Source organism: Agromyces sp. NDB4Y10, assembly GCF_001620055.1.
Classification (GTDB): domain Bacteria; phylum Actinomycetota; class Actinomycetes; order Actinomycetales; family Microbacteriaceae; genus Agromyces; species Agromyces indicus.
The window spans coordinates 1-55,862 of record NZ_LQGY01000069.1 but is presented as its reverse complement, the minus strand read 5'-3'; the positions used below and the strand labels follow the sequence as shown (position 1 = coordinate 55,862).

The window sequence follows — 55,862 nt, the reverse complement described above, 5'->3', positions numbered from 1 at the left end:
CGAGCAGCACGCCCAGCGAGGAGCGCCGCACGACCGCGGAGCCCTCGCCGCCCTGCAGCTCGATGGGCTCGTCCTTCAGGAACTCGGCCGCGTTGTCGGCGTAGTACGTGTAGATGTCGCCCGCGAAGTCGGCCTCGGCGAGCGCCTGCTCGATGGGCTTGCCCATCTCGCGGACGATGATCTCCGCGAGCTCCTGGCGGCGCTCCACGTGCAGCTCGCCGACGCGGCGGATCAGGGCGGCGCGCTCCTCGACCGTGGTCGACTTCGACCAGGTGCGGTGCGCCTCGTCGGCGGCGGCGATCGCGGCCTCCAGCTCGGCGTCGGTGATGGTCGGGTACGTCTTGACCGTCTCTCCGGTGGCCGGGTTGACGACGGCGTAGTTCGTCATGGGACTCCTCTGGATGATGGTGCACGTGACTCGCCACCCGGTCGGCGACGACGGTGCACGCCACTCCCAAGCCTAAGCGGAGATCCTGCCCGCGCGATCGACGCGGTGGCGGATCCGCGACCGGCGTTGGACATCCTGTACAGGAGGGGTCCCCGGGGGCGTGGGTATCGTGGCGAGCGGATCGGCTCGAGCGGTCCGGATCGGCCGAGGAGGGCGGATGGCGCACACGGAGCAGCGTGCGGGCGGCGGCGTGCTCGCCGGCATCCGCGTCGCCGACTTCTCGCGCGTGCTCGCCGGACCGTACGCGACGATGCTGCTCGCCGACTTCGGCGCCGACGTCGTCAAGATCGAGCCGCCCGCGGGCGACGACACCCGCCAGTGGCATCCGCCGGTCGGGCCCGACGGGCAGGCCACGTACTTCGCGAGCGTGAACCGCAACAAGCGCTCGGTGGCGCTCGACCTCACGGATGCCGCGGGGCTCGCCGAGGCGCGACGGCTCGCCGCGAGCGCCGACGTGGTCGTCGAGAACTTCCGGCCCGGGGTGATGGCGCGGTTCGGACTGGCGTACGACGACGTGCGCGCCGCGAACCCGGGCGTCGTGTACTGCTCGATCACCGGGTTCGGTGCCGGCGAGGGCGCCGCGCTCGCCGGGTACGACCTGCTCGTGCAGGCGGTCGGCGGGCTCATGAGCATCACCGGCGCGCCCGACGGCGACCCCACCAAGGCGGGCGTCGCGCTCGTCGACGTGCTCACCGGCCAGAACGCGGTCGCCGGCATCCTGCTGGCCCTGCGGCGGCGGGACGCCACGGGCGAGGGCGCGCACGTCGAGGTGAACCTGCTGCAGAGCCTGCTCTCCGCGCTCACCAACCAGGCCGGGTCGACCCTCGCGACGGGTCGCGCCCCCGGACGGCTCGGCAACGCGCACCCGAGCATCGCCCCGTACGCGGTGTTCCGCGCCGCCGACCGGGAGCTCGTCATCGCGGTCGGCAACGACCGGCAGTTTCGCACGCTCGCACGGCTGCTCGGGGCTCCGGCGCTCGCCGACGACGAGCGGTTCACGACGAACGCCGCCCGGGTCGGGCACCGGGACGCGCTGCACGAGGAGCTCGGACGCGCGCTCGCCGCGGCATCCGCTGCCCATTGGGTCGAGGTGCTGACGGATGCGGGCGTGCCGTCGGGCCTCGTGAACGACGTGGGGGAGGCGCTGGCGTTCGCCGACCGGCTCGGGCTCGCCCCCGTCGTCCACCTCGACGGCGTGCGGTCGGTGGCCAACCCGATCGGCCTCGCCGCCGCGCCGCCCGGCTACCACTCGCCGCCCCCGCGGCTCGACGCCGACCGCGGCGCCGACTGGCGCCGAACGAACCCGCTGGACGAGTAGCGCGCAGCGCGAATCGAGACCTCGAACCGCGAAAGGACCACCATGACCGACACCGCCGCCCCGATCGTCACCGCGCCGCGCATCGACGCCGTGTTCGACCTCGACGCCCTGCTCACCGACGACGAGCTCGAGTGGCGCGATCGCGCGCGCCGTTTCGCGCAGGAGCGCATCGCGCCGATCATCGAGCAGGACTTCGAGGACCAGGTCTTCCGCCGCGAGCTCGTGCGCGAGGCCGGCGAGCTCGGGTTCCTCGGCATGCACCTGAGCGGCTACGGATGCGCCGGAGCGGGCGCCGTCGCATACGGGCTGGTGTGCCTCGAGCTCGAGGCGGCCGACTCCGGATGGCGCACCTTCGTCTCGGTGCAGGGTTCGCTCGCGATGAGCGCCATCCACAAGTACGGCTCGGAGGAGCAGAAGCAGCGGTGGCTGCCCGGCATGGCGAAGGGCGAGCTCATCGGCTGCTTCGCCCTCACCGAGCCGCAGGGCGGCAGCGACCCCGCGGCGATGACGACCGTCGCGCGCCGGGAGGGCGACGAGTGGGTGCTCGACGGCGCCAAGCGGTGGATCGGCCTCGCCTCGCTCGCCGACGTCGCGGTCGTCTGGGCGAAGGTGGCGGATGACGCGGGGGAGGACGCCGGCGTCGTGCGCGGGTTCCTCGTGCCGACCTCGACGCCGGGCTTCACGGCGACGCCCATCACCGGCAAGCTCTCGATGCGCGCCTCGGTGCAGTGCGACGTGACGTTCGACGGCGTGCGGCTGCCGGCCGACGCGATGCTGCCGGGCGCCCGCGGGCTGTCGGGGCCGTTCGGCTGCCTCAACGAGGCGCGCTACGGCATCGTGTGGGGCGCGATGGGCGCGGCGCGGTCCTGCCTCGAGGCGGCGCTCGCGCGATCGATGTCGCGCGAGGTGTTCGGCAAGCCGATCGGGGCGAACCAGCTCATCCAGGCCAAGCTCGCCGACATGCTCGTCGAGGTCGAGAAGGGCGTGCTGCTCGCGCTGCACCTCGGACGGCTCAAGGAGCGCGGCGCGCTCACGCCCGCGCAGATCTCGGTCGGCAAGCTGAACTCGGTGCGCGAGGCGCTGCGGATCGCGCACGACGCGCGGGCCATCCTCGGCGGCGACGGCATCACGTCCGAGTTCCCCGTGATGCGTCATGCGGCGAATCTCGAGTCGGTGCGCACCTACGAGGGCACCGACGAGGTGCACCAGCTCGTCATCGGGCGCGCGCTCACGGGCCTCAACGCGTTCTGAGTCGCGTCCGGCGCTCCGCCGCCTCGGGCGCGCGTACTGGGCACCGACGGCCGAGGCCGACACCCCGCGGGGATGCCGGCCTCGGTGGAGCGGGGCGCGGGTCAGTTGACCCCGGGGATGACGATCCAGCCCTGCGAGAGCACGATCCACAGCACCACGAGCACGAGCGCGACGACGGTGAGGGCGATGCCGCCGCGGCGGGCGCTGCCGCGCAGGAAGAGCAGGACGGCGAGCACGATCGCGAGGATGATGCCGAGCACGAGCGACCCGAACGGGATTCCCGTGACGAACAGCGAGAGCAGGAACAGCACGGCGACGACGATCTCGATGATCGCGACGACGTTCGTCCCACGACCGCGGGCGCGCATGATGCCGTCGACGAGCGCGGCGATGCCGCCGGCCAGGGCGATGACGAGCAGCCAGGACAGGGTGAGCATGGGGGTCTCCTTCGGTGTGGGGGCACCTCGTCGAGGGGATCCGCCCCACGACGGCGGCCAGCCTAGCCACGGCGGCGGCCGGGGCGCCGCCGGTTGCGCGTCCGTTGCGCGCCGGTGTAGGCCGGTGGCGAGCCGGGATCGCGGGGCTTGCCGCCGATCGTCCGTGAATCGTGCGGATCGGGAATGGAAACGCGGCGTCATCCGGTTTCATCCCGTGGCCGCAGCCTGCTGGACTCGAACCGGCAGTCGCACCACGTCCCGCGGCATCCGGCCCACCACGCCGAACCGCCACCACGTCACGAACGGAGCACCATCCATGACCCGCACCCGCACGATCCTCGGCCTCGCCGCCGCATCCGCCGCCGTCGTCGCGCTCGCCGCCTGCTCGAGCGGTGACAGCGGCTCCGGCTCCGGGTCGACGGATGCCGCGGGCGACGACTACGGCCTCGTGCAGGCCGGCACGCTGACCGTCGCCACCGAGGGCACCTACCGTCCGTTCAGCTTCCACGAGGACGGCTCGGGCGACCTCGTCGGCTACGACGTCGAGGTGGCCGAGGCCGTCGCCGAGAAGCTCGGGCTCGAGGTGCAGTTCCAGGAGACGCAGTGGGACGCGATCTTCGCGGGCCTCGACGCGGGCCGCTTCGACGTCATCGCGAACCAGGTCTCGATCACCCCGGAGCGCGAGGAGCAGTACCTCTTCAGCGAGCCGTACACGGTCTCGCGCGGCGTCGTCGTCGTCAACGAGGGCGACACGTCGATCTCGTCGTTCGACGACCTCGAGGGCAAGACCACCGCCCAGTCGCTCACGAGCAACTGGTACGCGCTCGCGACCGAGTCGGGCGCGAACGTCGAGGCCGTCGAGGGCTGGGCTCAGGCCGTCGCACTGCTGCAGCAGGGCCGCGTCGACGCGACCATCAACGACGAGCTCACGTTCCTCGACTACCTGAACACCACGCCGGATGCCGCGATCGAGGTCGCCGTCGAGACCGACGAGACCTCCGAGAGCGCGTTCGCCCTCACGCAGGACAAGGAGGCGCTCGTCGAGGCGATCGACGAGGCGCTCGCGGAGCTCCGCGAGGAGGGCGTGCTCGCCGAGCTCGGCGAGAAGTACTTCGGCGCCGACGTCTCCGAGTAATCCGTATCCGAGTGTCGCCGCTCCCGCCGCGTGACGACGCGGGAGCGGCGACACTCGTCGCGGGTGGCAACATTGGGCGGAAGGCCGCGCCCGCGGCATCCGTCGTCGCCGGAAGGACGTGAGCCGAGTGAACGAGAACGTGCAGCTCCTGCTCGATTCGGTCGTGCCTCTGGCGGTGGGCGCCGTGACGGGCACTATTCCGCTCGCGCTCGCGTCGTTCGCCCTCGGGCTCGCGCTCGCCCTGGTCGTCGCGCTCATGCGGCTGTCGAAGAACCGGGTCGTGTCGGGCATCGCCCGGTTCTACGTCTCCGTGATCCGCGGCACCCCGCTGCTCGTGCAGTTGTTCGTGATCTTCTACGGCATGCCCTCGATCGGCATCACCATCGATCCGTGGCCGAGCGCCATCGCCGCGTTCTCGCTCAACGTCGGCGGGTACGCGGCGGAGATCATCCGAGCCGCCATCCTGTCGGTCCCGAAGGGGCAGTGGGAGGCGGCGTACACGATCGGGATGTCCCCGGCGACGACCCTGCGCCGCGTCATCCTGCCGCAGGCGGCGCGGGTGTCGGTGCCGCCCCTGTCGAACACGTTCATCTCGCTCGTGAAGGACACCTCGCTCGCCTCGCTCATCCTCGTGACCGAGATGTTCCGCGTCGCCCAGCAGATCGCGGCATTCAGCACGGAGTTCATGCTGGTGTACCTCGAGGCGGCCCTGCTCTACTGGATCATCTGCCTTGCGCTCTCCGGCGGGCAGGCGCGACTCGAGAAGAGGTTGGACCGCTATGTCGCCCACTGATCACGCCGCGCCGGCGGAGGCCGCCACGCTGCTCACGGCACGCGGCATCCGCAAGTCGTTCGGCGACCACGAGGTGCTGCGCGGCATCGACTTCTCGGTGCGTCGCGGCGACGTGGTGACCCTGATCGGCCCGAGCGGGTCGGGCAAGACGACGGTGCTGCGTGCGCTCAACGGCCTCGAGACGCCGGATGGCGGCGAGCTCGCGTTCGACGGCGGGCCCACGATCGATTTCTCGCGTCCGGTCTCGAAGGGCGACCGGATCGCGATGCGCGACCGCTCGGCGATGGTGTTCCAGCACCACAACCTGTTCCCCCACATGACCGTGCTCGAGAACGTGGTCGAGGGGCCGATCCGGGTGCAGCGCGTGCCGAAGGCGGAGGCGATCGCGGCCGCCGAGGCGCTGCTCGACCGGGTGGGCCTCGCCGAGAAGCGCGACCAGTACCCGTTCCAGCTCTCGGGCGGGCAGCAGCAGCGCGTCGGCATCGTGCGCGCGCTCGCCCTGAAGCCCGACCTGCTGCTGTTCGACGAGCCGACGAGCGCGCTCGACCCCGAGCTCGTCGGCGAGGTGCTGCACGTCATCAAGGAGCTCGCCGACGAGGGCTGGACGATGGTCGTCGTCACGCACGAGCTCGCCTTCGCTCGGCAGGCGGCCGACGAGGTGCTGTTCATGGACGGCGGCGTCATCGTCGAGCGCGGCGCACCGCGCGACATCTTCACGAACCCGCGCGAGGAGCGCACCCGGCGGTTCCTGGACCGGATCCTGCGCCCGCTCGACTGACGGCACCGGCGCGGGGCGCCCAGCGAGTGCGGGTGCGAGGCGCGTAACGTGAGGGCATGCCCGCGACCGTCACCGGCTCCGCCGCAGGGGTGACGACCGCGAGGCGCGGGTTGGGCGCCTTCCGGCTCGGCATCGCCGTGCTCGAGATCGTGGCGCTCGTCGGCAACTACGAGTACGTGCTGCGCTTCCCGCTGTTCGCGTCGGTGAACTTCTTCAGCTACTTCACCATCCAGTCGGCGATGCTCGCCGTGGCCACGCTCCTCGTCGCGGCCTGGTTCGCCTGGTTCCGCCCGCGGGATCCGGTGTGGCTCGGTGCCTTCCGCACGATGGTCACGGTCTACCTCCTCGTCTCCGGGGTCGTGTTCGCGCTCATCGCGGCGCAGGCGTCGAGCCGCGACTACCGGCTCGACATCCCTTGGTCGGACACGCTGCTGCACTTCGTGGTGCCCGTGCTCGCCCTCATCGCGTGGACCATCGATGCGATCCTCGCGGTGAATCCGCCCGTGCCGTGGTCGACCATCGGGTTCGTGCTGCTCTTCCCCTCGGTGTGGCTCGTGTACACGCTCCTGCGCGGCGGGCAGATCGGCTGGTACCCGTACTTCTTCCTCGACGAGACGCAGGTCGGCGGCTACGGCGGCGTGGCCGCGTACTGCGCGATGGTGCTGCTCATCTTCGTCGCCCTCACGTCGGTGCTGGTGGCCGTCCACCGGCGCCTCGAGCGGCGCGGGCTCCGGCAGCGCATCCACCGGCGGCGGCTCGAGGTCGAAGCAGCGGATGCCGCGGCGCGAGCGGATGCCGCATCCGCGCCCGGTTCGCCCGCCGAGTGGCTCGTCGGAGCGGACCGGCGATAGGGGCCCGGGGCGTCCGCTAGGTCGCGACGAACGGTGCGAGGGCGTCGAGCACGACGTCGAGCGCCTCGTCGTCGTCGTCGATCGCGGCGACCCGACGCGCGTGCTCGGCGGCGAGGACCCCGACGAGCATCGGCCGCCGCGGATCGTCGCCGAGGTCGAGCCACGCCGCGACGGTCGGCGTCTCGCCGACGACCGTGAGCACGTTGGGCGCGCCGCGCCCGGGGAGGGGGCCCGGCGCGGCATCCGTCTCGGACCGCCAGAAGGGCGTGTCGAACCGGAGCCAGACGAGGTCGACCGCGCCCATTCCGAGCAGCGAGACGGCCCGCTGGTGGCGGAGCGGTAGCGGCGGGTCGAAGGCGATCGTGTCGGTCCGCAGCACGCCGACCGAGGCGGTCACGATGGCACGCTGCACGCGGATGGACTCGCCTGAGTCGAGGCGCAACCCCACGCCACGGTCGTCGAGGACCACGTCCGTGACGACGCTGGCGCCCGCGATGTCGACGCCATCGGCGAGCGTCTCGAGGAGCCCCGACCACCCGCCTGTGACCTGGCCCGTCGGGCGCCACACGCGTCCCAGGTCGAGGCGTTGCGCGGACAGGCGCGTCGCCGTCGCCCCGGTGGCCGGCTCGATGCCGGTCGACAGGGCGTGGCGGAGCCAGTCCGTCGGCGTGAGCCCGAGGTCGTCGGCTTCGCCGGGGAGCGGCACGACCCCGGAGTCGACGAGCGCGGTGGTGAGGGACACGTCCGACGGCTGGGCGAGCGCCCACTCGTGTGCCGCGGCGATCGCGGCGGTGCCGGTCGGCGGAGGCGTGCCCAGGTTGGCGCCGTTCGGCGTGCGCGCCTCCAGCACGGGGGTGAACCGCCGGGTCGGTACCGCCGCCCTCCGCAGCACCGATCGCATCGTGGCCAGGTCGGACACGAACGGGCTGCCGAGTTCCACCGGCCCGGCGAAGTCGTCGTCGTCGACCGAGTGGAGGCGGCCGCCGAGCCGGTCCGACGCCTCGATCACGACCACGTCGATGCCGCGGTCGGCGAGCGTGCGGGCGGCGGCGAGCCCCGCGATGCCCGCGCCGATCACGGCGACGCGGTCGCCCTCCTCGGCGAGTTCCGCGATCACGCGCCCGGCGCGGAGCCCTTCGTTGTAGGCCCCGTGGACCGTGCCGGGTGCCGTGGCCGAGGTCGCCTCGCCGGCGATCACCAGGCGGCCCTCGACGGGCTCGCCGAGGGCGGTGCGCAGGTCGTCCGTGGTTCCCACGCCGTCGAAGCTGTAGGCGCCGCGGACGAACGGGTCGGCGGTCCAGCGGGAACGGCGGAACGCGACGGGCTGCGGCACCCCGCCCGGCGTCGACGTCGGGGTCGACGTGCGCGTGCCCGTCGGCCCCGGAGACCCGGTGGGATCGGGGCGACCGTCGGTGCACGCGGCGAGCGTGAGGGCCGCGCCCGAGAGCGCGGCCGCGAGGAACGCGCGCCGCGGCATCCCACCGGCGGGCCCCCGAGCGTCCATGTGCCTCAGGCTAGCCGCTCCCGGCGGACCGCCCTCCCGCCACGCGACTCCTGGCCGCCCGTGCGTCAGCCGAGCTCGGCGTCGGCCAGGTCGAGCGCGGCGTCGATGATGTCGAGTCCGCGCACGAGCTCCTCCTCGGTGATGACGAGCGGCGGCGCGACGTGCATGCGGTTGAAGTGGATGAACGGCCACAGCCCCGCCTGCTTGCACGCGGCCGCGACCTTCGCCATCGGCGCGGCATCCGCCCCCGACGCGTTGAACGGCACGAGCGGCTCGCGCGTCTCCCGGTCGCGGACGAGCTCGATCGCCCAGAACAGCCCGAGTCCGCGCACCTCGCCGACCGACGGATGCCGCTCCGCGATCTCGCGCAGGCGCGGACCGACGACGCGCTCGCCGAGGTCGCGCACGCGCTCGAGGATGCCGTCGCGCTCGAACACCTCGAACGTCGCGACGCCCGCCGCGCACGCGAGCGGGTGACCCGAGTAGGTGAGCCCGCCGGCGAACGGCACGGTGTCGAAGTGCGACGCGATGCGCTGCGAGATCACGACGCCGCCGAGCGGCACGTAGCCCGAGTTCACGCCCTTCGCGAAGGTGATGAGGTCGGGCGTCACGCCGAAGTGATTCACCGCGAACCACTCGCCGACGCGGCCGAAGCCGACCATGACCTCGTCGGCGATGTAGACGATGCCGAACCGGTCGCAGAGCTCGCGCACGCCCTGCAGGTAGCCGGGCGGCGGCACGAGCACGCCGTTCGTGCCGACGACGGTCTCGATGATGATCGCCGCGACCGTGGTCGCGCCCTCGAGCGTGATGACCTGCTCGAGGTGCGCGAGCGCGCGCTCGGTCTCCTCGGCCTCGTTCGATGCGTGGAACGACGAGCGGTACGGGTACGGCCCGAGGAAGTGCACGACGCTGCCGTCGCTCGGCTCGTTCGCCCAGCGGCGCGGGTCGCCGGTCAGCGAGATCGCCGTGGCCGTGCCGCCGTGGTAGCTGCGGTACATCGACAGCACCTTGCGGCGACCCGTTACGGCGCGCGCCATCCGCACCGCGTGCTCGTTCGCGTCGGCGCCGCCGTTCGTGAAGAACACCTTGTCGAGGTCGCCGGGCGCGACCTCGGCGATGCGCCGGGCGAGCTCGCCGCGAACGTCGTTGGCGAGCGCGGGCTGGATCGTCGCGAGCCGGCCCGCCTGCTCCTGGATCGCCGCGACGAGATCCGGGTGCTGGTGACCGAGGTTGAGGTTCACGAGCTGGCTCGAGAAGTCGAGGTAGGCGTTGCCCTGGTAGTCCCAGAACGTCGACCCCTCGCCGGCAGCGACGGGCAGCGGGTCGATGAGGGCCTGCGCGCTCCAGGAGTGGAACACGTGGGCGCGGTCGTCGGCGCGCACCTGCGCGTCGGCGGCGGCGTCGGGCAGCGGATGCCGCGTGCCGCGGCGGTCGACGTACGAGGCCGCGTCCGCGGCATCCGTCGTCGCTTCGGGAACGAGCGTGTCGGTCATGTGAAGGTCCTTTCGGGGTCCGGTGGTCGAGTCGGCGCGCCAGCGCCGTATCGAGACCCTGCGACGGTCTCGATACGCGCTTCGCGCTACTCGACCACCGAAGCGGTCAGTGGTTCTGCGGGAAGCCGAGGTTGATGCCGCCGTGGGTGGCCGGGTCGAGCCACCGGCTGGTGACGGCCTTCTCGCGCGTGAAGAAGTCGAAGCCGTGCACGCCGTAGGCCTTGCTGTCGCCGAAGAGCGACTGCTTCCATCCGCCGAACGAGTGGTAGGCGACCGGCACCGGGATCGGGACGTTGATGCCGACCATGCCGACCTCCACCTCGTTCTGGAAGCGGCGGGCCGCACCGCCGTCGTTGGTGAAGATCGCCGTGCCGTTGCCGAACCGGCCCGAGTTGATGAGGTCGAGGCCCTCGTCGTACGACGCGACGCGCACGACCGAGAGCACCGGGCCGAAGATCTCCTCGGTGTAGGCGCGCGACGACGTCGGGACGTGGTCGAGCAGGGTCGGGCCGAAGAAGAAGCCGTCCTCGTGGCCGTCGACCGAGAAGCCGCGGCCGTCGACCACGACGGACGCACCGTCGGCTTCGGCGATGTCGACGTAGGAGGCGACCTTGTCGCGGTGCACGTCGGTGATGAGCGGGCCCATGTCGGGCTCGACGCCGTCCGTGCCGGCGCCGTTGCCGATCTTCAGCTTCGCGATGCGCTCGGCGATCTTCGCGACGAGCTCGTCGGCGACGGGTTCGACGGCGAGCACGACCGAGATGGCCATGCAGCGCTCGCCCGCCGCGCCGTAGCCCGCGTTGACGGCCGAGTCGGCGACCAGGTCGAGGTCGGCGTCGGGCAGCACGAGCATGTGGTTCTTGGCGCCGCCCAGGGCCTGGACGCGCTTGCCGTGCTTGGCGGCGGTCTCGTAGATGTACTGGGCGATCGGCGTCGAGCCCACGAACGAGATCGACTGGACGATCGGCGAGGTCAGCAGGCCGTCGACGGCGAGCTTGTCGCCCTGGAGGACCGTGAACACGCCGTCCGGCAGGCCGGCCTCCTTCCAGAGCTCCGCCAGCCAGAGCGCGGCCGACGGGTCCTTCTCGCTCGGCTTCAGGACGACGGCGTTGCCCGCCGCGATCGCGATCGGGAAGAACCACATGGGCACCATGGCCGGGAAGTTGAAGGGGCTGATGACGCCGACCACGCCGAGCGGCTGCTTCAGCGAGTAGACGTCGATGCCCGACGAGGCGTTCTCGGAGAAGGCGCCCTTGATGAGGTGCGGGAAGCCGGTGGCGAGCTCGACGACCTCCTGGCCGCGGAGGATCTCGCCCATCGCGTCGGAGAGCACCTTGCCGTGCTCGGCGGTGATGATCGCGGCGAGCTCGCCCTTCCGCGCGTTGAGCAGCTCCCGGAACGCGAACAGCACGCTCTGGCGCTTCGCGATCGAGTAGCGGCTCCAGACCTCGTAGCCGCGCTGCGCGGAGGCGATCGCCTCGTCGATCTCGGCCCGGTCGGCGAGCGCGACCTCCGCCTGCACGGCGCCGGTGGCGGGGTTGTACACGGGCGCGGTCCGGCCGGAGGTGGAGGGGCGCAGCGCGCCGTCGATCCAGTGCCCGAGGTGGGGCACGTCGGCGGTCGCGGCGGGCGAGGTGGCGGCGGTCTCGGTGAGGCTCATGGTGGTCCTTCGGTGGATGCGGTGCTGCCGGATGTCGCGAATCGGACAGAACGACCGGCAGGTCGGTACGCTGATGTGGTCCCAGTCTGACAGCGAAGAACCGAGGTGGACGGTGCCAGAGCGTCGCGAAGATCCACTCGATCGAACGGATCGTCCGGAACGGTCGGACCGCGCCGCCCCTGCGTTCGCCGTCGACGACGCGCTCCCGACGGTCGCCGAGATCCTCGCGCTTCCGGCGGTCGCGGACGGGGTGCCCGAGGTGCTCGTCGGCGACACCGCCCTCGACGCGCGGGTCCGCTGGGTGCACGTCTCCGACAGCGCGGGCGTGGCCCGGCTGCTCGTCGGCGGCGAGCTGCTCCTCTCCACGGGGTCGGGCTGGCCCGCCGAGCCGGGTGAGCTCCGCGCATTCGTCGCCGAGCTCGTCGACGTCGGCATCGCCGGGCTCGTCCTCGAGCTCGGCGTGCACTACCGGTACGTGCCGGCCGTCGTCGTGCAGGCGGCGGCCGACCACGGGCTCGCGCTCGTCGCCCTGCACCGAGAGGTGAAGTTCGTCGCGCTCACCGAGGCGGTGCACCGCCGCATCATCTCCGAGCAGACGACCGCACTGCATGCCCGCGACGAGGTCCGCGAGCGGTTCACGGCACTGGCCCTCCGCGGCGCCCCCGCGGACTACGTCGTGCAGCAGCTCGCGCAGACCCTCGACGCGCCCGTGGTGCTCGAGAACCTCGCACACGAGGTGGTGGCGGCCGACGTGCCGCCCGACGCCGAGGAGGCGCTGCTCGGCGGGTGGCAGCTGCGCTCGCGCGACGCCCACCGTCGCGCGGGGACGCCGGGGGGCGGGCCGGACCCCTGGCTCATCGTGCCGGTCGAGGCGCGCGGCATCCGTTGGGGGCACCTGGTCGCGCTGCCCGGGCCGGCGCACCCGGCCGGCCGCACGAGCGTCCTCGAGCAGGGCGCGATCGCGCTCGCGCTCGGCCGGCTCGCGGACGGCGACGACGACACGTGGGGTCGCGTCGGCCGCCGCCGGCTCGTCGAGCACCTGCTCTCCGGGCGCTTCGCCGCGCCGGGCGGGGCGACCGCACGGCTCGAGGCGGCCGGCCTGCCGGTCACCGGGTCCGACCTGTACGGGCTCGCCCTCGCCGGTCGCGGCGGTGACGGCGACGCGGATGCCGCAGCGCGGGCGCTCGGCGGGCGGGCGATCGAGGGTGGGGCGCCGGGCGGAGGCGCCGCGGCATCCGTTCGCGTGGTGCTGCTGTCGCTGCCGACCGGGACGCCGTTCGACGACGCGGCGGCCAGGACGCTCGGGCTCGCCCTCGACGCCGGGTCACCGGCGGACGGGGTCCGTGCGTCGCTCGCGATCGGCTCCCGGGCCGACGACCTCGACGGGCTGCTCGTCTCGGTGCAGGAGGCGCTCGACCTCGCCGCGACGCCGCCGCCGAGGCCCGCGCGCGGGCTCGTGGTGCGCCGCGCGGAGGACCGCCCGCTCGTGCGACTCGTGACCTCGCTCCGCGACGACCACCGGCTGCAGGAGCTCGGCGAACGCATGCTCGCGCCGATCGTCGAGTACGACCTCGCCCGCGGCGGCGACCTGCTCGACGTGCTGGGTGCCATGCTGGCGCATCCCGGCAACCGCACGGCGGCGGCGCAGGCGAGCCACCTCTCGCGGTCGGTGTTCTACCAGCGGCTCGCGCTCATCGGCGACCTGCTGGGCGCCGACCTCGACGACGGCGAGACGCTGACGGCGCTGCACCTCGCGTTGCTCGTGCGGCGGGGCGGCGGCGTGCGGTGATCGTTACTTGCTCTTGACAAGTGCACTTGCAAAGAGCAAGCTGTGGTCAGAACCCGGGTCAACCACCTATTCGCACGACCGGAGGACACCATGACCGCCAGCATCTTCGTGAACTTCCCCACGACCGACCTCGACCGCTCCAAGGCGTTCTACGCGGCGCTGGGGTACCGCATCAACCCGAACTTCACCGATGAGAACGCCGCGTGCGTCGTGCTCGACGACAACCTGTACTTCATGGTGCTCACGCGCGAGTTCCTCGGCACGTTCACCGACAAGCAGATCATCGACCCGAAGACCCACGCGCAGATGGCCGTCTCGCTCACCTGCGAGTCGCGCGAGGCCGTCGACGAGATGCTGGCCAAGGCGCTCGCCGCCGGCGGCACCGAACCGCGCCCTGCCCAGGACTACGGGTTCATGTACTCGCGCGACCTCGAGGACCCGGACGGCAACATCCTCGGCTACCTCTACATGGAGCCGGCCGCCGCCGAGATGGGGCCCGAGGCGTACCTGGCCGAGCAGGGCGCCGCGTCGGCGGGCTCGGCCTGAGCGGCCGGTGGCCACACGCGCACCCCGCGGCTTCGGCCAGTACGGCGGCGTGCCGCGGGCCCTCGAGCGGGTCGGGGAACGGTGGGCGCTGCTCATCGTCCGCGACCTGCTCGTCGGCCCGCGCCGGTACGGCGACCTGAAGGCCGGACTGGCGCGGATCCCGACGAACATCCTGGCCGACCGGCTGAAGGAGCTGCAGGAGGCCGGGGTCATCCGCCGCGTGCCGATGGTGCGCGGCGGGTACGAGCTCACCCCGCTCGGGCGCGAGCTCGCGCCCGTGGTCGCCGCCCTCGAGCGGTGGGGCTGGTCGCTGCTCGGCGAACCCGCCGAGGGCGAGCAGCTCACGCGCGAGGCGCTCGCGACCGCGTTGCGGGCGGCCTTCCGAGCGGATGCCGCGGCGGGAGCGCCGCCGACCGAGTACGTACTCCACGTCGGCGACGCCTCGGTCGCGGCGGCGGTCGTCGGCGGCACGCTCGACGTCGCGCCGATCGGGCCGGGCTCGCTGCCGCAACCGCAGCGGCCGGGCGCCGAACCCTCGTTCCAGGCGAGCCTCGAGGCCGCGCTCGAACCCGCCGCGTTCGGCGAGCTGCTCGCCGGACGGCTGCCCGCGACCGAGGTCCGCATCCTCGCCGGCGACCTCGAGTCCGTCGAGCGCTTCCGCGCGACGTTCCGCATCGAACCGGTCGAGCCGGCCGGACCCGCGGATGCCGCGGACGCCGGCGCCGCGGCATCCGTCGCCTGATCGCCGGGCAGCCCGGTCAGAGCCGGGGGAGCGGCTCGTGCGGCTCGGCCGGGAGTTCGACCGCGATCGGGTCGCCGGCACGGACGACGCCGCCCTCGACGACGACGGCCATGATGCCGGCGCGCAGCCGGGTCGCGCCGCGCTCCCGGCGGACCATCCGCCGCATGAGCCCCGGCTGGAAGCGGTCGATCTGCACGCACGGCGTGCGGAGGCCGGTGATCTCGACCTCGGCCGACGACCCGAGCCGCAGGCGGGTGCCGAGCGGCAGCGCGAGCAGGTCGAGGCCCGTCGTCGTCACGTTCTCGCCGAGTTCGCCCGGCGCGACCTCATGGCCCTCGACGGCCAGCTCGTCGAAGAGCTCGGCCTGGATGAGGTGCACCTGCCGGCGGTTCGGCTCGGTCCAGGTACCGCGGAACCGGGAGCGGCGCGTCACCGTCGGGCCCGCGTGCGCGTCGCCGTCGATGCCGTGACCGGCGACGAGCACGATCTCGTCGCGCAGCGGCTTGGAGAACCGGTGCCGGTCGTCGCGCGCGACGGCGACCACGGCGGGTGCGCGCGAGTCGGAGTCCATCGCTCAAGTATGCGCCGCACGGCGGATGCACTCGGCGGTGCCGGCGCGGAGGCAGGACGCCGACGTCCGGCATCCCGGCGCAGCGCACCGCGGCGCGGCGAGCTCAGCGCGCGATGAAGAGCTTCCGCAGCGTCTCCGTGACCGTCCAGACCGTCTGCATGCCCGCGTCGAGCCGCACGATCGACCCGGGCCGCAGCTCGACGGGCGGCAGCGCCGGGTCGACGAACTCCACGGTCGCCGCCCCGCCGATCACGAGGAAGACCTCGTCGACCTCGGTGTCGCGCATCGCGCCCGGCGTCATCTCCCAGACGCCGAGCTCGCCGACCCCGGCGGCCGCGTCGGCCGCCGGCTCGTCGAGCGGCGCGTACCCCGTGGTCGGCGCGCCGGCCACCACCTGGTCGGCGGGCACGGGTTCGTGCGCGATCGGCAGGGTCGCGGCATCCGTCACCGCGCCGGCGACCAGGCGAGCGAGCCCGCCGTCGGCGCCGCTCACGAGTCGAACCCCAGCCCGACCGCGTCGAGGGTCTTCAGCAGCAGGTTGCGCCGGCCGAGGTCGTGGTCGGCGCGGTCGAGCGACCAGCGGGTCAGGTTGATGCCGACGGATGCCGCGGGCTCGGGTGGGAACGGCAGCGGCCGCGTGCGCACCATCTCGAGTCGCGTGCGCTCGGTGTCGCGCCCGTCGAGGAGGTCGAGCATGGTCCGGGCCATGAACCGCGTCGAGGCGACGCCGAGCCCGGTGAACCCGGACGCGTACGCCACCCGACCGCCGCGCGCGAGCCCCGTGAACGCGGTGAACTGCGTCGACGTGTCGATCGCGCCCGCCCACCGGTGCGTGAACCGCAGCCCCTCGAGCTGCGGGTAGGTCGTGAAGAAGTGGCTCGCGAGCCTCGCGTAGCTCTCGGGTCGGTCCTCGTAGCGCTCGCGGATGCGGCCTCCGGCGTGGTAGATCGCGTCGTAGCCGCCGTACAGGATGCGGCCGTCGCGTGTCATGCGCGAGTAGTGGAACTGGTTCGCCAGGTCGCCGATGCCCTGCCGGTTCGCCCAGCCGATCGACCGCTGCTGCTCGGCCGACAGCGGTTCGGTCATGAGCACGTAGTCGTAGACGGGCACGGTCATGAGCCGGTTGCGCTTGAGCAGCGACGGGAACACGTTGGTCGCGAGGACCACGCGCGCGGCGTCGACGCGGCCGTGCTCGGTGCGCAGCGTGACGGGCGCGGACGAACCGGAGCCCTCGAGGCGCCGCACCGGGGAGCGCTCGAAGATCTCGACGCCGGCCTCCTCGGCGACGCGGGCGAGTTCGGCGGCGAGCTTCGCCGGGTGCAGGATGGCGCTCGTGCGCGTGTTCCACACCCCCGCGAGGTAGGTGGGCGAGTCCACCTCGGCGCGCACCTGGTGCTCGTCGAGCAGGCGGACGGAGTCGTCGCCCCGGTGCGCGGCATCCGCTGCGGCCTCGTGCAGCCACTCGACCTGGTGCGGTTCGACGGCGACGTCGAGCGAGCCGTTGCGCTCGAACTCGAAGTCCATGCCGAACTCGGCCTCGGCGGCCTCGATCGCGTCGAGGTTCGCGAGTCCCTGGCGGTCGAGCTCGTCGATCTCGTCGGGCCAGCGGCTGAGGCCGTTCTCGCGGCCGTGGGTGAGGCTCGCCTCGCAGAAGCCGCCGTTGCGACCGGATGCCGCCCAGCCGATGCGCCGCCCCTCGAGGAGCACGACGCGCTGGTCGGGGTTCGCGTGCTTGGCGAGCACGGCCGTCCAGAGGCCGGTGTAGCCGCCGCCGACGATCGCGAGGTCGGCCGTGCGCGCACCCTCGAGCCGGGGTCGCTCGGGCTTCGCCGAGTCGGGCAGGTCGTCGATCCAGAAGACCGAGCGGCGGCTGTCGGCGAGGCTGCGGTCGATGACGGATGCCGCGGGCCTGCGGCGTTCGTAGACGGTCGTTCCCATGCGGGATCACTCCAAGTCGGTGCGGATGGCTCCATCATGACGCATATTGCACGCGTGGACAATAGTGGCCTGTGGATGACTCCAGCGAGTGTCGGCGGAGTGGGGGAGTATCGAACGCATGCCTGCAGTGCCGCCCGCTCCGCCCGTGCCGCCGCCCCCGCCCGACCTGCTCGAGTTCGACGCCGACCTCTCCGGGCCCGAGCTCGACCTCGAGCAGTGGATCCCGCACTACCTGCCGCAGTGGTCCAGTCGTGAACGCACCCGCGCGCGCTACGACGTGGCCGACGGCATCCTGCGGCTGCGGGTCGACGCCGACCAGCCCGCGTGGTCCGCCGAGTACGACGGCACGACCCAGGTGTCCAACCTCCAGACCGCCGTGCGGTCCGGCGCGGTCGGGTCCTCCATCGGGCAGCACCCCTTCCGCGAGGGGCTCGTCGTCCGCGAGGCGCAGGGCGACCGGCGCCTGTACACGCCGCACTTCGGCCGCATCGAGATCGTCGCGGCGATCGACGGCATCGACGAGCACGCCATGGCCGCGCTGTGGCTGATCGGGCTCGAGGAGGAGCCCGAACAGTCCGCCGAGATCTGCGTCTTCGAGGTCTTCGGCCGCGACATCGCCGACGACGGCAGCGCGCTCGTCGGCATCGGGGTGCACCCCTTCAACGATCCGACGATCACCGACGACTTCGAGCAGGTCGCGTTCCACGACGACGTGCGCGAGCCGCACACCTACACGGTGGACTGGCGCCCGGAGGAGGTCGTCTTCTCGATCGACGGACTCGTGCGCAAGCGCGTCGCGCAGTCGCCGCAGTACCCGATGCAGCTCATGCTCGATGTATTCGCCTTCCCCCCCGAGCCGCCCGCGACGGCGTCGTACCCGCAGTCGTTCGCCGTGCACGCGGTGCGGGGGTACCGGGCCGGCTGACCGGGCCGCGAGCGCGGCGTGCCCGACTTCGAGTGGGCCGCGGCATCCGTCATCGCGAGACGCGCTGGAGGGCCCGCTCGATCTCGATGAGGGTGCGGGAGCTCGGGACCATCTCTCGCGTGCCGCCGAAGTTCAGGACGATCTCGGCGTCGTGCACCGGGTCGTGGAACACGTGCGTGGCGAGCACGCCGATGTGCCCGACCGGCCGCGGCAGGCCGCGCAGGAACGGGCTGAACCCCTCGAAGCGCACCTGCATCATGCCGGCGCCGTAGCGGATGCCCGGACGGAACCGATGCCGCGGCTCGGCCAGGTACCGGAGGTGCGCCTCGCCGATCAGCCGCCCGTGGTGCAGCGCGTCGCTGAACGCGACGAGGTCGTCGAGCGTGCTCACCACGCCGCCGCCCGCCCAGTCGCAGCTCACGCTGCGGGCCTCCGTCACGTCGCGTCGACCGATCCGGACCGGCGCGATGCGAGTCCGGACCGAACCGCCCTCCCGGGCGGGCCGCGAGCGGAGCCACAGCGAGCTGTCGATCATGCCGACGGGCTCGAAGATGCGCTCGTGCAGCAGGTCGTGGAAGGTGGAGCCGGTCGACTCCTCGAGCAGGCGGCCGAGGAGGACGTACCCGGTGTCGGAGTACCGGAAGCGCTCGCCGGGCCGGCCGACGGGGCGCTGGCGTTCGCGGCTGAAGTCGAGCAGGTCGCGCGGGGTCCAGAACCGGTCGGGCTCGTCGTGCACGAGCTCGACCATGCGCCGCCCGCTCGTCACAGGTCCCTCGAAGTAGTCAGCGACGCCGGCCGTGTGCGCCAGGAGCTGGTGGACGGTCGCGCCGCCCGCGGCATCCGTCGACCCGTCGGCGTCGAACAGGCCGGCGAGCTCGTCCCCCGGAAGGACGCGGCTCACGGGCGTGTCGGTCGTGAAGGCACCCGCCTCGACGGCCTGCATCGTGAGCGTCGCCGTAAACAGCTTGCCGACGCTCGCGGCGTGGAACGGGAGGGCGAGTTCGCCGGATCGGTACGAGATGCCGAGCCCGGCGGCGTGCACGGCGACCTGGGGCGGAGCGAGGGCCCCGCGCCGCGCGGCGACCAGCGCGAGGTGGCGATCGAGGCGCGTGGCGAAGTCGACGGCGGCGGTCATCTGCGAGAATCCTCTCGTCTCGAAACGTGATATCACGGTTAGGTATATCACGATCAGGAATATGGCGGAAGGTGCCGACGACGATGGGCCACGTGATCCTCGGGCTGCTCATGCTGCTCGGGCCCCAGACCCTGTACTCGCTGAACAAGCAGTTCGAGCGCGGGCCCTCGCTCTTCTACCGCGCCAGCTTCGGCAGCCTGCAGTCCGCCCTGCGGTCACTGCTCGCCGCCGGGCACGTGACCGTGCACGAGAGCACCGAGGGCGGCCGCAACAAGAAGAACTACGCGGTGACGGATGCCGGCGCCGCGGCCTTCCACGCCTGGATCCGCTCGCCGCTCGCCGGGGGCGACCTCGAGGTCGCCGCGCTCTCGCGCCTGTTCCTCCTCGGACTCGTGGAAGACCCCGCCGAGCGGCGCGACATCCTCGACCACATCGTCGCCGAGGTCGAGCGCGAGCTCGGACGCCTCGAGGACTTCGCCGCCGCGCTCGACGAACAGGCGGGCGCCGTCCCCGAGGAGTACCGTGCGGTCTTCCAATACCAGCGGGCCACGCTCGACTACGGCCTCATGGCGCACCGCGCGGGGCTGGCCTGGTTCCGCGAACTCGCGGCCCGAGACGACTGACGGCGTCGAGGGGACGCGACATGCCGCGCGGCCCCGGGCGCACGCGGCGTGTCGCGTCCCCTCGCGGCACGCGCGGAGTGGGCCGGGAGCAGCGCGGCTCAGCCGCGGGGCGCGTGCGCCTCGAGGAACTGGTACACCTCGGTCTGGTCCACACCGGGGAAGGTGCCGGTCGGCAGCGCCGCGAGCAGCGAGGTCGGCGTGCGTGCGGCCGGCCACGAGGCATCCGCCCACTTCTCGGAGAGCTCGGACGGCGCCCGGCGGCAGCACGACTCGTCGGGGCAGCGCGACACCGAACGCCGAGGCGTCTCGCGACCGCGGAACCACTTCACGTGCTCGAACGGCACACCCACCGAGACGGAGTACTCGCCCTCCTTGGCCTTCTCGATGCGCGAGGTGCACCAGAACGTGCCCGTGGACGTGTCGGTGTACTGCGAGTACGGGGTGAAGCGGTCCTCGGCGTCGAACACCGTCCGCGCCGTCCACTGGCGGCACACCGTCGTGCCCTCGACCGCGCCGAGCGCGTCGGACGGGAACCGCACCGCGTCGTTCTCGTACGCCTTGATGATCGTGCCCGACTCGTGCACCTTCATGAAGTGCACCGGGATGTCGAGCCGGGCCGTCGCGAGGTTCGTGAACCGGTGCGCGGCGGTCTCGTATGAGACCGCGAAGTGGTCGCGGAGCTCCTCCATCGAGATGCGGCGCAGGTTCTTCGCCTCGGTGAGGTAGCGCACGGCGGCTTGCTCGGGCAGCAGGATGGCGGCCGTGAGGTAGTTCGTCTCGATGCGCTGGCGCAGGAAGTCGCCGTAGTTGCCGGGCTCCTCGTGGCCGAGCAGGTGCGAGGCGAGCGCCTGCAGGATGGGGGAGCGCGAGTCGCGCGACGGCGACTGCTGGGTGGGCAGGTAGATCCGGCCGTTGCGCTTGTCGGTCACCGACCTGGTGGAGTGCGGCAGGTCGCCGACGTAATGCAGCGAGTACCCGAGGTGGCTCGCCATGTCGGCGACGAGCTGGTGGGAGACGGGCCCGCCGCTGTGTCCGACGGCCTCGAGCAGCTCGGCGGCCTTCGCCTCGAGTTCGGGGTAGAAGTTGTCGCGGGCCCGCATCTCGGCGCGCAGCTGCGCGTTCGCGCGCCGCGCCTCCTCGGGCGTCGCCGCGCGCTCGCGGTGCAGCCGGTCGATCTCGTTGTGGAGGGCGAGGATCGTCTGGAGGGTCTGGTCGCTCATCGTCTTCGCGACGCGAAACGGCTCGAGGCCGAGCGCCGAGAAGACGGGCCCCCGCTGGGCGCGTTCGACGGCGATCTCGAGCGCGGCACGCTCGGAGGGCGCGTCGGGTCGGAGCAGCTCGTCGGCCGTGGTGCCGAGGGCGAGGGCGATCGTGCGCAGCATCGACAGCCGCGGCTCGCGCTTGCCGTTCTCGATGGCGCTCACCTGCGACGGCGCGCGGTCGATCGCGGCGGCGAGTGCGCCGAGCGTCATCCCGGCCGCGAGACGGCGATCACGGATGCGGCGGCCGAGCGTCAGGGCGTCGACCTCGTCGGGCGACGGCTCGGGCGGCGCGCCGACGACGCCCGCGACGGGCGTCGCGGCGGTGGCGGGGCGGAGGCGATCGGCGGTGACCATGCCTCATGCTCACATGAGCAGGCGACTGCTGCAAACCGAACTCTGCGCGATCTTCTGCGCTGCCCCGCCATAGGAGCGGCGTCGCGGGCGAGGGGAAGCCGATTCGAGGGAAAAGAATTCGCGAAGTTCCGCGTCCGGTGGCCGAGACTCATCCGTGATGCGCGTGTGGTTGACTGGCCCGCGCGGCGCTCGCCGCAGTTCGACCCGAACCCCCGAAGGAACCGACATGACGCTCGCGCGCGCCATCCTGATCGTCCCTGCCGTCGCGGGCGCCATGCTCCTCGCCGGCTGCACTGCCGCGAGCCCCGCCGCGACCCAGAAGCCGGCCACGCCGAGTGCCGAAGCGAAGGCGACCGGCGAGCAGACCGTCGCCGAGGCGTGCCTGCAGCTCGCCGAAGGCTCGACGGAGTTCGCCGCGCTGTCCGGCGAGGACGCGTTCGCGGAGGGCATGGCCGACCCGGAGGGCGCCGTGACCAAGCTCGAGGCGGCCAACTCGACGTTCGCCGCCGCCGTCTCGGAGGTCACCAACGCCGAGGTGCAGCCGGTCGCCGAGCAGGCCGCCGCCTCGATGGCGGACTACGTCGCCTTCATCGGCGAGATGGTCGCCGATCCGGCGAACGCCGACTTCGGTGCCATGGGGGATCAGGTCGAGACGCTCATGGCCGACTTCAACGCGATCGGCGAAGTCTGCTCCTGAGGTCGGTCAGCCCGGACCGAGGAGCGCCTGCTCCTCGATCATGAGGTGACGTTCGCGCGACGCGAGGACGTCGGGCACGTTGGCCTCCGCCCATCGGCGCATGGCGTCGATCGGCCCGAGCAGCGACCGGCCGAGCGGACTCAGCGAGTACTCGACCCGCGGCGGAGCGCCGTCCCAGGCCCGCCGCTCGACGAAGCCGTCGGCTTCGAGTGCTCGCAGGGTCTCGGTCAGCACCTTCCGGCTGACGTCGCCCACCTTCGCTCGCAGCTCGGTGAACCGGAGCGTGCCGCCCGCGAGGGCCAGCATCACGAACATCGACCAGCGCTCGCCGATCCGCCCGAAGACGACCCGGCTCGGGCAGCCCGGGTCGAGCACGTCCGGGACGGACGGGTCGCCCGGATCGGTCGCGAAACGGGCGGTCCGAGGCATCGGGGTGACGGTCGACACGGTCTCCTCCATCCGGCGGTGGCGACGACGCGATGGCCGTCCACATAAGGGAACGTTGAGGTAACCGAGGGGCATTCCCGTAGCGTCCCCGACCATGGAGACACTGCTCACCGGGGGAACCGGATACATCGGATCAGCCGTGCTCGACGCGCTCGTCGAGGCGGGACACCACGTACGCGCCGTCGTGCGGGATGAACGCGGCGCCGCGGCGGTCGTCGCGCGGGGCGCGACCGCCCTGCGGCTCGACCTCTTCGACGCCGACGCGACCGCGGCGGCGCTCGCCGACGTGGACGCGCTCGTGCATGCCGCGGCGCCCGCGCAGCGCGCCGACGAGTTGAACGCGGCCGTGCTCGAGGCCGCTGTCCGCGCATTCGGGGACGGACGAGGCCGGGTCGTGCTCACGAGCGGGATCTGGATCCGCGGCGAAGGCGACGACCTCGTCGAGGAGGGTCCGCTCGACGCGGCGCCGGAGCTCGTCGCGTGGCGCGTGCCGCTCGAGGAGCGGTTGCTCGCGTCATCCGTCGATGCCCGGATCGTCGAGCCCGGGGTGGTCTACGGGCACGGTCGCGGGCTCGTCGGGCTCATCACCGACGCGCCGCGCACCGAGGAGGGGGCGCTGCGACTCATCGGCGACGGCACCCAGCGCTGGACCTGGGTGCACGTCGATGACCTCGCGCGCCTCTACGTCGCCGTGCTCGAGCGCGACGAACCGGTGCGTCGGGTCATCGCGTCGGACGGCGCGCCCACCGCGGTGCGCGATATCGCCGCTGTGGTCGCCGGTCCCGCGGGCGTCGCCCCGGAGTCGGCGGACACCACCCGCGCACGTCTCGGCACGGCGTTCGCCGACGCGCTGCTGCTCGATCAGGCGGCCCGAGGGACGGTCGCGCGCACGCTCGGCTGGACCCCGACGCACGACGGCGTCATCAGCGACCTCCTCGCCGCCGAGCAGGCTGCATGACCTCGAGTGACGTCGCGGATGCGGCCCGCGTCCGGCTCAGCCGGTGAGCGCGGGCCGCAGCTCGTTGGCGAAGAACTCGATGAACCCGTCCGGGTCGGGACCGAGGTTCATGATCGCGATGCGGTCGTACCCGGCGTCCTCGTACGACCGCACCGCCTCGACATGCCCGGCGAGATCGGGGCCGCACGGCACCTGCTCGCGCACGTCGTCCAGGCGGATGAATTCGGAGGCCGCCTCGAAGTTCGCCGGGTTCGGCAGCTCGCTCATCACCTTCCAGCCGAGCAGCGACCAGCGGGAGGTCTCGTGCGCGGCCTGCGCCGCGGCATCCGCGTCGGGCGCCCACGCCACGCCCACCTCGCCGTAGCGGGGCCCGGTGCCGCCGGACGCGCGGTACGCCTCGATGAGCGACGCGTCGGGATCGGTGCCGAACATCCCGTCGCCGGCCTCGGCGGCCAGTTCCGCGGCCTGCGGACCGCCCGCGGCGACGGCGATGAGTGGCAGTTCGTCGGGCAGGTCGAAGACGCGGGCGTCCTCGAGCGCCAGGTACTCGCCGTCGAACGACTGGTAGCCGCCCGACCACAGCAGCCGGATGATCTCGATCGCCTCGCGCAGCATCGCCTGCCGGTCCGACACCGACGGGTACCCGTGCGCGACGACATGCTCGTTGAGCCGCTCGCCCGAACCGAGGCCGAGGGTGAACCGGCCGTCGCTCAGCAGCGCGAGCGTGGCCGCGGCCTGCGCGATGATCGCCGGGTGGTAGCGGACGGTGGGGCAGGTCACGCCGGTCGCGAGCCCGATGCGTTCGGTGGATGCCGCGATGGCGCCGAGCACCGACCAGGCGAAGGGCGAGTGCCCCTGCACGTCGAGCCACGGGTGGTAGTGGTCGCTGATCTCGACGAAGTCGAACCCTGCCTCCTCGGCGAGCCGCGCCTGGCGGACGAGCTCCTTCGGGCCGAACGCCTCCGCGGCGAGCTTGTAGCCGAACTGCACGGCCATGCGGTCCCCCTTCCCGCGCCGCGGCCGAGACTGGCGTCGGCCCGGCACCCGGCCGGGTCGGCTGCGAACGCATGTGCGGCGACGCTACCCAGGCGCCGGGCCCGGCGGAAACCGGTTGCATCGCGGGCGGACGGCGTGTAGCGGATGCCGACCGGCGCCCCGCCGACAGGGGTCGCGCGCAGGGTTATACGCGCACGGTTCTCGCACCGCAAGTCCCTTCTGGCCCGAATTCACCGCTCCTAGCGTGGCCTCTGCACATCCGCCATCGAGGCGCGGCCGATCGCCGCTCTCGGAGAGGAAAGGGGCGAACATGGTGAACACCGCAGGGACCGGGAACCCGGATCTCAAGCAGGAAGCAGGTGCGGCCGGCCACCGGGTCGCCGACACCGCCAAGCAGGAGGCGCGCGGCGTCGCGTCCGAGGCGAAGTATCAGGTCAGGAACCTCGCGAGCCGGGTCGGCGACGAGGTCCGCTCGCAGGCCTCGACGCAGCAGCACCGCGCTGCCGGGGGCATCCGCCAGGTCGGGACGCAGTTCTCCGACATGGCCGCGAACTCCGAGTCCGGCGTCGCACGGGACCTCGTGGAGAAGGTCGGCTCGCGAGCCGACTCCATCGCGTCCTGGCTCGACCAGCGCGAGCCTCAGGACCTCCTGGAGGAGGTCAAGGGCTTCGCCCGTCGCCGGCCGGGCGTCTTCCTCGCGATCGCCGCAGGAGCGGGCGTCGTGATCGGTCGACTCACGCGTTCGATCGCGTCGGCGGGCGACTCGTCGAGCTCGACCGGGGGAGCCCAGCCCCTCACGGCGGGCGACGGCTACACCGCCGAGTACCCGGCGACCACGCCCGCCTACACCGGCACCACCGGGACGTACGGCACGGGCGTCGGCGCCGCGGGTGGCGGCCAGCACGTGGCCGACCCGCAGACGACGTGGGGTGCCGAACCGACGACCGGCGTCACGGGCACCGACCCGTACGTCGAGCCGCTCCCCGGTGACGAGACGCGCCGGGGCGACGTGACCGGAGCCCCGTGATGAGCGGCCCGTACACCGGAGGCGTCGATCCGCGGACCGGCGGCGCGCACGTGGCGGGAGCCACGGCCGCCGACGTCCCGACGCCGTCCGAGGAGAAGGCGGCGAACACGTCGCTCGGCGACCTCGTCGCCGAGGTGAGCCGCGACTTCTCGACGCTCATGCGTCAGGAAGTGGAGTTGGCCAAGGCCGAGGCGACCCAGTCCGCGAAGCGCGCGGGCAAGGGAGCGGGCATGTACGGCGGGGCCGGCGTCGCCGGCTGGTTCGTGCTGCTGTTCCTGTCGATCGCGCTGTGGTGGGGACTCGGGGACCTGATCGACAGCCTCGGCTGGTCCGCCGTGATCGTCGCGGTCATCTGGGGCATCGTCGCGGCCGTGCTCTACTTCACCGGCAAGAAGGAATTCGAGCGGGTCCAGGGCATGCCGCGCACCGCGGACAGCCTGAAGCGGATCCCGGACGCGATCAAGAGGAATGAGGAGAACCGATGACTACCGATCCGAACGCCATCCGTTCCGACATCGAGCGGACCAGGGCAGAGCTCGGCCAGGACGTCGACGCCCTCGCCGACAAGGTGAACCCCGGCAAGGCGGTGCACCGCCAGACCGAGAAGGTGAAGGGTGCGTTCCGGCGTGCCAAGGACCGCGTGATGGGCAGCGCCCATGACGCCGCCGACTCCACGCAGGGCGCCCTCCACTCCGCCGGGGAGACCGTCGGTGAGGCGCCGCAGCGCCTCGCCTCGGCGACGCGGGGCAACCCGATCGCCGCGGGCCTCATCGTCTTCGGCGCCGCCTGGCTCGTCTCCTCGCTGATCCCGGCCTCGCGCCAGGAGCAGCAGGTGGCGCAGAAGGCGAAGGATGCGGCGGCCCCGCTCGTCGACGAGGTGAAGGGCGTGGCACAGGATGCCGCGGACCACCTCAAGTCCGACGCGCAGGAGGCCGTGCAGTCCGTCAAGGACCGCGCGGGCGAAGCCGCCGAGCACGTCAAGGACGAGGGCAAGTCCGCCGCGGACGACGTGAAGGGCGCCGCGCAGCAGGGTTCCTCGTCGGGCGCGACCTCGACGACCAGCACCTACTGATCCGCGAACGACGACGACCCGCCGGCCCGGACATCGGGCCGGCGGGTCTCGCCGTGTCCGCCGGGCGGCGAGGCCGCGGCATCCGCTCGGATCAGGCGTCGGATGCCGCGTGCACCCGCTCGCCCTCGACGAACGTCTGGAGCACGCGCGTCTCGCCGATCTCGTCGGCGGGACCCGCGAAGGGGTCGCGGTCGAGCACGACGAGGTCGGCGAACTTGCCGGTCTCGATCGTGCCGGTCACGTGGTCGAGGTGGTTCACCCACGCCGACCCGGCCGTGTAGGCGGTGAGGGAGGTCGCGAGGTCGATCGCCTGCTCGGGCAGGAACGCCTCGTACTCGCCCTCCGCGTACGCCGGCGCAGCGGTGCGGTTCACCGCGGTGTGGATCGCTGCGAGCGGGTCCGGCGTCGACACCGACCAGTCGCTGCCGGCCGCGAGCACCGCCCCCGCGCGGAGGAGGTCGCCGAACGGGTACTGCCAGGCGCTCCGCGGCTCGCCGAGGAACGGCAGCGTGAGGTCCACCATCTGCGGCTCGAGTGCCGCCCACAGCGACTGGATGTTCGCCGCCACCCCGAGCTCGCGGAACCGCGGCACGTCCTCCGGGTGCACGACCTGGATGTGCGCGATGTGGTGGCGGTGGTCGTTCCGTCCGTTCACGGCGATCGCGTGCTCGACCGCGTCGAGGCACTCGCGCACCGCCCGGTCGCCGATCGCGTGGAAGTGCAGCTGGAAGCCGAGCCCGTCGAGCTCGGCGGCGGCGGGGTTCAGCACCGCCGGATCGACGAACGAGATGCCGGAGTTGTCGGTGAAGTGCCCGTGCCCGTCGCAGTACGGTTCGAGCATCGACGCGGTGAAGTTCTCGGCCACGCCGTCCTGCATGATCTTGATGCTCGTCGCCGCGAAGCGGCCCCCGCGGTACCGTTCTCGCTTCTCGACGAGCTCGGGGACCTGCTCCAGACCGCGCGTGCGGTCCCACCAGATCGCACCGACCACCCGGGCGGTGAGGCGACCGGATGCCGCGGCCGCGACGTACGCCGGGCCCGGGTCGCCGGCGTCGCCGTAGCTGCCGACGATCGCGTCCTGCCACCCGGTCACGCCGAACGCGTGCAGGTACCGCTGGCCGAGGAGGAGCGCCTCGGTGAGCGTCTCGAGGCTCGTCTCGGGCAGCAGCCGGTTCACGAGCGACATCGCGCCCTCGTGCAGGGTGCCCGTCGGGGTGCCGTCGGCGTCGCGCTCGATCCGGCCGTCGGCCGGGTCCGGGGTGTCGCGGTCGATGCCCGCGAGCCGCAGCGCGACCGAGTTCACCCACGCGCCGTGCCCGTCGCGGTTGGGGAGGAACGCCGGACGGTCGGGCACGACCCGGTCGAGGGCCGCTGCGGTCGGCGTGCCGCCCGGGAAGGCCGACATCGACCAGCCGCCGCCCAGCACCCACTCGTCGTCGGCGTGCTCGGCCGCGTACGCGGCGATGCGGTCGAGGTACTCGCCCTCGCTCGACAGCTCCGACAGGTCGCAGCGCATGAGGTCGAGGCCGCCCCAGACGGGGTGCACGTGCGCGTCCTGGAAGCCCGGCACGAGCAGCCGCCCGCGCAGGTCGACGACCTCGGTGGCCGCGCCGACGAGGTCGCGCACGTCGTGCTCCGAGCCCACCGCGACGATCCGCCCGCCGCGGACGGCGACCGCGCTCGCGCGCGACCGCACGGTGTTCGCGGTGAAAACGGGGCCGCCGGTGAAGACGAGGTCGGCGTCGGTCATGGCGCGGTGCTCCTTCGGTCGGTGGTGCGTGACGGATGCCGCGGGGCGCGGCATCCGCTCAGTTGCCGGTCATCGTGCGGGCGATCTGGGTGGCCGAGTCGCCCGCCCGCCGCAGCACGACCGCCACGAGCGCGAGGGCCACGAGCGTGAGCAGCAGCATGATCGTGGACACCGCGGCGATCTCGGGCCGGAGACCCGAGCGCAGCGCACTCAGCACGTACACCGGCCACGGCGTCGTTCCCGACACCTGCACGAACGCGGCGATGACGGTGTTGTCGAGGCTGAGCGTGAACGACAGCAGGAACCCGGCGAGCACGGCCGGCATCGCGAGCGGCAGCGTCACGCGCCGGAACGTGGTGAGCGGCCGCGCGTAGAGGTCCGCGGAGGCCTCCTCGAGCTGCCCCTCGAGGCCGATGAGCCGCGCCCGCACGATGTACGACACGACCGCCACCGAGAAGAGCGAGTGGCCGATGACCAGGCGGGCGATGCCGTCGTTGAACAGGCCGATGCCGAGGTCCTGTCCGAGGAACACCAGCCACGGCAGCAGCGCGACGGCGTCGACGATCTCGGGCGTGACCGACACGAGCAGCAGCAGGCCGATGAACCAGAACGCCCACCGGCCCGGATGCCGCGCCATCGCGATGCCCGCGAGGGTGCCGAGCAGCGTGGCCAGCAGGGCCGCGATGAGTCCAGTCTGGATCGACACCATCACCGCGTCCTGGATGGCCGGCTTGGTCAGGATCGCCCCGAACGCGTCGAAGCCGAACGAGTCCCATGCGACGAGCAGGCGCCCCGTGTTGAACGACGAGACGATGATGACGAGGATCGGCAGGAAGAGGAAGACCAGCACGGCCACGCCCCACACGTTGAGCGCGACATCCGACCACGACCGCTGCTTCACGCGGACACCCCCTGTTCGGTGCGGACGGGTTCGGCCCCGCCGGCGGCAGGCCCGTCGTCGCCGGAGCGACCCGCGGGCGCCGACGCCGGCTCGTCGCCCAGCACCAGCCGATTGCGCAGCCGGAACGGCATCGTCGCGAGCCACACGATCAGGCCGCCCACCGCGACCGTCGCCATGATGACGAGGATCAGCATCACCGCCATCGCCGAGCCGAGCGCCCAGTTCTGCGCCGTCTGGAACTGGCTCGCCACCAGCTGGCCGACCATGTTGCCGCGCGCACCGCCGAGCACGGTCGCCGTGATGTAGTCGCCCATGAGCGGGATGAAGACGAGCAGCACCCCGGCGATGACCCCAGGCCTGGCCAGCGGCAGCGTCACCCGGGTGAACGTGCGCCAGCGGCCCGCGCCGAGGTCCTTCGACGCCTCGCGCAGCGGCCCGCCGACGCGGTCGAACGCGACGAACAGCGGCAGGATCATGAGCGGCAGGTAGTTGTAGACCACGCCGATGAGCACCGCCGTGCGGGTGTACAGGATGTCGAGCGGACCATCCGTCAGCCCGATGCCCTGCAACAGCGACGACAGCCAGCCCTCCGGCGCGAGGATGACCTGCCAGCCGATCGTCCGCACCAGGAAGTTCGTCCAGAACGGCACCATGACCAGCGCGAGCAGCAGCCCCCGGCGCGACGGCGGCACCTTGACCGCCATCCAGTACGCCGCCGGCAGCCCGATCAGCAGGCACAGCGCGGTGCCCGCGAGCCCGACCCACAGGGTGTTCGTGAACGTCTGGAAGAACGTCGGCGACAGCGCCTCGCCGTACCGGTCGAACGACAGCACGTCGGTCGCGTGCGTGCCGAAGATGCCCGGCTTGTACCCGAAGCTGAAGTAGACGACCATCGCGACGGGCGCGACGAAGAAGACCACGAGCCACGCCCACGCGGGAAGCGCGAGGGCGAAGCGCGGCAAGCGGATGCCTCGCACTACGCCCCCGCTGCGGCCTTCGCCTTGTTCCAGATGTCGACCCGCGTCTGCTGCGCCTCGTTGACCTCGCCCTCGCGCATGGTCGCGAGCTGCTCGTCGCTGAAGAACACGAGGTCGAGCATCTCGATCCCGGCGTCCTCCGCCGCCTGCTCGATGTCCTTGCCGCCCGTGTGGTACCCGATGTAGTCGAGCTCGAGCAGCGAGTTCTCGGGCGTCAGCACGTAGTCGATGAAGGCGTGCGCGGCCTCCGGGTTGGGCGCGCCGGCGGCGATCGCCCAGTTGTCCATCCAGATCTCCGTCTCCGGGCCGGGCAGCACCCACTGCCAGCGGTCGGGGTCCGGGCTCTCGAGGATGCCGATGCGGGCGTCGCCGTTCCAGGCCTGCATGAGCGCGTGCGTCGCCTGCGGGATCGCCGCGCCGCCCGGGTAGGAGTCGAACGCCGAGATGTTCGGCGCGAGCGTATTCACGATGAACTCCTCGGCGGCGGCGAGGTCGGCCTCATCCGTGGTGTTCCAGTCGATGCCGTTCGCCCAGAAGTACATGCCCGTCAGGTCGCCCGGGTCGTCGAGCACGCTCGTGCGCCCGCTCGCCTCGTTCTGCGCCGCATCGAGGAAGTCGGCCCACGTCGCCAGCTCGCGGGTGATGACGGTCTTGTCGTACACGTAACCCGTCGTGCCCCAGGCCTTGCAGATCGAGTACTCGTTCTCGGGATCCCACGCCCGGCCCAGGTACGCGTCGTCGACGTACTCGATGTTCGGGATCAGGTCGCGGTTCAGCTTGGTGAGCAGACCGTTCTCGATCATCTGCGGGATGAAGATGCCGGTCGGCACGACGATGTCGTAGCCGGACGTGCCCTTCGCCGCCACGAGCTTCGAGATGAGCTCCTCGTTCGAGCCGAACGAGTCCAGCTGGATGGTCGGACCGAGCTCGGCCGTGAAGGCCTCGAGCACCTCCGGGGCGTCGTAGTCGCCCCACGTGTAGATCGACAGGCTGTTCTCGAGTTCGCCGCCGGTCGCCTGCGGCGCGTTCGAGCTCTGCCCGCCCGGCGAGCACGCCGCCAGCAGGCCGGTGGCGCCCGCGGCGGCCGCGAAGCTCAGGAAGCGGCGACGGCTGAGCTCGGCGCTGATCGCCTTGGCGGCGGCCGTCGACGCGAGGATGCGGACGGGGGGTCGGGACTCGCTCATGGGGACCTCCTGTGATGGTGCGGTCGGGATCGGTGCGGGGTCAGTGGGTGGGCGGCGCGACGTATCCGCCCGCCACGGCGGCGTCGTCGGCGGGGAACACCTGAACGTGGTCGGGGTTCCACGAGCAGCGGACGCGGGCGTCCACGGCCAGGTCGGGGGCGTCCGGCGTCGGCCGCCGCACGATGAGGCTCTGGTCGTCGCCGAGGCGCACGAGGTATTGCATCGTCTCGCCGAGGTGCGAGACGCCGAGCAGGGTGCCGTGCACCGAGTTCGGGGCGGCGGGCGCGCCGCCCGCGGCATCCGCTTCGATCGAGACGAACTCGGGGCGCACGGCCGCCTGCGCGGCCGCGCCGTCGGCGAGGCCCGCTGCCGCCTCCGAACGGATGCCGCGGATGAGCCCGTGCGCGGACTCGACCGCCGTGCCGCCCTCGGCCGCGACGCCGCGGAAGAAGTTCTGCTGGCCGACGAACGCCGCCACGTACGCGGAAGCCGGCCGGGCGTAGATCGTGTCGGCGTCGGCGAGCTGCTCGATGCGGCCCTCGCGCATGATGGCGATGCGGTCGCTCATCGACAGCGCCTCGCCCTGATCGTGCGTGACGAAGACGAACGTGATGCCGAGCCGCGACTGCAGCAGCTTCAGCTCGAGCTGCATCTCCTCGCGCAGCTGCCGGTCGAGCGCGCCGAGCGGCTCGTCGAGTAGGAGCACCGCCGGGCGGTTGACGAGCGCGCGGGCGAGCGCGACGCGCTGCTGCTGCCCGCCGGAGAGCTGCGTCGGCTTGCGATCGGCGAAGCGGCGCATCTGCACGAGCTCGAGCGCCTCGGAGACGCGCTGGCGCACCTCCGACTTCGGCGTGCGGCGCTGCTGGAGGCCGTACGCCACGTTCTCGGCGACCGACATGTGGGGGAAGAGCGCGTACGCCTGGAACACCGTGTTGACGTCGCGGCGGTACGGGGCGGAGCCCAGGACGGATCGTCCGGAGATGCGGATGTCGCCGTCGTCGGGCTGCTCGAACCCGGCGATCATGCGCAGCGTGGTGGTCTTGCCGCAGCCCGACGGGCCCAGCAGCGAGATGAACTCGCCCGGCTCGACCGAGAGGGAGACGCCGTCGACGGCCGTCGCGTCGCCGTACCGCTTGGTCACCCGGTCGAGCTCGACGGAGCCCGCCCGCGCGTCGCGCTCGCCTGGTGCGGAGGTCGTCGTCGCCTCGGTCGCCGCTGTCACCTGTGGGCACCTCCCGGTCAGCCTCGTCTGCTCGCCTCGTCGCGTGCCGCCATTCAACCCCCTTGTTGCACAGTTGTGCAATGGGCGCGTGGACAACCGGACGATCCATCGCCCCGCGCGCGGGAGCGCGACACTCCGTCCGGGGTGCGTTCACGCGCCCGAAACGCGCGGCGCCCCCGCCCGCGAGTCGGGCGCATTCCCGTGCCCACCCACCCCGGGAGACGCAACACGCCGCGCGCGCCCGCGGTCGCACAGCGTTTCGCGTCCCCTGGAGGTTGCCCCGCCCAGACCGGGATCCGCCAGCCCGTCGCCCGTCGCGCCGACGGGACACAACACGCCGCCGGGGCGCGATCACATGCGGCGTGTTGCGTCTCCTCGGAGGATGGCGCGGGTCGGCCACTCCTCCACAGGCGCCGCCGGTCGCCATCCGACCGAGTGACCGACCGGATGCCGCCACGCGCCGCTCCTGCCGGACCAGCCTGTGGGAATGCAGCCGACCCCGCTCCCCCCGGCGTTCCGCGGCCGTCCGTTCAGCACCGCGGACGCGGTCCGCAGCGGAGTCGCCCGCCAGCGACTTCGCCGTGCGGACCTGGCGGCGCCCTTCCACGGCGTCAGGATGCCGGCGGCGCCGGATCCGTCCGTCATCGACCGGTGCCGCGCATATGCGACGCGGATGCCGCGGACGCACGCGTTCACCGGACCGACGGCGGCGCTCCTCTGGGCACTGCCGATCCCGATCCGCCTGCGCGACGATCCGTCGCTGCACGTGATCGACCTCGCGGGCCGCCGCGCGCCGCGCGGGCGGCTGGTCACGGGCTCTCGCACGAGCCGACCCGTCGACACGACGATGCTGCATGGGCTGCGAGTGCTGGGACCCGCCTCGACCTGGGCGAGCCTCGCCGGGATGATGTCGCTGGATGACCTGGTCGCCGCCGGGGACCGCCTGCTCGGGCTCCCGGTGCCGCTCGCCGAGGCAGCCGACATCGATGCCGTCGTCGAGGACTGGGGCGCACGTCGCGGCGTCCGGCAGCTTCGCGAGGCCGCAGCGCTGATTCGCCCCGACGTCTTCTCTCCCCGGGAGACTCGTACTCGTCTGCTCATCATGCGATCCGGCCCGCCCTGTTCCGAGCCGGAGCCGAACGGCGAGATCACCCTGCATCACGGCGGGAGGACGAGAGGCGATCTCGTGTTCCGGCGCGAGTCAGTCGTCGTGGAGTACGAAGGCGAGCACCACCTGACCGATCCGGTCCAGTGGGCTCGTGACCTCGAGCGGTACAACGACCTGGCCCTCTCGGGCTGGCTCGTCATCCGCCTCTCGAGGAAGATGCGCGACGACGAGATCGTCGGGCGGGTGGCCGCAGCGCTCCGGAACAGGCGGTGACGTCTGCGGTGCACCGGCCCCGGAGCGCGCGCACGAGGGGACGCAACACGCCGCGCGTGCCGGAGGGTGCGCGGCGTGTTGCGCCCCTTCGGCGGGAGGAGAGAGGCGCGCAGCGCGGGGTTGTTCCGCGGCGCGGAAGAACGCGGAAAGTTCACCCCCCGGATCGGCGGTCGGGGTGGGTGCAGCGCCCGCAGAGTGGATGCCACAGACCCCCGGACGACGTCGGAGGAGACGCCGGACGGACACACCGAGACATCCGCACCGCTGCACCGAAGGAGCACCACGATGAGCACGCACCGCCCCGGAGACCAGACGCAGACCGCCGCCGAGCTGCAGCTCGAGTGGGACGCCGACCCCCGCTGGGAGGGCGTCAAGCGCGACTACACCGCCGAGGACGTCATCGCCCTCCGCGGCCCGGTCCGCGAGGAGCGCACGCTCGCCCGTCGCGGTGCCGAGAAGCTGTGGGAGAACATCCGGAAGAACACCGGCACCGCCTTCGAGCCCATGGAGGACCCCGAGTGGTCGGCCGCGCTCGGCGCCCTCACCGGCAACCAGGCCGTGCAGCAGGTCCGCGCGGGCCTCAAGGCCATCTACCTGTCGGGGTGGCAGGTCGCCGCCGACGCGAACCTCTCCGGCCAGACCTACCCCGACCAGTCGCTCTACCCGGCGAACTCGGTGCCCGCCGTCGTGCGTCGCATCAACAACGCGCTGCTTCGGGCCGGCCAGGTCGAGCAGGGCACCGACGACCGCGACTGGATGGCGCCGATCGTCGCCGACGCCGAGGCCGGCTTCGGCGGCCCGCTCAACGCCTACGAGCTCATGCACCAGATGATCGAGGCGGGCGCGGCGGGCGTGCACTGGGAGGACCAGCTGGCGAGCGAGAAGAAGTGCGGCCACATGGGCGGCAAGGTGCTCGTCCCGACCGGCCAGCACATCCGCACGATCAACGCGGCCCGCATGGCGGCGGATGTCGCGGGCGTGCCCTCGATCATCATCGCCCGCACCGACGCGCTCGCCGCGACCCTGCTCACGAGCGACCACGACGAGCGCGACAAGCCGTTCGTCACCGGCGAGCGCACCGCCGAGGGCTTCTACCACGTGCAGAACGGCATCGAGCCGGTCATCGCCCGCGGCCTCGCGTACGCCGAGTACGCCGACCTGCTGTGGGTCGAGTCGGCCGAGCCCGACCTCGAGCTCGCGCGCCGCTTCGCCGAGGCGGTGCACGCGAAGTTCCCCGGCAAGCGCCTGAGCTACAACTGCTCGCCGTCGTTCAACTGGAAGCGCCACCTCGACGACGATCAGATCGCGAAGTTCCAGCGCGAGCTCGCCGCCATGGGGTACGCGTTCCAGTTCATCACCCTGGCGGGCTTCCACTCCCTGAACCACGGCATGTTCACGCTCGCCAAGGACTACAACGAGCGCCACATGTCCGCGTACGTCGAGCTGCAGGAGGCCGAATTCGCCTCCGAGGCCGACGGCTACACCGCCACGCGCCACCAGCGCGAGGTCGGCACCGGCTACTTCGACCAGATCGCCACGGCGCTGAACCCCAACAGCGCGACCCTCGCCCTCGTCGGATCGACCGAGGAAGAGCAGTTCCAGCACTGATCGACGGGCGTCCCGCCCGCGAAGGAGACGAGACCATGACCATCACCATCGATCGACCGACCACGCATGAGCCGAAGCCGGCCCGCACGGCGCCCGCGTTCCAGACGGTGCAGCCGCACCTCGAGGTGACCGCGCCGTTCGGCGAGCGGTACGACGAGATCCTCACGCCCGAGGCGCTGCAGTTCCTCGCCCGGCTGCACGACCGGTTCGCCGGTACCCGGCACGAGCTGCTCGCCGAGCGCCTGCAGACCCGGGTCGACGCCGCCAACGGCCGCGACCCGAAGTTCCTCCCCGAGACCGAGTGGATCCGCACCGACGCGTCGTGGCGCGTCGCGGGTGCCGGCCCCGGCCTCGAGGACCGCCGCGTCGAGATCACCGGCCCCACCGACCGCAAGATGGCGATCAACGCGCTGAACTCCGGCGCCAAGGTGTGGCTCGCCGACCACGAGGATGCCACGAGCCCGACCTGGGCGAACGTCATCGAGGGCCAGCTCAGCCTGTTCGACTTCCTGCGCGGCGACCTCGAGTACACGAGCCCCGAGGGCAAGGAGTACCGGATCACGGCGACGGAGACGCCGACGATCGTGTTCCGTCCGCGCGGCTGGCACCTCGTCGAGAAGCACCTGCGGTTCCACGACCGCGCCGGCCGGGCGATGCACGCGTCGGGCTCGCTCGTCGACTTCGGGCTGTACTTCTTCCACAACGCCCGGAAGCTCATCGAGCAGGGTCGCGGCCCGTACTTCTACCTGCCGAAGCTCGAGTCGCACCGCGAGGCGAAGCTCTGGAACGACATCTTCGCCTTCGCGCAGGACGAGCTCGGCATCCCGCAGGGCACCATCCGCGCGACCGTGCTCATCGAGACGATCCAGGCCGCGTTCCAGATGGACGAGATCCTCTACGAGCTGCGCGACCACTGCGCGGGCCTCAACGCCGGCCGCTGGGACTACATCTTCTCGATCGTGAAGACGTTCCGTTCGCGCGGCCGCCGCTGGGTGATGCCCGACCGCAAGTCGATCACCATGACGGTGCCGTTCATGCGGGCCTACACCGAACTGCTCGTGCAGACCTGCCACAAGCGGGGCGCGCACGCGATCGGCGGCATGAGCGCGTTCATCCCGAACCGTCGCGACCCCGAGGTCACCGAGCGTGCGCTCGCCGCGGTGTCGGCCGACAAGCGCCGCGAGGCGACCGACGGCTTCGACGGCACGTGGGTCGCGCACCCCGACCTCATCCCCACGGCGCGCGCCGAGTTCGACGCGGTGCTGGGGGAGCAGCCCAACCAGGTGGACCGGCTCCGTGACGACGTCGAGGTGACGGCGGCGCAGCTGCTCGACATCCCGTCGGTGGGCGGCGAGGTCACCGAGGCGGGCGTGTACGACAACATCTCGATCTGCATCCGGTACATCGAGTCGTGGCTCCGCGGGACCGGGGCGGCGGCGATCGACAACCTGATGGAGGACGCCGCGACCGCGGAGATCTCGCGTTCGCAGGTGTGGCAGTGGCTGCACGACAACACGGTCACCGCCGAGGGCACGCGCATCGACCAGACGTCGATCGTGCGGATCATGGCGAAGGCCGTGGCCGACCTGCCCCGCTTCGAGGGCGACCGGTTCGACGACGCGATCTCGGTGTTCCGGTCGGTCGCGCTGGAGCCGGAGTTCCCGACGTTCCTGACGGTGGGGGCGTACGCCCGGTTCCTCTGAGCGGTCGAGACGAGCGGATGCCGCGGGGCCCTGCCCCCGCGGCATCCGTTCGTCGTCGCCCTGCCGCCGCCGACGGTGTCCCGACGCGAAGGGTACGGGCGGCGACGCCGAGCCACCACCCGGTGGCGGTCCCGTGCCACCGCACGTAGCGTTCCCACGCGGGCGCGACGGAGGGAGCAGGACATGTGGTTCGACTCGTGGGGGGATGTCGCCCGGGTGCTGCTGGTCGGAGCGGCCGCGTACGTCACGCTGGTGATCGTGCTGCGGGTCTCCGGGAAGCGGACGCTGGGTCAGCTCAATGCGTTCGATTTCATCGTCACCGTCGCACTCGGATCGACGTTGGCGACGATCCTCCTCTCGTCGGAGGTGTCGTTCATCGAGGGGGCCGCCGCGCTCGCGCTGCTCGCCCTGCTCCAACTCGTCGTGGCGTTCGCCTCATCTCGGTCCGAGCGGCTCCGGGAGGCGGTGACCGCCTCACCGACGCTCGTGGTGTGGGACGGCGAGCTCGACCGGGTCGCGCTCGAGCGCAACCGACTCGCGGAGTCGGAGGTGCTGCAGGCGATCCGCGCGTCGGGGTCCGGCGGGTTGGACGACATCGCCGCGGTGGTGCTCGAGACGAACGGGAAGCTCAGCGTGATCACCAGGTCGAAGCTCGGCGACGCGTCGGCGCTCGGCAGCCTGCGGCCGGGCTCGTCCGCGTGAGCGGGATCGACGTCACCGCAGGGGGACGCCGACGTCGCCGCCGCCCTCGGGGGTGAGGCGCGAGCCCATCTTCACGAGCGTGGGGGCGGGGACGAACCCGCCGGCGAACAGCGCCTCGCCCTGGCGGAACCACGGCGACATCGCCAGCAGCCCGGCCGGCGCGACGCCGAAGTACGACCCGAGCTGTGCGAGGTCGCCGGGCGAGCTCATCTTCATCACGGCGAGGTTGTCGCACTGCGAGATGATCCCCGGGTGGATCTTGGACGGGCGCTGCGTCGACAGCAGCAGCCACAGCCCGTACTTTCGGCCCTCCGCCGCGATCTGGATGATCCGCTCGCGCACCGCGACGGCGAGCGGCGTCACGAGGTCGGGCGAGCAGAGGTTGTGCGCTTCGTCGATCACGAGCAGCACGGGGCGGCGCTCCGCGCGCCGCGCCCACAGGTCGTCCAGCACTGAGATCGCGACCGAGAGGTGCTGGTCGGGCGTCGAGAAGCCGCCGAGGTCGAGCACCGTGGCATCCGGCCGCTCGGCGACGATCTCGTTCACGGGCGTGCGCGGCCCCGCCCACACCTCCCAGTCGAGCATGCCGAGGTTCTCGATGCGGGTGGCGAGCGCCTGCCGGCCCGGGTCGTCGGAGGCGCGCAGCTCGCCGAGCAGCGCGTCCTTGTCGAGGGCGGTCGCCACCTCGTCGGAGTGCAGCAGCGTGTTGAACTCGCGCGCGTCCGCCACGGGGTCGAGCCGCAGGATCGCCGCCTTCGCCTCGATCGGCAGCGAGCGGAAGTGCACGAGGAGCGGGTCGGGCCCGTTGGGCCGCAGCACGCGCACGTTGCGCGAGGCGAGCGCGGCGGCATCCGGCCCGCTCACGCCGTCGCGCAGCTCGCCGAGCCGCACGAAGTCGGAGTTCGGGTCGAACACGACGATCGGCAGGGCCGTGTGGGCGAGGAGCTGCTCGAGCACCACGCCGAGCGCGTAGGTCTTGCCCGAGCCGGACTGCCCGCACCAGAACGTGTGCCGGTTGAACCGCGTGCCGATGAGCTTCGCCGGTCCCGGCGAGGCCAGCATCGAGCCGATCTCGAGCGTCGCGTGCGAGGCGCGGTGCAGGGCGTCGACGGATGCCGCGTCCGCGGGCTTCACGTGCGCGTTGCGGAACGGCGCATCCGACCGCTGGTCGAGCTCGCCGTCCTCGCCGAGCACGCCGAGCACGCGTCCGACCTCCGCGCCGTCGGACGACGCCGCCTCGACGAGCCCGAGCCACGCGCCATCCGTGGTCTCGAGCCGGACGAGCGTGCCCGTGGGCGCGCCCTCACCCGCGCTCGTCGTGAACGACCGACCATCGACCGACGCCGCCAGCACTCCCGACATCCGAACCCCCTCCGCCCGGGCGGTGCCCCGTCGACCGCCGGATGACGACACCTTCTCACGCGACGCCGCCGGGCGTCGAGGGCGATTCGTCGGCGCCCGCTGCCGCGCGGCCCTGCCGTTCGCGCCCGCCGCCCGGTAGCGTCGCAGGCGTGAACGTACGCACCCGCCTCGCGAGGCCCGCCGACGCCGAGGCGCTCGCGCGGCTCGCCGCCGTGACGTTCCCGCTCGCCTGCCCGCCCTCGACCACGGCCGAGTCGATCGCCGACTTCATCGCCGGGCACCTGACCGAACCGCACTTCACCGGGTACCTCGCCGATCCGGACCGCACCCTGTACGTCGCCGAACCCGACGACTCGCCGGCGGGGGCCGCGCTCGCCGCGTCCGAGGCGGTCGTGGCGACCGGCGGGCTCATCGGCTGGTCGATGCTGGTGTCGACCCCGGGCGGCGTCCCGGCCGATGCGGATGCCGCGGCATCCGTCACCGCGCGGCCCGCGATCGAGCTCAGCAAGATGTACGTGCACCCCGCCGTGCACGGCGCGGGCGTCGCCGGCGCGCTCATGGAGACCACCCTCGACGCGGCGGCCCGCGCCGCGGCATCCGTCGTCTGGCTCGGCGTGAACCAGGAGAACCGGCGCGCCATCCGCTTCTACGAGAAGCAGGGGTTCGAGGTCGTCGGCACGAAGCGGTTCCGGGTGGGCGACCGGCTGGAGCACGATTACGTGCTCGAGCGGCCCCTCGCCGAGGACGCGCCGCCCGCGACCGGGCCGATCAGCGTGCTGCCTTGACCTGCTCGTACGCGGCGAGGGCCGCGTCGCGGGTGGCCTTGAGGTCGACGATCGGCTCCGGGTAGTCGTCGGTGCCGTACTCGGGCACCCACCGGCTCACGTAGGCGCCGTCGGGGTCGAACTTCTCGCGCTGCAGCTCGGGGTTGAAGATGCGGAAGTACGGTGCGGCATCCGCCCCGGAGCCCGCGACCCACTGCCAGCCGAACGGGTTGTTGGCGTGGTCGGCGTCGACGAGGGTGTCCCAGAACCACTCCTCGCCGCGGCGCCAGTCGATGAGCAGGTTCTTGATGAGGAACGACGCCGAGATCATGCGGGCGCGGTTGTGCATGACGCCCGTGTGCCAGAGCTCGCGCATGGCGGCGTCGACGACCGGCACTCCGGTGCGACCCCGTTCCCACGCGGTGAGCGCGGACGGCTTCAGCCTCGGCCAGGGGAACGCGTCGAACTCGCTGCGCCAGCTCTTGGTGGCGAGGTCGGGGAAGTGGAACAGGATGTGCCACGCGAACTCGCGCCAGCCGACCTCGGAGAGGAACTTGCGCGCGCCCTCGGTGCCGGCGGCGCGCTCGCGCGTGGCGTGCCAGACCTGGTGCGGGCTCAGCTCGCCCCAGCGCAGCCGCGGCGACAGTCGGCTCGTCACCTGCCGGTCGAGCCGGTCGCGACCCTTCGCGTAATCGCGCAGGTCGTCCTCGAGGAACTCGTCGAGGCGCGCGTGCGCGGCGGCCTCGCCGGGCTCCCAGGTGTCGCGGATGCCGCCCGCCCAGTCGGGCTTCGTGGGCAGCAGCGCCCACTCGTCGAGGTCGTCGCTCGCCGGGCCGCCGCGTCCGTACGCGCCGCCGACCCCGGTGAGGTCGCCGGGCGACGGGGCGGGCAGCGGATGCCGCGGCTCGTCGGCCGCGAGGCACGCCTTCCAGAACGGGGTGAACACCGAGAACGGGGTGTCGGAGCCGGTGCGGATCGTCCACGGCTCGAACAGCAGCGACCCGGCGAAGCTGCGCACCTCGAGGCCCGCCTCGGCGAGGGACGACTTCAGGTCGGTGTCGACCTCACGCTCGGCGCCGCCGTAGCGGCGGTTCCAGAACGCGGCACCCGCCCCGGTCTCGTCGACGAGCGAGCGGATGACGCGTCCCGCCGGCCCGCGCCGCAACACGAGCTTCACGCCGAGCTCGCGCAGGTCGTCGGCGAGGGACGCGAGCGAGTGGTGCAGCCACCAGCGCGCCGCGCCGCCGAGCGGACGGATCCCGGGCGACTCCTCGTCGAGCACGTACACCGCCACGACCGGTTCGCCGCGCTCGACCGCCGCGTGCAGCGCCGGATGGTCGGCCACCCGCAGGTCGTCGCGGAACCAGACGATGGACGGCGCGGCGCTCATGGCTCGACGCTAGCCGAGCCGCCCCGCCTGCTCGCTGGGCGTTCACTGGAGATACGCCGGACGCGGATCGTCGCTTCGCCGGGCGCGATCCGACCGATCGCGTCCGCCGGCCGAGCCCGGGACTTCAGGGGGTTTCCCAGCCGAACGCTCCGCGCGCCGCCCTAGGCTGCGACCACCGGGGGAGTCGGGAGGGAACGCATGCGCGCGCTGTTCGGGGTCCTGAGGCTGCTGGTCGCGGCCGCGATCGTGGTGGCCGTCGTCGGCCAGTTCGTCGTGTCGTGGGGCATGGTTCCCGACCGAGCCGCGTTCGTCGTGAACTTCTTCAGCTTCTTCACCATCCTCTCGAACGCCCTCACGGCGGTGCTCCTGGCGGTCGGCGCGTGGATCGCGTTCACCCGCCCGGAGGATCCGGGGTGGTTCAACCTCGTGCGCGCCTGCGCGGTGACCTACATGACCACCACGTTCGTCGTCTACAACCTGCTGCTCCGCCAGATCTCCCTCGACCAGGCCACCACGGTGCCGTGGTCGAACGAGATCCTGCACGTGTGGGCGCCGCTGTACGTGCTGCTCGACTGGGTGCTCGCGCCGGGGCGGCATCCCATCCCGTGGCAGCGGCTCTGGACGATCGCGCTGTTCCCGCTCGTCTGGGTCGTCTACACCCTGGTCCGCGGTCCGATCGCCGGCTGGTACCCGTACCCGTTCCTCAACCCGGCGCAGGAGGCGGGGTACGGCGGGGTCGCGGTGTACGTCATCGCCATCGCCGCCTTCATCCTGCTCGTCGGGGCCGGCATCCTGGCGCTGAGTCGCACGCCCTGGCCGCGCGAGGTCGGTCCGCCGGGACCGACGACGACCGGTCCGAGCCGGTCACGACCCGCTGAGCCACCGGCCGACCGCGTCGCGCAGGGCGGTGGTCTGCGCCGCCTGTCCGTCGTCGCGCGCCGGCACCCGCGCGAGCGGCGAGCCCAGGGCGCCCGCCCACCGCTCGGCGAGCGCGAACGGGTGCACCGGGTCGCGCGGCGCGCCGACCACGAGCGAACGGATGCCGCGTCCGGCGAGCCCGCCGAGCTCGGACTCGCCGTCGAAGGCGCGGTTGCGCGGGATCTCGACGAGGCGGATCGCCCGGCGGGCGGCATCCGTCGACGTGAACTGCGACAGGAGGCCGCGCCCGCCCGCGGGCGACTCGCGCGCGACCCGCAGGTAGGGCTCGGTGCGGCGGAACCGCTCGGCGCCGTCGCGGGGTCCGGACTCGCGCAGCAGCTCGCCGATCACGGGAAAGGCGCGCAGGTGCTCCGGGAGGGACCGGTCGTCGAACGCGGGCCGCACGAACACCGCGCGCTCGACCGGGAGCAGTCCGCGCAGGCACATCCGCAGCCCGATGGCGGCGCCCATCGAGATGCCGACGATCGTCGCCGGCTCGTCGGCCCCGGCCGCGTGGCGCGCGACGGCGGCGACCTCGTCGGCCAGCCGGTCGAGCGCGAAGTCGGCCGGTTCGCCGACGACCGTCGACGCGCCGTGCGCGCGGACGTCGGGCGCGACGACGTCGCTCGCGGGCACGCCGAGCCCGTCGAGCACGGGCCCGACCAGGTCGAGCGGCTGCGCGCGGTCGGCGCCGAGCCCGTGCAGGAGCACGAACCTCACGCGAGCGGCCCCGGACGGTAGAAGGAACGATCGGGCGACTCGCGGAAGCCGCCCGCCTCGACGGCACCCGGCTGCGGCCGGATCGCCTCGAGGAGCAGGTTGGCGAGGCGCACGAGCATCGCGACCTGGTTCTCGTCGCGATCGACCCAGCGGCACTGCGGGTCGCCGATCGGCACGAACCCGTCGTGCTGCTCCCACACGACGAGCGTGCGCTCCGCGCCGAGCACGTACTGCTGCCACCACACCTGGCGCAGGTAGCTGCGGGGAATGCCGCGCCACGGCTTCGACGTGGTCTTGATCTCGCACAGCTCGAGCGCGCCGTTCGGCGCCACGCGCAGGCCGTCGGGCGTCGCGAGGTGGCGACGCTCGGCCTCGGCGTGGAACAGCAGCGCCGACGGAGCCAGCCCGTGCTCGCGCAGCACCCACGAGGCGATCACCGGTTCGCGCTCGCGCCCGTGGTCGGTGAAGCGGCTGCCGCCGAATCCGCGGCCGCGCGTGCCGTACAGCTTCTCGTTCGCCGCAGCCCGCACGGATGCCGCAGACGCGAGCTTCGCGGCATCCGTCGCCGTCACGCCCCGCGAGCGGGCCCGCAGCCAGGCCACCCGGTCACCGGCATCGGCGACCACGCGCTGCTCGTGCGGATGCCGCTGCGGCGCGAGCGTCGCGGCGCGCATCTCACCGCCCTCGAGGTCGAAGAGGGCGAACGGCTGGGTCACCCCACCACGGTACCCCCGGCCGCCGTCGTGCGCCGCCGCGAGGACCGCGCGCCGGTCAGTACCACTTCGCGAAGGACTGGTACTGCGAGAAGCCCGCATGCGCGTCGACGGTGCCCGGGGTCCAGTAGCCGTGCGACAACCAGCCGTACGAGTACTGGAAGTGCCCCATCGACCCCTTCCACGGCGCGGACGCGGCCGGGTGGCACATGAACCCGCAGTACCCGGTGACCGTGGCGCCGAACGCCCGCCCGGACTGGGCGTGGCCGACCGACGAGTACTGGCTGCCCGGCATCCCGAGGTCGTTGCGGCCCAGCGCGTCGTACACCGCCTTGTGGTCGGCGCTCGTGTTGGCGTAGCCCGTGCCCGCGTCGTTGTAGAACGCGGCGCCGACGACGTCGCCCTCGACCTGGGTCGGGAAGCGGTCGACCAGTCCGCGCGTGGTCTGGATCGCCCACAGCACCTCGTCGGGCAGCAGCGCTCCCATGTCGAACGACACGAATGCGGCATCCGCCCCCACCGAGAGGTCGAAGTAGTCGGCCGGCTCGACCGCACCGGAGGACGACCGCCGCTGCGGGATCGGCAGCTCGCGCCCGCCGAGCGAGACGGGGCCGCCGGTCAACCGCTGCCACGAACCGACCGGTCCGACATCCGTGCCGTCCATGAAGACCCGCCAACTGTCCATGCGGTGCTTGATGCACCGGTCGGAGTACTGCACCCCGGTCGGCTGCGGCTGCGGCAGGTACTGCTGGTTCATCCACTGGTTGTTCACCGGCTGGCCCGTGCAGAAGCCGCTCGATTCGCCCGTCGTCAGGACGATCACCACGTCGTACCGGCGCGGGTCGGGCTGGCCGAGGAGCGACCACGCCGCGAAGTCGTCGTCGGGGTGGGCGACGACGGTGTAGCGGATGACGCGGCCGTCGTCGGGCAGCCACCAGGACACACGCCGGGCGGCGTCGAGCGTCGCGCGCGGCGGCACGTCGACCCCGTCGACGAGGAGCAGCGGACTGGCCGAGGCGCCCGCGACGGCGCCCGCGCCGAGGCCGTCGGGGAATGCCAGGCCGGAGGCGAGCACGACCCGGCTGGTCGTCGGCGTGAAGAAGCGATCCGCGATGGCGGCGGCCGTCGCGTACCGGTCGGCGCCGGCCACGCGCACCACCTGGCCGCCGGTGAGCGAGCGGATGCGCGAGGCGACCGTGTCGCTCACGACGCCCGTGCCGCCGGCGATGTACACGACGGGCGGTCGCAGGCGCGCGAGCTCGGTCTCGGTGGCCTTGGGCACGGAGTTGGCGGCGACGAGGAGCGTCGGGGCGTCCTGCTGGGCGGCGGCCGGACCGGCACCGAGGGCGTCGGGGAAGTCGTTGCCGCTGACGACGAACGCGGCCGGCGGACGGCTGGGGAAGAAGCGCTTCGAGAGCGCCGCCGCGGTGGCGTACCGGTCGGCACCGGCGAGGCGCTCGACCCCGGCGGTCGGCACGGCCTGCTGCACGGCCGACGCGACGCCCGCGCTGACGGCACCGGTGCCGCCCACGATCCAGATGTTCTTCGGCGCGAGCCGGGCCAGTTCGGCGGCGACGCCCGAGGGCAGCGCGGTGGCCCTGGTCAGCAGCACCGGGCCGCCCCGGTCACCCGCGACGGTGGCCGCCGAGAGGCCGTCGGGGAAGGTCTCGCCGCCGGCGATGAACACGTCCGACGCGCCGGCGGTGAAGTGCAGGGAGCTGAGGGCGATCGCCGTGGCGTAGCGGTCGGCGCCGCCGGCCCGCTGCGCCGTGCGATCGGTGACCGATGCCGTCGTGTTCAGCGTGGCCGCGCGCACCGAGCCGGTGCCGCCGGCGGCCAGCGCCGTGCCGACGATGCGGTTGGTGACGGGGGCCGCCTGGATCCCGGCCTCGAGGGACCGGTCGACGTCGGTCGGAGCCCGGAGGTCCTCGAGCACCTCGCTCGGCTCTTCCGGCGGGCCCTGGTCGCGCGGCGGGTCGTCGGGTCGGCCGGGCGGCTCGGGGGGCCGTGGCACCGAGGTGGCCCGCGGATCCGGTTCGGGCTTCGGGGTGGCCGCAGCCGGGGCTGCGGCGAGGCCCGCCGTGATGAACGTCGCCGCGGCGATCGTGGCGATCCAGCGCCTCATGGTTCCGCCCTCCACCGCACGGGCGGGAGCGCCGGCGGGGTGCGCCTCCGCCGCTCCCGTGGGTCCGGGGCTCGGGTCGCTCCGGCCGGGCGCGGTCCTGCGACGCTACTCGCCGCCGACGGGCGGGGGCAGTCCCCAAGACGCGGGGTATGTGCGGCGTCCGCCGCGCCGCGAGGACGGCGTGCGCGTCGCTACTTGACGGCGCGGAGGCCGGCGCCGCCCGCGGACTGCGCGATCATCGCCTCGATGTTGGCGGGGGAGAGCGAGTGGTGGATGGCGAGCATCGTCGCGCCGTGGACGGCCGCGTCGGCGCCCGTCTGGGAGAGCGTGATGTGCAGCGCCTCGGTCGCGAGCGGCATCGAGCGGCGGTACACGACCTCGCGCACGCCGGCGATGAGGTGCTCGCCGGCCTCGGCCATCGCGCCGCCCAGCACGATCACCGACGGGTTCATGAGGCTGACGCAGGTGGTGAGGACCTCGCCGACGTCGCGCCCGGCCTGGCGGACCGCCTGGATGGCGTTGACGTTGCCGTTCTTGACGAGGTCGACCACGTCGCGGGAGTTCTGGGCGGGGATGCCGGCGGCGGTGAGCGAACGCGCGATCGCGCTGCCCGAGGCGAGCGCCTCGAGGCATCCGAAGTTGCCGCAGTTGCAGGCGATCTCGGCGCCGCGGGAGACGTAGACGTGCCCGATGTCGCCGGCGGTGCCCTGCGCGCCGCGCTGGAGGAAGCCGCCGGAGATGACACCCGCGCCGATGCCCGTCGCGATCTTGACGAACAGGAGGTGGTCGACGTCGGGCCAGGCGCGTTCGCGCTCGCCGAGGGCCATGATGTTGACGTCGTTGTCGACGAGCACGGGCACGTCGAGCTCCTGCCGGATCCACCCCGCCACGTCGAAGCGGTCCCACCCCGGCATGATCGGCGGGTTGATCGGACGGCCCGTGCTGAACTCGACGGGGCCCGGGAGGCCGATGCCGATGGCGAGCAGGTCGTCGATGCGGCGTCCGGCGCGCTGGATCAGCTCGCGGGAGGCGGCGATCGCCGCGTCGAGGACGACGCGCGGACCCTCCGCGACCGCGATGGTCGAGTTGGTCTCCTCGAGCATGCGACCCGTGATGTCGCTCAGCGCGGCACGCACATGCGAGGCGCCGATGTCGATGCCGATCACGTAGCGGTCGCTCGCCGTGATGGCGAAGAGGGAGGAGGGCCGGCCGCCGGTCGACGCGGCCTCGCCGACCGGGCCGACGAGGCCCAGGTCGGTGAGCGCGTCGATGCGCATGGCGACCGTCGTGCGCGCGAGTCCGGTGATCGCGGCGAGTTCGCTGCGGGTGCGCGGCTGCCCGTCGCGGAGGATCTGGAACAGATCGCTCATCGCCGTGGACCCCAGCGCATTCACATGGGGTCGCACGTCGCCCGGACTTCTGTCATTCATATGCCGATTCTCCCATATGCGGTGGCGGAACTCCCATGACTTCGCATGCGATTGCCGGGTCGGGGCCCCTCCGGGCCCGGTCTAGTGCGATCGCGTGTTCTGGCCCGAGAAGCGCTGCTGGAGCAGCACCGCCACCACGATGATCACGCCCTTCGCCACCGCCTGGACCGAGGTGGAGAGGTTGTTCTGCGTGAACACGTTGGTGAGCGTCGCGAAGATGAGCACGCCGAACACCGTGCCGGTGATCGTGCCCCGGCCACCCGCGAGGAGCGTGCCGCCGACGACGACCGCGGCGATCGCGTCGAGCTCGTAGAGCGTGCCGTGCGTCGACGTGCCCGCGGTGGTGCGGCCGAGGATCATGATGGCCGCGATGCCGGCGGTGAGCCCCGCGAGCGCATAGAGGTACATGGTGTGGCGCCGGACCGCGACACCGGCGAGACGCGCCGCCTCGCGGTTGCCGCCGACCGCGACGGTGCGGCGGCCGAAGGTCGTGCGGTTCAGCAGGATCCAGCCGGCGCCGGCGACGAGGATGAAGATCCAGATGAGCATGTCGATGCCGAGCAGGTCGAGGTTCATGAACTGCTGGAACTCCGGCACGCGCACGACCTGGGTCTGGCGGTTGGCGAGGATCTCGGCGAGACCGCGCGCGGCGACGAGCATCGCGAGGGTCGCCATGAACGCCACGACCTTGCCGTACGCGATGACGAAGCCGTTGATGAAGCCCGCGGCCAGGCCGACGGCGAGGGCGACGAAGACCATCACGACCCAGGTCGAGCTCTCCGCCGCGGCCTGCACGGCCGAGAGGGTGGCCACGACCGAGGCGAGCCCCATGACCGAGCCCACCGACAGGTCGATGCCGCCGCCGATGATGACGAACGTCATGCCGATCGAGATGACCCCGATGATCGAGGCGAGCCGCAGGATGACGAGGATGTTGTCGATCGCGGTGAAGCGGTCGCCGGCCGTGATCGCGCCCACCGCGAAGAGCGCGGCGAGGGCGAGGATGAGGCCGAGGTTGCGGCCGACGGAGCCGCTGAGGAGGGCGCGTGCGTCGAAGCGGCGCGACGCGGGGGCGGCCGTCTCGCTCGCGGGGGCGGGCTCGGCGGGGGTGATGGTCTGCTGCTCGCTCACGCGGCGGTTCCTTCCATGATGAGGTCGAGCACGCGGTGCTCGTCGATCTGATCTGCCTGCACGGTGCTGAGCACCCGCCCATCGGCGATGACGAGCACGGTGTCGGCGAGGCCGAGCACCTCCTCGATCTCGCTCGAGACGATGACGACCGCGTCGCCGTTCGCCGCGAGCCGGCGGATGAGCGCGTAGATCTCGGCGCGCGCCCCGACGTCGACGCCGCGGGTCGGCTCGTCGAGCAGCAGCACGGAAGTGCGGTTGACGAGCCAGCGGGCCAGCAGGATCTTCTGCTGGTTGCCGCCCGAGAGGGTCCGGGCGGGACGGTCCGGATCGGCGGGCCGGAGTTGCAGCGCCGAGATCTGCTCGGTCGCCACGCGTCGCTCCGCCTTCTCGTTGACGAACCCGCCGCGGGCGTATCGGGCGAACGACGAGAGCGTCACGTTCTGGTAGATGGGCTCGTCGAGCAGCAGGCCCTGGCTCTTGCGTTCCTCGGGTGAGAGCCCGATGCCCGAGCGCACGGCGTCGCGGACGGAACCGCGACGGAGCTGGCGGCCCTTCACGCGGACCGTGCCGGAGGTGGCACGCCGCGCGCCGTAGACGGTCTCCAGGATCTCGGAGCGGCCGGAGCCCACGAGGCCGGCGAGCCCGACGATCTCACCGGCCCGGACCGTGAAGCTCACGTCCTCGAAGACGCCGTCGAGCCCGAGGTCGCGCACGTCGAGGAGGACCTCGGCATCGCCGGGGACGGGGACGGCGGGCGGGAAGACGTTGGCCACCGACCGTCCCGTCATGAGGCGGATGAGCTCGGACGTGGGGGTGTCGCCGACGGGGAGTCCGTTCGCCGTGCTCCGTCCGTCCTTCAGCACCGAGATGCGGTCGCCGATCTCGCGGATCTCCTCGAGGCGGTGGGTGATGTAGACGACGGCGATCCCGGCGGTGGTGAGCTCGCGCACGACGCGGAAGAGGTTCTTGACCTCCTCGCTGTCGAGCACCGCGGAGGGCTCGTCCATGATGATGAGCTTCGTGTCGTGGGACAGGGCGCGGGCCATGCTCACGATCTGCTTGTTCGCCGCGCTCAGCGATCCCACCTCGCGCGTGGGCGGGAGGGTGCCGTGGCCGAGGCGCTCGAGCAGTCGGCGTGCGCGCGCGTTGGCCTCGCCGGACCGGGTGAACCCGCCGACGGCGAGCTCGTGGCCGAGGAAGATGTTCTCGGCGACGGTGAGCCCGTCGACGACGTCGAGCTCCTGGTACATCGTCGCGATGCCGAGGTCGATGGCGTCCTGCGGGGAGGAGAGCGCCACCTCCTCGCCGTTCCAGACGATGGTTCCGGAATCGGGGGCGTGCACGCCGGCGAGCGTCTTGATCAGCGTGGACTTGCCCGCGCCGTTCTGGCCGAGGATGCAGTGCACCTCGCCGGCGACGATCTCGAGGTCGACGCCATTGAGCGCCTGAACGCCCGAGAAGGCCTTCGAGATGCCGCTCATGCGGAGTAATGCCGGAGAATGGTCGTCTTTGATCACTCGCACAGCATAACTGCAACTCGCGATGGCGCAAGCCCTGAGGGCTTCGGATGACGCGTCTGGCCCGTGTTCGAGGGGCACGGCGCCATCCGGAGCCCGATGGCACTTTTGCCGATGTCCAAACATAAGTTGCGCACGAGCCGCGATCTTCTGTTACGCTCGCCGCACGTCAGCGTGGACTCGGTTCGTGGGTGCGACACACCCCCGGCGGATGGGGTCCATCTGGCGGCGATGCGTCACATCCAATGAGAGGACAACAACAATGAGTGTCACGCGCACTTCCCGCGCCCGCACCCTGGTCATGGCGGGCGCCTCGCTCGCCGTCGCCGGTCTGCTGGCCGGCTGCACCGCCGGCGGCTCGGAGTCCGCCGTCGTGGAGAACAAGGGCTCGGCCGAGCAGAACGCGGAGGCAGGCGACACGGTCGTCATCGGCTTCTCGGGTCCCGCCGCCGACCACGGCTGGCTGGGTGCCATCAACTCGGCCGCGATCGCCGCCGCCGAGAGCTACCCCGACGTCGAGCTGCGCGTCGCCGAGGGCACGAACGACGCCAACCTCCAGATCAGCCAGGTCGAGACGTTCGTCAACGAGGGCGTCGACGCGATCGTGCTGCTGCCCACCGACGGCGCCGCGCTCACCGAGGCCGCGACCAAGGCCATGGAGGCCGGCATCCCGGTCATCAACGTCGACCGCGAGTTCTCGTCGCCCGCCGCCGCGCGCGCCACGATCCTCGGCGACAACTACGGCATGGGCGTCTCGGCCGGCAGCTACATCTGCGAGCGCCTGGGCGACCAGCCCGACGCCGTGGTCGCCGAGATCGCGGGCATCGACTCGCTGCCGCTGACGCAGGACCGCTCGCGCGGCTTCGCCGACGCGCTCTCCGAGTGCGGCCTCGAGGTGAACAACCGCGTCGCAGCGGACTTCACCATCCAGGGCGGCGAGGCGGTCACCTCGCAGCTGCTCTCGGCCGCTCCGCAGATCGACGCGATTTGGAACCACGACGATGACCAGGGCGTCGGCGTCCTCGCGGCGATCGACGCCGCCGGACGTGACGAGTTCTTCATGGTCGGCGGTGCGGGCAGCGCGAACGCCATGCGCGCGATCGAGTCCGGCGACTCGGTCCTCGAGGCCACCGTGATCTACCCGTCGACGCAGGCCGCCGACGGCATCGCGCTGGCGCGCCTCATCGCGCAGTCGAAGACCATGGGCGACCTGTACACGCCGAGCGTTCCCTACCGCATCGTGCTCGACGCGCCGGTCGTCACGAAGGACAACGTCGACGACTACATCGACTTCGCATTCGAGTCCTGACCCGATCCACAGGCTGGGCGCCCGGCAGGGCGCCCAGCCTTCCCTACACCTGAAAGGCGGCTTCGATCCGCATGCGTGAACTGCTCCGCGTCGCGATGGTGGGCAACGGCTTCATGGGAGCCGCCCACTCGCAGGGATGGCGCGTCGCCCCGAGATTCTTCGACCTCCCCGTCCAGCCCTCGATGGACGTCCTCGTCGGTCGCAACCCGCAGAGCGTGGAGGCCGCGGCCGAGAAGTGGGGATGGCGCGAATCGTCGACGGACTGGCGCGAGGTCGTCGAGCGCGACGACATCGACGTCGTCGACATCGTCACCCCCGGCGACAGTCACGCGGAGATCGCGATCGCCGCCCTCGAGGCGGGCAAGCACGTGCTCTGCGAGAAGCCCCTCGCCAACTCGTCCGCCGAGGCCGAGGGCATGACCCGGGTCGCCGAAGCGGCCGCCGAGCGCGGCATCCGCTCGATGCTCGGCTTCACCTACCGTCGCGTGCCCGCGACGGCGTTCGCCCGGCGCCTCATCGCCGACGGGCGGATCGGCGAGGTGCGGCACGTCCGCGCGTCGTACCTGCAGGACTGGCTGATCGACCCGGCGAGCCCCATGACCTGGCGCCTGCAGAAGGACCGGGCGGGCTCCGGCGCGCTCGGCGACATCGGCGCGCACGCGGTCGACCTCGCCGAGTACATGACGGGCCTCCAGCTCGGCCGGGTCTCGGGCGTGCTCGAGACCTTCGTGCGCCAGCGTCCGATCGGCGGATCCTCGTCGGGCGCGATCGCCGCGGCGTCGTCCGGTGCGCCCGCGGCCGAGTACGGCGAGGTGACCGTCGACGACGTGGCCTTCTTCCGCGGCCGCTTCGACTCGGGTGCGCTCGGCACCTTCGAGGCGTCGCGCATGGCCACCGGGCGCAAGAACGCGCTTCGGGTCGAGGTGTCCGGGTCGACCGGCGCGATCGCGTTCGACCTCGAGGACCTCAACGCGCTCGAGTTCTACGACGCCACCGACGCGGCCGGCGAGCAGGGCTTCCGCAAGATCATCGTCACCGAGCCGGAGCACCCCTGGGTCTCGGCGTGGTGGCCCGCCGGTCACATGCTCGGCTACGAGCACGGCTTCGCCAACCAGGCCAAGGACTTCGTCGATGCGATCGCCGCCGGGCAGTCGCCGAGCCCGTCCTTCGCCGACGGGCTGCACGTGCAGCGCGTCCTCGACGCGGTCGAGCGCAGCTCGGAGGGCGACGGCGCGTGGGTGGAGGTCGTCGGCGGCGAAGGCTGATCCGGACCCGCCGACGCTCGGACCGGCGCGATGGGGCGCCGGGGAGAGGAGGCTCGCATGCCGCTCGGGCAGCGTGAGCGCAGCGACATCGCGGACGCCGAGGCACCGGCGCTGGGCGACCTCGTCGAGCGCGCCGTGGGGCGCGTGCCGGCATCGGTCTCCGCCACCTGGCGCCGCCTGCGCGCCACGCCGGCGGGTGCCGAGGCGGGCGAGCTCGTCGCGGCCGTCGCCGTGCAGGGCGGCGGCAAGCACCTGCGGGCCCGGCTCGCGTGCGCCGCGTACCTCGGCCTCGGCGGCACGTCCGAGGCGGTCTGCGACGCCCTCGGCAGTGCGGTGCAGCTGCTGCACCTCGGGCTCTGCATCCACGATGACCTCATCGACGGCGACGATCGCCGCCACGGCCGGCCGAACGTGGTCGGCACGGTGCGGGCCACGCGGGCGGCCGACGGCGATGCCCCGGGGATCGCCGAACGGCAGGCGTCGGCGGCGGGGCTGCTCGCGGGGGACCTCGCGATCGGGGCGAGCGTGCGGGCGCTCGCGGGCGCGGCGCTGGCGCCCGGCATCCGTTCGGATCTCACGCTCGAGCTGCTGGACGCGCTCGACGACACCATCGCGGGGGAGTGGCTCGACGTGCGCGGCGAGCAGCAGCCCGTCGACGAGGCACGGCCGGTCCGCACGGCCGAGCTCAAGACGGCGCGGTACAGCGTGGTCCTGCCGCTGCGGCTGGGGGCGATCGCCTCGGGCGGGGCGGATGCCGCGGTGCTGTCCGGGCTGTCGGCGTACGGGCGTCATCTCGGGGTGGCCTACCAGTTGAAGGACGACGAGCTGGCCGTGTTCGGCGACCCGGCGCGAACCGGCAAGTCCGTGTCGTCCGATCTGCGCGGCGGCAAGCGGACCGCCCTGCTGCAGCTCGCGCTCGACTCGGCGGATCCGGCGGCCCGCCGCGTGCTCGACCGCGACGTCGGCCGGGCGGACCTGCCGGAGGCGGGCGTCGAGCGGATCCGGGTGATCCTCCGCGAGTGCGGGGCGCTCGAGGCGCACCGCGACCTGATCGTGGAGCACGCGGCGGCAGCGGTCTCGGCGCTCGAGTCGGCCCGCCTGCCGGCCGGGCTGCACGGCTACCTGCAGGTGATCGCGCGGGCGGTCCCGGGCCGGTCGTCATGACTTTCGATGATGAAACATCGGGTTTGCGCACTTCATGCGCAACTTGTGTTTGACCAAGGATGCAAGCTCCGCTAGCGTCGGACCGGCGGCCCAGGGCCGCCACGGCTCGGCGCAACGGTGCAGACGGGAACGGAGAGGTTCGACGATGAACGAAGGACGTACGGGGATCTGGTTCGTCGGCGCGCGCGGCAGCGTCGCGACGACCGCGGCCATCGGGCTCGCCGCACTGGTCGAGGGGCGGATCCGTCCGGTCGGCCTCACCACCGCCGCCCCCGACTTCGACGACGTCGCACTGCCCGCCTTCGCCGACCTCGTCGTCGGCGGCCACGACGTCGACGAGACCCCGCTGCTCGAGCGTGCTCGCCGCCTCGCGGCCGGCGGCATGATCGCCCCCGCGACCGTCGAGGCGGTCGCGGCGCGCCTCGACGCCATCGACGGCGAGATCCGGCTGGTCCCGCGCGAGGCGCGCGGCTCCCAGCGGCGCGAGATCGGGCTGCGCGCCGACGACATCCGGTCCTTCCGTGAGCGCCACGGCCTGCGCCGCGTCGTCGTCATCGACGTCGCCTCCACCGAGCCGCTCCCCGCCGACCGGCCCGAGTTCCACGACCGCGCCGCACTCGACGCCGCGCTCGACGAGGCGGGCCGCGACCTGCTGCCCTCCAGCACCCTGTCGGCGCTCGCCGCGCTCGAGGCGGGGTCGCCCTACGCGTGCTTCACCCCGTCGATCTCGCTCGGCATCCCCGCGCTGCAGGACGCCGCGGCCGAGGCCGGCGTGCCCGTCGCCGGACAGGACGGCAAGACCGGCGAGACCCTGCTCCGCACGGTGCTCGCGCCCATGTTCGCCTCGCGCGGCATGCGCGTGCTCTCATGGGCCGGCGCGAACCTGCTGGGCGGCGGCGACGGCGCCACGCTCGCCGACCCCGCCGCGGTGCAGTCCAAGCTCGTGTCGAAGAACCGCGGCCTGCACGACCTGCTCGGCCACGACGTGGTCACGCCGCTGCACATCGACAACGTCCCCGACCTCGGCGACGTCAAGACCGCGTGGGACCACGTGCACGCCGAGGGCTTCCTCGACACGCGCATCACCCTGCAGACCACCTGGACCGCCTACGACTCGACGCTCGCCGCGCCGCTCGTCATCGACCTCGCGCGCCTGCTCTCGCTCGCCGACGAGGCCGGTCTGGTCGGGCCCGTCCCCGAACTCGGCTACTTCTTCAAGGACCCGTGGGGCAGCGACGTGCACGCGTTCGCGCGCCAGGCCGACGAGCTCGTCTCGTGGGCGCTGCGCACCGCCGTGCGGAGGAACGCGACGCAGGCGGCCTGACGTGGACCTCCGCTCGTTCCTGCAGCTGGTGCGCGCGCCCGCCGGCCTCACGGTCGTCGGCGACGCGACGGCGGGCATGGCCTCGGCCGGCCGCACGGGGATCGTGCCGCGGCTCGGGCTGCCCGTGGCATCCGTGCTGCTCTACTGGGGCGGCATGGCGCTGAACGACGCGGCCGACGCCGAGCTCGACCGGGTCGAACGGCCCGAGCGGCCGATCCCCTCGGGGCGGATCAGCCGTCGCGGCGCGGTGGGCGTCGCGGGAGCGCTCACGGTCGCGGGCCTCGCCGTTGCGGGACTCACGGGCGGACGGTCCTCGCTCGCCGTGGCCGTGCCGCTCGCGGCCTCCGTGTGGACCTACGACCTCGTCGCCAAGCGCGGCTGGACCGGGCCGCTCGTGATGGGCGCCTGCCGCGGCCTCGACGTGCTGCTCGGCGCCGGACGCGACGGCGCCGCCGCGGCGGCACGGCCCGCGCTGGTGATGGCGGGGCACACGGCGAGCGTCACCACGCTGTCGCGCGGCGAGGTGCACGGCGCCGAGCCCGCGACCGC

General features: G+C 72.6%; 51 protein-coding genes and 1 pseudogene (1 of these 52 running past the window's edge). 27 read left to right on the top strand and 25 right to left on the bottom strand.

All coding sequences use genetic code 11. The annotated features are described in order from the left end of the window. Positions 1 to 388, bottom strand: the start of a protein-coding gene (locus AVP42_RS15790) for an NAD-dependent succinate-semialdehyde dehydrogenase (RefSeq protein ID WP_067950742.1). 980 nt of this gene lie to the left of the window's left edge; the window shows 388 of its 1,368 coding nt (coding positions 1-388); its start codon is at positions 386 to 388; its stop codon lies beyond the left edge, outside the window. A gap of 217 nt (positions 389 to 605) precedes the next feature. Between AVP42_RS15790 and AVP42_RS15785 the strand changes: the two genes are divergently transcribed. Together AVP42_RS15785 and AVP42_RS15780 are read left to right on the top strand one after the other, a co-directional pair. Further along, positions 606 to 1,766 carry a CaiB/BaiF CoA-transferase family protein gene (locus AVP42_RS15785; protein ID WP_067950740.1) on the top strand — a complete coding sequence of 387 codons (1,161 nt, stop codon included), beginning with the start codon at positions 606 to 608 and terminating at the stop codon, positions 1,764 to 1,766. Positions 1,767 to 1,808: 42 nt separating this feature from the next. Further along, positions 1,809 to 3,017 (top strand): acyl-CoA dehydrogenase family protein, encoded by a 1,209-nt coding sequence (locus AVP42_RS15780; protein ID WP_067950739.1) that lies wholly within the window; start codon positions 1,809 to 1,811, stop codon positions 3,015 to 3,017. Between the two features lie 101 nt (positions 3,018 to 3,118). Here the strand turns inward: AVP42_RS15780 and AVP42_RS15775 are convergent, their stop codons facing one another. Beyond that, positions 3,119 to 3,454, bottom strand: a complete 336-nt coding sequence (locus tag AVP42_RS15775) for a hypothetical protein (RefSeq protein WP_067950737.1) — start codon at positions 3,452 to 3,454, stop codon at positions 3,119 to 3,121. Positions 3,455 to 3,770: 316 nt separating this feature from the next. On the opposite strand from AVP42_RS15775, the gene AVP42_RS15770 reads away from it, so the two are divergent. From AVP42_RS15770 to AVP42_RS15755, 4 genes are all read left to right on the top strand, one after another. Further along, positions 3,771 to 4,589 (top strand): amino acid ABC transporter substrate-binding protein, encoded by an 819-nt coding sequence (locus AVP42_RS15770; protein ID WP_067950735.1) that lies wholly within the window; start codon positions 3,771 to 3,773, stop codon positions 4,587 to 4,589. A gap of 127 nt (positions 4,590 to 4,716) precedes the next feature. Next, the gene (locus tag AVP42_RS15765; protein ID WP_067950733.1) at positions 4,717 to 5,382 is read left to right on the top strand and encodes an amino acid ABC transporter permease; all 666 of its coding nucleotides are present in this window, start codon (positions 4,717 to 4,719) and stop codon (positions 5,380 to 5,382) included. Further along, on the top strand, positions 5,369 to 6,160 hold the full coding sequence (locus AVP42_RS15760; protein WP_067950731.1) for an amino acid ABC transporter ATP-binding protein: 792 nt from the start codon (positions 5,369 to 5,371) through the stop codon (positions 6,158 to 6,160). Before AVP42_RS15765 ends, AVP42_RS15760 begins: the two co-directional genes overlap by 14 nt. Before the next feature lie 56 nt (positions 6,161 to 6,216). Then, positions 6,217 to 7,011, top strand: a complete 795-nt coding sequence (locus AVP42_RS15755; protein WP_067950729.1) for a Pr6Pr family membrane protein — start codon at positions 6,217 to 6,219, stop codon at positions 7,009 to 7,011. A 16-nt stretch (positions 7,012 to 7,027) separates the two neighbouring features. On the opposite strand, the gene AVP42_RS17010 is transcribed toward AVP42_RS15755, so the two are convergent. The 3 genes from AVP42_RS17010 to AVP42_RS15740 all read right to left on the bottom strand — a co-directional run bounded on the left by AVP42_RS17010 (position 7,028) and on the right by AVP42_RS15740 (position 11,671). After that, on the bottom strand, positions 7,028 to 8,515 hold the full coding sequence (locus AVP42_RS17010; protein ID WP_082847350.1) for an FAD-dependent oxidoreductase: 1,488 nt from the start codon (positions 8,513 to 8,515) through the stop codon (positions 7,028 to 7,030). A 65-nt stretch (positions 8,516 to 8,580) separates the two neighbouring features. Next, positions 8,581 to 10,011: an aspartate aminotransferase family protein gene (locus AVP42_RS15745; RefSeq protein WP_082847349.1), complete on the bottom strand. Its 1,431-nt coding sequence runs from the start codon at positions 10,009 to 10,011 to the stop codon at positions 8,581 to 8,583. Between the two features lie 106 nt (positions 10,012 to 10,117). Further along, a complete protein-coding gene (locus AVP42_RS15740; RefSeq protein WP_067950725.1) occupies positions 10,118 to 11,671 on the bottom strand; it encodes a CoA-acylating methylmalonate-semialdehyde dehydrogenase in 1,554 nt (517 codons plus the stop codon). Positions 11,672 to 11,783: 112 nt separating this feature from the next. Between AVP42_RS15740 and AVP42_RS15735 the strand changes: the two genes are divergently transcribed. The 3 genes from AVP42_RS15735 to AVP42_RS15725 all read left to right on the top strand — a co-directional run bounded on the left by AVP42_RS15735 (position 11,784) and on the right by AVP42_RS15725 (position 14,748). Continuing rightward, positions 11,784 to 13,460: a PucR family transcriptional regulator gene (locus tag AVP42_RS15735; protein ID WP_231878672.1), complete on the top strand. Its 1,677-nt coding sequence runs from the start codon at positions 11,784 to 11,786 to the stop codon at positions 13,458 to 13,460. A 90-nt stretch (positions 13,461 to 13,550) separates the two neighbouring features. Next, positions 13,551 to 14,006, top strand: coding sequence for a VOC family protein (locus tag AVP42_RS15730; RefSeq protein ID WP_067950722.1), 456 nt, complete (start codon positions 13,551 to 13,553; stop codon positions 14,004 to 14,006). A gap of 7 nt (positions 14,007 to 14,013) precedes the next feature. Then, the gene (locus tag AVP42_RS15725; protein WP_067950720.1) at positions 14,014 to 14,748 is read left to right on the top strand and encodes a helix-turn-helix domain-containing protein; all 735 of its coding nucleotides are present in this window, start codon (positions 14,014 to 14,016) and stop codon (positions 14,746 to 14,748) included. A 16-nt stretch (positions 14,749 to 14,764) separates the two neighbouring features. Here AVP42_RS15725 and AVP42_RS15720 read toward each other — a convergent pair whose 3' ends face one another. The 3 genes from AVP42_RS15720 to AVP42_RS15710 all read right to left on the bottom strand — a co-directional run bounded on the left by AVP42_RS15720 (position 14,765) and on the right by AVP42_RS15710 (position 17,257). Beyond that, a complete protein-coding gene (locus AVP42_RS15720; protein ID WP_197467052.1) occupies positions 14,765 to 15,319 on the bottom strand; it encodes an MOSC domain-containing protein in 555 nt (184 codons plus the stop codon). 103 nt (positions 15,320 to 15,422) lie between these two features. Further along, positions 15,423 to 15,812 (bottom strand): cupin domain-containing protein, encoded by a 390-nt coding sequence (locus AVP42_RS15715; RefSeq protein ID WP_231878671.1) that lies wholly within the window; start codon positions 15,810 to 15,812, stop codon positions 15,423 to 15,425. Beyond that, positions 15,809 to 17,257 (bottom strand): FAD-binding oxidoreductase, encoded by a 1,449-nt coding sequence (locus AVP42_RS15710; protein ID WP_067950718.1) that lies wholly within the window; start codon positions 17,255 to 17,257, stop codon positions 15,809 to 15,811. The genes AVP42_RS15715 and AVP42_RS15710 overlap by 4 nt, the downstream gene beginning before the upstream one ends. 118 nt (positions 17,258 to 17,375) lie before the next feature. Between AVP42_RS15710 and AVP42_RS15705 the strand changes: the two genes are divergently transcribed. Next, positions 17,376 to 18,182 (top strand): glycoside hydrolase family 16 protein, encoded by an 807-nt coding sequence (locus tag AVP42_RS15705; protein WP_067950716.1) that lies wholly within the window; start codon positions 17,376 to 17,378, stop codon positions 18,180 to 18,182. A 49-nt stretch (positions 18,183 to 18,231) separates the two neighbouring features. Here AVP42_RS15705 and AVP42_RS15700 read toward each other — a convergent pair whose 3' ends face one another. Beyond that, positions 18,232 to 19,317, bottom strand: coding sequence for a serine hydrolase (locus tag AVP42_RS15700; RefSeq protein ID WP_067950714.1), 1,086 nt, complete (start codon positions 19,315 to 19,317; stop codon positions 18,232 to 18,234). 83 nt (positions 19,318 to 19,400) lie between these two features. Between AVP42_RS15700 and AVP42_RS15695 the strand changes: the two genes are divergently transcribed. Then, the gene (locus AVP42_RS15695) at positions 19,401 to 19,940 is read left to right on the top strand and encodes a helix-turn-helix transcriptional regulator (protein WP_067950711.1); all 540 of its coding nucleotides are present in this window, start codon (positions 19,401 to 19,403) and stop codon (positions 19,938 to 19,940) included. 98 nt (positions 19,941 to 20,038) lie between these two features. On the opposite strand, the gene AVP42_RS15690 is transcribed toward AVP42_RS15695, so the two are convergent. Then, positions 20,039 to 21,556, bottom strand: coding sequence for a helix-turn-helix transcriptional regulator (locus tag AVP42_RS15690; protein ID WP_082847348.1), 1,518 nt, complete (start codon positions 21,554 to 21,556; stop codon positions 20,039 to 20,041). A gap of 226 nt (positions 21,557 to 21,782) precedes the next feature. Between AVP42_RS15690 and AVP42_RS15685 the strand changes: the two genes are divergently transcribed. After that, positions 21,783 to 22,253, top strand: coding sequence for a hypothetical protein (locus AVP42_RS15685; protein WP_067950709.1), 471 nt, complete (start codon positions 21,783 to 21,785; stop codon positions 22,251 to 22,253). 6 nt (positions 22,254 to 22,259) lie between these two features. Here AVP42_RS15685 and AVP42_RS15680 read toward each other — a convergent pair whose 3' ends face one another. After that, positions 22,260 to 22,682, bottom strand: a complete 423-nt coding sequence (locus AVP42_RS15680; protein WP_067950870.1) for a helix-turn-helix domain-containing protein — start codon at positions 22,680 to 22,682, stop codon at positions 22,260 to 22,262. Between the two features lie 112 nt (positions 22,683 to 22,794). Here AVP42_RS15680 and AVP42_RS15675 point away from each other — a divergent pair, with 112 nt between their 5' ends. Continuing rightward, the gene (locus AVP42_RS15675) at positions 22,795 to 23,658 is read left to right on the top strand and encodes an NAD-dependent epimerase/dehydratase family protein (RefSeq protein ID WP_067950707.1); all 864 of its coding nucleotides are present in this window, start codon (positions 22,795 to 22,797) and stop codon (positions 23,656 to 23,658) included. A 36-nt stretch (positions 23,659 to 23,694) separates the two neighbouring features. Here AVP42_RS15675 and AVP42_RS15670 read toward each other — a convergent pair whose 3' ends face one another. After that, complete coding sequence (locus tag AVP42_RS15670; protein WP_231878670.1) at positions 23,695 to 24,654, bottom strand: TIGR03557 family F420-dependent LLM class oxidoreductase; 960 nt, start codon at positions 24,652 to 24,654, stop codon at positions 23,695 to 23,697. Positions 24,655 to 24,964: 310 nt separating this feature from the next. Between AVP42_RS15670 and AVP42_RS15665 the strand changes: the two genes are divergently transcribed. Genes AVP42_RS15665 through AVP42_RS15655 form a run of 3 tightly spaced genes read left to right on the top strand, consistent with a single transcriptional unit; the run spans position 24,965 to position 26,753 of the window. Next, positions 24,965 to 25,681 carry a hypothetical protein gene (locus AVP42_RS15665; protein WP_067950705.1) on the top strand — a complete coding sequence of 239 codons (717 nt, stop codon included), beginning with the start codon at positions 24,965 to 24,967 and terminating at the stop codon, positions 25,679 to 25,681. After that, the gene (locus AVP42_RS15660; protein ID WP_082847347.1) at positions 25,681 to 26,166 is read left to right on the top strand and encodes a phage holin family protein; all 486 of its coding nucleotides are present in this window, start codon (positions 25,681 to 25,683) and stop codon (positions 26,164 to 26,166) included. The genes AVP42_RS15665 and AVP42_RS15660 overlap by 1 nt, the downstream gene beginning before the upstream one ends. Then, a complete protein-coding gene (locus AVP42_RS15655; RefSeq protein ID WP_067950703.1) occupies positions 26,163 to 26,753 on the top strand; it encodes a DUF3618 domain-containing protein in 591 nt (196 codons plus the stop codon). Before AVP42_RS15660 ends, AVP42_RS15655 begins: the two co-directional genes overlap by 4 nt. A gap of 91 nt (positions 26,754 to 26,844) precedes the next feature. On the opposite strand, the gene AVP42_RS15650 is transcribed toward AVP42_RS15655, so the two are convergent. Genes AVP42_RS15650 through AVP42_RS15630 form a run of 5 tightly spaced genes read right to left on the bottom strand, consistent with a single transcriptional unit; the run spans position 26,845 to position 32,787 of the window. Then, positions 26,845 to 28,503: an amidohydrolase gene (locus tag AVP42_RS15650; RefSeq protein WP_067950864.1), complete on the bottom strand. Its 1,659-nt coding sequence runs from the start codon at positions 28,501 to 28,503 to the stop codon at positions 26,845 to 26,847. A gap of 58 nt (positions 28,504 to 28,561) precedes the next feature. After that, entirely contained in the window at positions 28,562 to 29,404 is an 843-nt protein-coding gene (locus AVP42_RS15645) for an ABC transporter permease (RefSeq protein ID WP_067950701.1), read from the bottom strand. Beyond that, complete coding sequence (locus tag AVP42_RS15640) at positions 29,401 to 30,366, bottom strand: ABC transporter permease (protein ID WP_082847360.1); 966 nt, start codon at positions 30,364 to 30,366, stop codon at positions 29,401 to 29,403. Before AVP42_RS15640 ends, AVP42_RS15645 begins: the two co-directional genes overlap by 4 nt. Before the next feature lie 14 nt (positions 30,367 to 30,380). Beyond that, the gene (locus tag AVP42_RS15635) at positions 30,381 to 31,565 is read right to left on the bottom strand and encodes a spermidine/putrescine ABC transporter substrate-binding protein (RefSeq protein WP_067950700.1); all 1,185 of its coding nucleotides are present in this window, start codon (positions 31,563 to 31,565) and stop codon (positions 30,381 to 30,383) included. Positions 31,566 to 31,605: 40 nt separating this feature from the next. Further along, positions 31,606 to 32,787, bottom strand: a complete 1,182-nt coding sequence (locus AVP42_RS15630) for an ABC transporter ATP-binding protein (protein WP_067950698.1) — start codon at positions 32,785 to 32,787, stop codon at positions 31,606 to 31,608. Between the two features lie 766 nt (positions 32,788 to 33,553). Here AVP42_RS15630 and AVP42_RS15625 point away from each other — a divergent pair. The 4 genes from AVP42_RS15625 to AVP42_RS15610 all read left to right on the top strand — a co-directional run bounded on the left by AVP42_RS15625 (position 33,554) and on the right by AVP42_RS15610 (position 38,181). Further along, a complete protein-coding gene (locus tag AVP42_RS15625) occupies positions 33,554 to 34,168 on the top strand; it encodes a hypothetical protein (protein WP_157356876.1) in 615 nt (204 codons plus the stop codon). Positions 34,169 to 34,453: 285 nt separating this feature from the next. Beyond that, positions 34,454 to 35,776, top strand: a complete 1,323-nt coding sequence (gene aceA, locus AVP42_RS15620; RefSeq protein ID WP_067950694.1) for an isocitrate lyase — start codon at positions 34,454 to 34,456, stop codon at positions 35,774 to 35,776. 35 nt (positions 35,777 to 35,811) lie between these two features. Then, positions 35,812 to 37,479, top strand: coding sequence for a malate synthase A (gene aceB / locus AVP42_RS15615; protein WP_082847346.1), 1,668 nt, complete (start codon positions 35,812 to 35,814; stop codon positions 37,477 to 37,479). Between the two features lie 183 nt (positions 37,480 to 37,662). Next, positions 37,663 to 38,181 (top strand): DUF421 domain-containing protein, encoded by a 519-nt coding sequence (locus AVP42_RS15610; protein ID WP_067950692.1) that lies wholly within the window; start codon positions 37,663 to 37,665, stop codon positions 38,179 to 38,181. Positions 38,182 to 38,193: 12 nt separating this feature from the next. Here the strand turns inward: AVP42_RS15610 and AVP42_RS15605 are convergent, their stop codons facing one another. Continuing rightward, on the bottom strand, positions 38,194 to 39,543 hold the full coding sequence (locus AVP42_RS15605) for an ATP-binding protein (RefSeq protein ID WP_082847345.1): 1,350 nt from the start codon (positions 39,541 to 39,543) through the stop codon (positions 38,194 to 38,196). 149 nt (positions 39,544 to 39,692) lie between these two features. On the opposite strand from AVP42_RS15605, the gene AVP42_RS15600 reads away from it, so the two are divergent. Then, positions 39,693 to 40,328: a GNAT family N-acetyltransferase gene (locus tag AVP42_RS15600; protein WP_067950689.1), complete on the top strand. Its 636-nt coding sequence runs from the start codon at positions 39,693 to 39,695 to the stop codon at positions 40,326 to 40,328. Here the strand turns inward: AVP42_RS15600 and AVP42_RS15595 are convergent. Further along, the gene (locus AVP42_RS15595) at positions 40,312 to 41,697 is read right to left on the bottom strand and encodes a deoxyribodipyrimidine photo-lyase (RefSeq protein ID WP_067950687.1); all 1,386 of its coding nucleotides are present in this window, start codon (positions 41,695 to 41,697) and stop codon (positions 40,312 to 40,314) included. The genes AVP42_RS15600 and AVP42_RS15595 overlap by 17 nt on opposite strands. A 198-nt stretch (positions 41,698 to 41,895) precedes the next feature. Here AVP42_RS15595 and AVP42_RS17075 point away from each other — a divergent pair. Continuing rightward, positions 41,896 to 42,495 (top strand): annotated as a pseudogene (locus AVP42_RS17075) (Pr6Pr family membrane protein); the annotation flags it as partial. A gap of 66 nt (positions 42,496 to 42,561) precedes the next feature. Here AVP42_RS17075 and AVP42_RS17070 read toward each other — a convergent pair. The 6 genes from AVP42_RS17070 to AVP42_RS15565 form a co-directional block, all read right to left on the bottom strand. After that, positions 42,562 to 43,269: an alpha/beta fold hydrolase gene (locus AVP42_RS17070; protein WP_369798151.1), complete on the bottom strand. Its 708-nt coding sequence runs from the start codon at positions 43,267 to 43,269 to the stop codon at positions 42,562 to 42,564. A gap of 62 nt (positions 43,270 to 43,331) precedes the next feature. After that, a complete protein-coding gene (locus AVP42_RS15585; RefSeq protein ID WP_082847358.1) occupies positions 43,332 to 44,009 on the bottom strand; it encodes a YqaJ viral recombinase family protein in 678 nt (225 codons plus the stop codon). A gap of 97 nt (positions 44,010 to 44,106) precedes the next feature. Beyond that, positions 44,107 to 46,173, bottom strand: a complete 2,067-nt coding sequence (locus AVP42_RS15580; protein ID WP_157356875.1) for a cell wall-binding repeat-containing protein — start codon at positions 46,171 to 46,173, stop codon at positions 44,107 to 44,109. 191 nt (positions 46,174 to 46,364) lie between these two features. Beyond that, complete coding sequence (locus AVP42_RS15575; protein WP_067950682.1) at positions 46,365 to 47,543, bottom strand: ROK family transcriptional regulator; 1,179 nt, start codon at positions 47,541 to 47,543, stop codon at positions 46,365 to 46,367. Positions 47,544 to 47,684: 141 nt separating this feature from the next. Then, positions 47,685 to 48,734, bottom strand: a complete 1,050-nt coding sequence (locus AVP42_RS15570; RefSeq protein WP_067950680.1) for an ABC transporter permease — start codon at positions 48,732 to 48,734, stop codon at positions 47,685 to 47,687. After that, the gene (locus AVP42_RS15565) at positions 48,731 to 50,215 is read right to left on the bottom strand and encodes a sugar ABC transporter ATP-binding protein (RefSeq protein WP_231878668.1); all 1,485 of its coding nucleotides are present in this window, start codon (positions 50,213 to 50,215) and stop codon (positions 48,731 to 48,733) included. The genes AVP42_RS15570 and AVP42_RS15565 overlap by 4 nt, the downstream gene beginning before the upstream one ends. Positions 50,216 to 50,513: 298 nt before the next feature. Between AVP42_RS15565 and AVP42_RS15560 the strand changes: the two genes are divergently transcribed. The 5 genes from AVP42_RS15560 to AVP42_RS15540 form a co-directional block, all read left to right on the top strand. Then, positions 50,514 to 51,560, top strand: coding sequence for a substrate-binding domain-containing protein (locus tag AVP42_RS15560; protein ID WP_067950678.1), 1,047 nt, complete (start codon positions 50,514 to 50,516; stop codon positions 51,558 to 51,560). Positions 51,561 to 51,631: 71 nt separating this feature from the next. After that, entirely contained in the window at positions 51,632 to 52,825 is a 1,194-nt protein-coding gene (locus tag AVP42_RS15555; protein ID WP_231878667.1) for a Gfo/Idh/MocA family protein, read from the top strand. Positions 52,826 to 52,882: 57 nt separating this feature from the next. Then, positions 52,883 to 53,989 carry a polyprenyl synthetase family protein gene (locus AVP42_RS15550; RefSeq protein ID WP_067950676.1) on the top strand — a complete coding sequence of 369 codons (1,107 nt, stop codon included), beginning with the start codon at positions 52,883 to 52,885 and terminating at the stop codon, positions 53,987 to 53,989. A gap of 145 nt (positions 53,990 to 54,134) precedes the next feature. Continuing rightward, a complete protein-coding gene (locus tag AVP42_RS15545; RefSeq protein WP_197467049.1) occupies positions 54,135 to 55,313 on the top strand; it encodes an inositol-3-phosphate synthase in 1,179 nt (392 codons plus the stop codon). 1 nt (position 55,314) lies between these two features. Beyond that, a partial coding sequence (locus AVP42_RS15540) for a UbiA family prenyltransferase (RefSeq protein WP_231878666.1) occupies positions 55,315 to 55,862 on the top strand: 548 nt, incomplete at its 3' end.

Excerpts from the sequence above, each read along its gene's own strand:
- AVP42_RS15555 (WP_231878667.1), top strand. The coding sequence starts at position 51,632 with ATGCGTGAACTGCTCCGCGTCGCGATGGTGGGCAACGGCTTCATGGGA.
- AVP42_RS15560 (WP_067950678.1), top strand. The coding sequence starts at position 50,514 with ATGAGTGTCACGCGCACTTCCCGCGCCCGCACCCTGGTCATGGCGGGC.
- AVP42_RS15755 (WP_067950729.1), top strand. The coding sequence starts at position 6,217 with ATGCCCGCGACCGTCACCGGCTCCGCCGCAGGGGTGACGACCGCGAGG.
- AVP42_RS15690 (WP_082847348.1), bottom strand. The coding sequence starts at position 21,556 with ATGGTCACCGCCGATCGCCTCCGCCCCGCCACCGCCGCGACGCCCGTC.
- aceB (WP_082847346.1), top strand. The coding sequence starts at position 35,812 with ATGACCATCACCATCGATCGACCGACCACGCATGAGCCGAAGCCGGCC.
- AVP42_RS15650 (WP_067950864.1), bottom strand. The coding sequence starts at position 28,503 with ATGACCGACGCCGACCTCGTCTTCACCGGCGGCCCCGTTTTCACCGCG.
- AVP42_RS15605 (WP_082847345.1), bottom strand. The coding sequence starts at position 39,543 with ATGTCGGGAGTGCTGGCGGCGTCGGTCGATGGTCGGTCGTTCACGACG.
- AVP42_RS15580 (WP_157356875.1), bottom strand. The coding sequence starts at position 46,173 with ATGAGGCGCTGGATCGCCACGATCGCCGCGGCGACGTTCATCACGGCG.
- AVP42_RS15775 (WP_067950737.1), bottom strand. The coding sequence starts at position 3,454 with ATGCTCACCCTGTCCTGGCTGCTCGTCATCGCCCTGGCCGGCGGCATC.
- AVP42_RS15670 (WP_231878670.1), bottom strand. The coding sequence starts at position 24,654 with ATGGCCGTGCAGTTCGGCTACAAGCTCGCCGCGGAGGCGTTCGGCCCG.
- aceA (WP_067950694.1), top strand. The coding sequence starts at position 34,454 with ATGAGCACGCACCGCCCCGGAGACCAGACGCAGACCGCCGCCGAGCTG.
- AVP42_RS15760 (WP_067950731.1), top strand. The coding sequence starts at position 5,369 with ATGTCGCCCACTGATCACGCCGCGCCGGCGGAGGCCGCCACGCTGCTC.
- AVP42_RS15770 (WP_067950735.1), top strand. The coding sequence starts at position 3,771 with ATGACCCGCACCCGCACGATCCTCGGCCTCGCCGCCGCATCCGCCGCC.
- AVP42_RS15635 (WP_067950700.1), bottom strand. The coding sequence starts at position 31,565 with ATGAGCGAGTCCCGACCCCCCGTCCGCATCCTCGCGTCGACGGCCGCC.
- AVP42_RS15575 (WP_067950682.1), bottom strand. The coding sequence starts at position 47,543 with ATGAGCGATCTGTTCCAGATCCTCCGCGACGGGCAGCCGCGCACCCGC.
- AVP42_RS15545 (WP_197467049.1), top strand. The coding sequence starts at position 54,135 with ATGAACGAAGGACGTACGGGGATCTGGTTCGTCGGCGCGCGCGGCAGC.
- AVP42_RS15780 (WP_067950739.1), top strand. The coding sequence starts at position 1,809 with ATGACCGACACCGCCGCCCCGATCGTCACCGCGCCGCGCATCGACGCC.
- AVP42_RS15655 (WP_067950703.1), top strand. The coding sequence starts at position 26,163 with ATGACTACCGATCCGAACGCCATCCGTTCCGACATCGAGCGGACCAGG.
- AVP42_RS17010 (WP_082847350.1), bottom strand. The coding sequence starts at position 8,515 with ATGGACGCTCGGGGGCCCGCCGGTGGGATGCCGCGGCGCGCGTTCCTC.
- AVP42_RS15705 (WP_067950716.1), top strand. The coding sequence starts at position 17,376 with ATGCCTGCAGTGCCGCCCGCTCCGCCCGTGCCGCCGCCCCCGCCCGAC.
- AVP42_RS15680 (WP_067950870.1), bottom strand. The coding sequence starts at position 22,682 with ATGCCTCGGACCGCCCGTTTCGCGACCGATCCGGGCGACCCGTCCGTC.
- AVP42_RS15745 (WP_082847349.1), bottom strand. The coding sequence starts at position 10,011 with ATGACCGACACGCTCGTTCCCGAAGCGACGACGGATGCCGCGGACGCG.
- AVP42_RS15720 (WP_197467052.1), bottom strand. The coding sequence starts at position 15,319 with ATGGACTCCGACTCGCGCGCACCCGCCGTGGTCGCCGTCGCGCGCGAC.
- AVP42_RS15585 (WP_082847358.1), bottom strand. The coding sequence starts at position 44,009 with ATGCGCGCCGCGACGCTCGCGCCGCAGCGGCATCCGCACGAGCAGCGC.
- AVP42_RS15550 (WP_067950676.1), top strand. The coding sequence starts at position 52,883 with ATGCCGCTCGGGCAGCGTGAGCGCAGCGACATCGCGGACGCCGAGGCA.
- AVP42_RS15710 (WP_067950718.1), bottom strand. The coding sequence starts at position 17,257 with ATGGGAACGACCGTCTACGAACGCCGCAGGCCCGCGGCATCCGTCATC.
- AVP42_RS15595 (WP_067950687.1), bottom strand. The coding sequence starts at position 41,697 with ATGAGCGCCGCGCCGTCCATCGTCTGGTTCCGCGACGACCTGCGGGTG.
- AVP42_RS15785 (WP_067950740.1), top strand. The coding sequence starts at position 606 with ATGGCGCACACGGAGCAGCGTGCGGGCGGCGGCGTGCTCGCCGGCATC.
- AVP42_RS15700 (WP_067950714.1), bottom strand. The coding sequence starts at position 19,317 with ATGACCGCCGCCGTCGACTTCGCCACGCGCCTCGATCGCCACCTCGCG.
- AVP42_RS15695 (WP_067950711.1), top strand. The coding sequence starts at position 19,401 with ATGGGCCACGTGATCCTCGGGCTGCTCATGCTGCTCGGGCCCCAGACC.
- AVP42_RS15565 (WP_231878668.1), bottom strand. The coding sequence starts at position 50,215 with ATGAGCGGCATCTCGAAGGCCTTCTCGGGCGTTCAGGCGCTCAATGGC.
- AVP42_RS15675 (WP_067950707.1), top strand. The coding sequence starts at position 22,795 with ATGGAGACACTGCTCACCGGGGGAACCGGATACATCGGATCAGCCGTG.
- AVP42_RS15665 (WP_067950705.1), top strand. The coding sequence starts at position 24,965 with ATGGTGAACACCGCAGGGACCGGGAACCCGGATCTCAAGCAGGAAGCA.
- AVP42_RS15660 (WP_082847347.1), top strand. The coding sequence starts at position 25,681 with ATGAGCGGCCCGTACACCGGAGGCGTCGATCCGCGGACCGGCGGCGCG.
- AVP42_RS15685 (WP_067950709.1), top strand. The coding sequence starts at position 21,783 with ATGACGCTCGCGCGCGCCATCCTGATCGTCCCTGCCGTCGCGGGCGCC.
- AVP42_RS15740 (WP_067950725.1), bottom strand. The coding sequence starts at position 11,671 with ATGAGCCTCACCGAGACCGCCGCCACCTCGCCCGCCGCGACCGCCGAC.
- AVP42_RS15730 (WP_067950722.1), top strand. The coding sequence starts at position 13,551 with ATGACCGCCAGCATCTTCGTGAACTTCCCCACGACCGACCTCGACCGC.
- AVP42_RS15610 (WP_067950692.1), top strand. The coding sequence starts at position 37,663 with ATGTGGTTCGACTCGTGGGGGGATGTCGCCCGGGTGCTGCTGGTCGGA.